This is a genomic window from Acinetobacter sp. A2 (assembly GCF_012371325.1).
Classification (GTDB): Bacteria; Pseudomonadota; Gammaproteobacteria; order Pseudomonadales; family Moraxellaceae; genus Acinetobacter.
On sequence record NZ_JAAZQX010000025.1, the window covers coordinates 1 to 40,802 of the forward strand.

General features: G+C 41.2%; 34 protein-coding genes, 4 tRNA genes and 1 pseudogene. 17 read left to right on the plus strand and 22 right to left on the minus strand.

The features are described from left to right. Window positions 1-80: 80 nt before the first annotated feature. The 3 genes from HHA43_RS09850 to greB form a co-directional block, all read right to left on the minus strand. Window positions 81-341 (minus strand): hypothetical protein, encoded by a 261-nt coding sequence (locus tag HHA43_RS09850; protein ID WP_002058491.1) that lies wholly within the window; start codon window positions 339-341, stop codon window positions 81-83. Window positions 342-1,134: 793 nt separating this feature from the next. After that, window positions 1,135-1,224: transfer RNA gene (locus HHA43_RS09855), tRNA-Ser, on the minus strand. 86 nt (window positions 1,225-1,310) lie between these two features. After that, on the minus strand, window positions 1,311-1,808 hold the full coding sequence (gene greB / locus HHA43_RS09860) for a transcription elongation factor GreB (protein WP_168542542.1): 498 nt from the start codon (window positions 1,806-1,808) through the stop codon (window positions 1,311-1,313). Between the two features lie 364 nt (window positions 1,809-2,172). Between greB and HHA43_RS09865 the strand changes: the two genes are divergently transcribed. Next, complete coding sequence (locus tag HHA43_RS09865) at window positions 2,173-3,288, plus strand: transglycosylase SLT domain-containing protein (protein WP_168418827.1); 1,116 nt, start codon at window positions 2,173-2,175, stop codon at window positions 3,286-3,288. A gap of 134 nt (window positions 3,289-3,422) precedes the next feature. Here the strand turns inward: HHA43_RS09865 and HHA43_RS09870 are convergent, their stop codons facing one another. Both HHA43_RS09870 and ttcA read right to left on the minus strand, forming a co-directional pair. Continuing rightward, window positions 3,423-3,806: an SCP2 sterol-binding domain-containing protein gene (locus tag HHA43_RS09870; protein WP_004972111.1), complete on the minus strand. Its 384-nt coding sequence runs from the start codon at window positions 3,804-3,806 to the stop codon at window positions 3,423-3,425. 236 nt (window positions 3,807-4,042) lie between these two features. Continuing rightward, window positions 4,043-4,963 (minus strand): tRNA 2-thiocytidine(32) synthetase TtcA, encoded by a 921-nt coding sequence (gene ttcA, locus HHA43_RS09875; RefSeq protein ID WP_168418828.1) that lies wholly within the window; start codon window positions 4,961-4,963, stop codon window positions 4,043-4,045. A gap of 512 nt (window positions 4,964-5,475) precedes the next feature. Between ttcA and HHA43_RS09880 the strand changes: the two genes are divergently transcribed. Together HHA43_RS09880 and htpX are read left to right on the plus strand one after the other, a co-directional pair. Then, complete coding sequence (locus HHA43_RS09880; protein ID WP_413784400.1) at window positions 5,476-6,342, plus strand: lytic transglycosylase domain-containing protein; 867 nt, start codon at window positions 5,476-5,478, stop codon at window positions 6,340-6,342. 122 nt (window positions 6,343-6,464) lie between these two features. Next, the gene (gene htpX / locus HHA43_RS09885; protein WP_168418829.1) at window positions 6,465-7,370 is read left to right on the plus strand and encodes a protease HtpX; all 906 of its coding nucleotides are present in this window, start codon (window positions 6,465-6,467) and stop codon (window positions 7,368-7,370) included. A 96-nt stretch (window positions 7,371-7,466) separates the two neighbouring features. Here the strand turns inward: htpX and HHA43_RS09890 are convergent, their stop codons facing one another. The 3 genes from HHA43_RS09890 to HHA43_RS09900 form a co-directional block, all read right to left on the minus strand. Continuing rightward, on the minus strand, window positions 7,467-8,057 hold the full coding sequence (locus HHA43_RS09890) for a DUF4112 domain-containing protein (protein ID WP_168542544.1): 591 nt from the start codon (window positions 8,055-8,057) through the stop codon (window positions 7,467-7,469). Between the two features lie 145 nt (window positions 8,058-8,202). Continuing rightward, entirely contained in the window at window positions 8,203-9,537 is a 1,335-nt protein-coding gene (gene mgtE / locus HHA43_RS09895; RefSeq protein ID WP_168542546.1) for a magnesium transporter, read from the minus strand. A gap of 189 nt (window positions 9,538-9,726) precedes the next feature. Continuing rightward, window positions 9,727-12,825: a multidrug efflux RND transporter permease subunit gene (locus HHA43_RS09900; protein ID WP_168542548.1), complete on the minus strand. Its 3,099-nt coding sequence runs from the start codon at window positions 12,823-12,825 to the stop codon at window positions 9,727-9,729. 284 nt (window positions 12,826-13,109) lie between these two features. On the opposite strand from HHA43_RS09900, the gene HHA43_RS09905 reads away from it, so the two are divergent. After that, on the plus strand, window positions 13,110-15,008 hold the full coding sequence (locus HHA43_RS09905; protein ID WP_104470896.1) for a hypothetical protein: 1,899 nt from the start codon (window positions 13,110-13,112) through the stop codon (window positions 15,006-15,008). A 38-nt stretch (window positions 15,009-15,046) separates the two neighbouring features. Here the strand turns inward: HHA43_RS09905 and HHA43_RS09910 are convergent, their stop codons facing one another. The 5 genes from HHA43_RS09910 to HHA43_RS09930 form a co-directional block, all read right to left on the minus strand. Next, window positions 15,047-16,198: a LuxR C-terminal-related transcriptional regulator gene (locus HHA43_RS09910; protein ID WP_160232561.1), complete on the minus strand. Its 1,152-nt coding sequence runs from the start codon at window positions 16,196-16,198 to the stop codon at window positions 15,047-15,049. 202 nt (window positions 16,199-16,400) lie between these two features. Then, window positions 16,401-18,035 (minus strand): chaperonin GroEL, encoded by a 1,635-nt coding sequence (groL, locus tag HHA43_RS09915; RefSeq protein ID WP_168418833.1) that lies wholly within the window; start codon window positions 18,033-18,035, stop codon window positions 16,401-16,403. Between the two features lie 60 nt (window positions 18,036-18,095). After that, window positions 18,096-18,386 carry a co-chaperone GroES gene (locus HHA43_RS09920; protein ID WP_004972131.1) on the minus strand — a complete coding sequence of 97 codons (291 nt, stop codon included), beginning with the start codon at window positions 18,384-18,386 and terminating at the stop codon, window positions 18,096-18,098. A 185-nt stretch (window positions 18,387-18,571) separates the two neighbouring features. Continuing rightward, the gene (locus HHA43_RS09925) at window positions 18,572-19,345 is read right to left on the minus strand and encodes a metallophosphoesterase family protein (protein ID WP_168525047.1); all 774 of its coding nucleotides are present in this window, start codon (window positions 19,343-19,345) and stop codon (window positions 18,572-18,574) included. Then, window positions 19,326-20,258, minus strand: coding sequence for a diacylglycerol/lipid kinase family protein (locus HHA43_RS09930; protein ID WP_228284176.1), 933 nt, complete (start codon window positions 20,256-20,258; stop codon window positions 19,326-19,328). The genes HHA43_RS09925 and HHA43_RS09930 overlap by 20 nt, the downstream gene beginning before the upstream one ends. Before the next feature lie 421 nt (window positions 20,259-20,679). Here HHA43_RS09930 and HHA43_RS09935 point away from each other — a divergent pair, with 421 nt between their 5' ends. Beyond that, entirely contained in the window at window positions 20,680-22,509 is a 1,830-nt protein-coding gene (locus tag HHA43_RS09935) for a phosphoenolpyruvate carboxykinase (GTP) (RefSeq protein WP_168418836.1), read from the plus strand. Window positions 22,510-22,692: 183 nt separating this feature from the next. Next, window positions 22,693-23,127, plus strand: coding sequence for a hypothetical protein (locus HHA43_RS09940; RefSeq protein ID WP_168461429.1), 435 nt, complete (start codon window positions 22,693-22,695; stop codon window positions 23,125-23,127). Window positions 23,128-23,168: 41 nt separating this feature from the next. Here the strand turns inward: HHA43_RS09940 and HHA43_RS09945 are convergent, their stop codons facing one another. Next, entirely contained in the window at window positions 23,169-23,837 is a 669-nt protein-coding gene (locus HHA43_RS09945; protein ID WP_168418838.1) for a class I SAM-dependent methyltransferase, read from the minus strand. A 65-nt stretch (window positions 23,838-23,902) separates the two neighbouring features. Next, window positions 23,903-24,751, minus strand: a complete 849-nt coding sequence (gene folD, locus HHA43_RS09950) for a bifunctional methylenetetrahydrofolate dehydrogenase/methenyltetrahydrofolate cyclohydrolase FolD (RefSeq protein ID WP_168542552.1) — start codon at window positions 24,749-24,751, stop codon at window positions 23,903-23,905. A 153-nt stretch (window positions 24,752-24,904) separates the two neighbouring features. On the opposite strand from folD, the gene HHA43_RS09955 reads away from it, so the two are divergent. The 3 genes from HHA43_RS09955 to HHA43_RS09965 all read left to right on the plus strand — a co-directional run bounded on the left by HHA43_RS09955 (window position 24,905) and on the right by HHA43_RS09965 (window position 25,929). Next, a tRNA-Cys gene (locus tag HHA43_RS09955) sits at window positions 24,905-24,978 on the plus strand. Window positions 24,979-24,993: 15 nt separating this feature from the next. Continuing rightward, window positions 24,994-25,079 (plus strand) — tRNA-Leu (locus HHA43_RS09960). A 118-nt stretch (window positions 25,080-25,197) separates the two neighbouring features. Beyond that, window positions 25,198-25,929 carry a hypothetical protein gene (locus tag HHA43_RS09965; RefSeq protein WP_168542554.1) on the plus strand — a complete coding sequence of 244 codons (732 nt, stop codon included), beginning with the start codon at window positions 25,198-25,200 and terminating at the stop codon, window positions 25,927-25,929. Window positions 25,930-26,004: 75 nt separating this feature from the next. On the opposite strand, the pseudogene HHA43_RS09970 reads toward HHA43_RS09965, so the two are convergent. Next, window positions 26,005-27,788, minus strand: a pseudogene (locus HHA43_RS09970) (alkaline phosphatase D family protein). Between the two features lie 210 nt (window positions 27,789-27,998). Between HHA43_RS09970 and HHA43_RS09975 the strand changes: the two are divergent. Next, window positions 27,999-28,084, plus strand: a tRNA-Leu gene (locus HHA43_RS09975). 162 nt (window positions 28,085-28,246) lie between these two features. Further along, a complete protein-coding gene (locus HHA43_RS09980; RefSeq protein WP_228284177.1) occupies window positions 28,247-28,615 on the plus strand; it encodes a hypothetical protein in 369 nt (122 codons plus the stop codon). Window positions 28,616-28,655: 40 nt separating this feature from the next. On the opposite strand, the gene HHA43_RS09985 is transcribed toward HHA43_RS09980, so the two are convergent. The 4 genes from HHA43_RS09985 to rlmE form a co-directional block, all read right to left on the minus strand. After that, on the minus strand, window positions 28,656-28,970 hold the full coding sequence (locus tag HHA43_RS09985; protein WP_168461407.1) for a DUF5713 family protein: 315 nt from the start codon (window positions 28,968-28,970) through the stop codon (window positions 28,656-28,658). A gap of 115 nt (window positions 28,971-29,085) precedes the next feature. Further along, window positions 29,086-29,937 carry a dihydropteroate synthase gene (gene folP, locus HHA43_RS09990; protein ID WP_216075691.1) on the minus strand — a complete coding sequence of 284 codons (852 nt, stop codon included), beginning with the start codon at window positions 29,935-29,937 and terminating at the stop codon, window positions 29,086-29,088. Between the two features lie 173 nt (window positions 29,938-30,110). Next, the gene (ftsH, locus tag HHA43_RS09995) at window positions 30,111-32,000 is read right to left on the minus strand and encodes an ATP-dependent zinc metalloprotease FtsH (protein WP_168461406.1); all 1,890 of its coding nucleotides are present in this window, start codon (window positions 31,998-32,000) and stop codon (window positions 30,111-30,113) included. Between the two features lie 136 nt (window positions 32,001-32,136). After that, complete coding sequence (rlmE, locus tag HHA43_RS10000) at window positions 32,137-32,787, minus strand: 23S rRNA (uridine(2552)-2'-O)-methyltransferase RlmE (RefSeq protein WP_168418844.1); 651 nt, start codon at window positions 32,785-32,787, stop codon at window positions 32,137-32,139. A 297-nt stretch (window positions 32,788-33,084) separates the two neighbouring features. Here rlmE and yhbY point away from each other — a divergent pair, with 297 nt between their 5' ends. Next, window positions 33,085-33,408 carry a ribosome assembly RNA-binding protein YhbY gene (gene yhbY, locus HHA43_RS10005; protein WP_168418845.1) on the plus strand — a complete coding sequence of 108 codons (324 nt, stop codon included), beginning with the start codon at window positions 33,085-33,087 and terminating at the stop codon, window positions 33,406-33,408. A gap of 9 nt (window positions 33,409-33,417) precedes the next feature. Continuing rightward, on the plus strand, window positions 33,418-33,957 hold the full coding sequence (locus HHA43_RS10010; protein WP_070153929.1) for a DOMON-like domain-containing protein: 540 nt from the start codon (window positions 33,418-33,420) through the stop codon (window positions 33,955-33,957). 123 nt (window positions 33,958-34,080) lie between these two features. Here the strand turns inward: HHA43_RS10010 and HHA43_RS10015 are convergent, their stop codons facing one another. Further along, on the minus strand, window positions 34,081-34,560 hold the full coding sequence (locus HHA43_RS10015) for a hypothetical protein (protein WP_168418846.1): 480 nt from the start codon (window positions 34,558-34,560) through the stop codon (window positions 34,081-34,083). Between the two features lie 323 nt (window positions 34,561-34,883). Here HHA43_RS10015 and carA point away from each other — a divergent pair, with 323 nt between their 5' ends. From carA to HHA43_RS10035, 4 genes are all read left to right on the plus strand, one after another. Next, window positions 34,884-36,023: a glutamine-hydrolyzing carbamoyl-phosphate synthase small subunit gene (carA, locus tag HHA43_RS10020; RefSeq protein WP_168542556.1), complete on the plus strand. Its 1,140-nt coding sequence runs from the start codon at window positions 34,884-34,886 to the stop codon at window positions 36,021-36,023. Window positions 36,024-36,038: 15 nt separating this feature from the next. Continuing rightward, the gene (carB, locus tag HHA43_RS10025; protein WP_168542558.1) at window positions 36,039-39,269 is read left to right on the plus strand and encodes a carbamoyl-phosphate synthase large subunit; all 3,231 of its coding nucleotides are present in this window, start codon (window positions 36,039-36,041) and stop codon (window positions 39,267-39,269) included. An 83-nt stretch (window positions 39,270-39,352) separates the two neighbouring features. Continuing rightward, entirely contained in the window at window positions 39,353-39,829 is a 477-nt protein-coding gene (gene greA / locus HHA43_RS10030; protein WP_168418849.1) for a transcription elongation factor GreA, read from the plus strand. A 110-nt stretch (window positions 39,830-39,939) separates the two neighbouring features. Continuing rightward, window positions 39,940-40,152, plus strand: a complete 213-nt coding sequence (locus HHA43_RS10035) for a hypothetical protein (protein ID WP_168418850.1) — start codon at window positions 39,940-39,942, stop codon at window positions 40,150-40,152. A gap of 157 nt (window positions 40,153-40,309) precedes the next feature. Here the strand turns inward: HHA43_RS10035 and HHA43_RS10040 are convergent. Beyond that, window positions 40,310-40,802 (minus strand): IS3 family transposase (locus HHA43_RS10040; protein WP_168542560.1); only part of this gene is annotated, 493 nt, incomplete at its 5' end.

Here is a 40,802-nt window from a genome sequence, read left to right on the forward strand (position 1 = left end):
TATAGCGGTCATTTTGGACTGCTCAACATGTTAACTTTGGAGCAAGCAGTGACAATCCAAATACTTCATCAACAAGGCATTTAGTTGGGCACAGTGACTTGACCATTCTGCGCATTAAAGTGAACAAAGCGTGGACAACCACCTTGAAAGTTCACCGTAAAATTACGCCAACCACGGTTGCCAGGATTGGTTTTATAAAGACATTGATAAACCCCACCGCCTGTATGACGTGCTTGAACAAGGTAGGATTCACTGGCTTGTGCAAACCAGCCTGCCTGCGCCAAAGATGCGCCTGCAAGTAGTGATGAAATCAGGGTCGTTTTTAGGAAAGTTTTAAACATCATCATTTTCTCTTTTTTATAGGCATCACTGGTCTTGGTCTTAATCAGACACAGTGTTCCCCATGTCATAAATGTTGGAATGAATATCTATGTTTTTTGAAGTGTTATAGACGATAAAGCACACAAATCTATGCCCCTCAAAACAGCATGAGAGATTCATCTTCATATCGGTAATATGTACTTGAAAAAGTTTTATTCTTAGAAAGTTATCGACACAGCGATGCATGGAATACACAGCATCAGGTCTAATCACCAATCGGCACAAACATAAAAAAAGAGATATATAAAAGACGGTCTTGATGTAAGCGCATGGCGTACTCCTTGTGTGAAAGAGTTCTACCAGAATCACTGTCAATTGATGGTGGCAGAACGAGAAAGGGTTGACAGACTGACACACAAGAATCAGCACGCACAAGGCGTCCCTCCCTCGCCCTACCGCAACGAAGGGGGACGAACGAGTTCGCCACCAAAAAATTACTTTTTTGATGTGCTTGTGTGTAAACGGTCTGTCAAAACCGACTGACGATGTAGGTCAGCAGGCTAAGGATAATCTGCACGCTGTAGAGCGTCAAGCAAGCTAAATAAATGGGGAGTGAAAATATTTATAATTAAAAAATGTTTGAATAAGAATTTAGTTAGATTTAAATACAGCTTATTAAACTATATTCCTTAATCTTCCAAATACCACCAAAAGAAATCAATCCAATCCAAAATTTGATGAGGGGTAGGTTGAGGGGTAAAACTACAGACAAAAAAATAAGCCCTTGCAAATACAAGGGCTTATCTTAAAATTTGGCGGAAGCGGTGAGATTCGAACTCACGGAGGACTCACACCCTCGTCGGTTTTCAAGACCGGTGCATTAAACCGCTCTGCCACGCTTCCAATGGCGGCTATCATATAAAGAAAAATTCAGCTTGGCAAATATTTTCTAAAAATTATGCTTCAAATGTACAAAATAAAATCAAAAATTAGCCATCTTGTGTGATTTCAGGCTTTTCATAACGTATTGAATTAATAAACCAGCTCTTTTTACCTAAAGGTGTGTGTACGTCTACTTCATCATCTATCTGTTTAGACAGCAAAGCCCGTGCCATAGGAGATTCAATTGAAATATGCTGCGGGTGATGATCATAAATTTCATCTACTCCCACAATTCTTAGCGTCTTTTGCTCGCCTTGTTCATTTTCAATTTCGACCCACGCACCAAAATACACTTTCCCCTCTTGTTCAGGAGAAAAATCGACTATACGTAACTCTTCTAAACGCTTACCTAAGTACCGCACCCGACGGTCTATTTCACGCAACCTTTTCTTATTATAGTGGTAATCCGCATTTTCCGACCGATCGCCAAGGCTTGCTGCCCAGTTCACTTTTTTCGTGATTTCAGGTCGTTCTTCATGCCATAAATGTTGTAGTTCAGCGACCAGTTTATCGTGTCCAGAACGTGTAATTAAGTTAGATTTCACGGTGTTTTTGCTGCCATTTTTTTACATTTGGTTAACATCAATCGTCTATTTTATTGCATTTTTCTACACAACTAAAGTTTATAAACTTTATTCCTCAATAAAATTAATATCTTATGTTACATTTTTCAAAAAATTGGTGTACAAAATTTGACATCCAAAAATTTCGTCTTTATTATTCGCACATCTTTTTATATTGTTCAATTTTTAACCCGTGTAGAAATTCTACACATGTTTCCCTTTAATCCCAAGTCATTTTGAATGACGTCATGACTGCCCAACCCTTATTGAATTTATCAAACTTGAAAAAGTTCAAGGCATGTTGCCTTTGCTTTTTAGGGCATAAATTACTTGTAGCGGAGCCAACATGCACAGTAGTTCAACGTCTGGGTCTAGGCTTAGCCTTCACTCATTTTTTAATCGTCTTCCTTTAAAAGTCCTTGCTTTAAGTACTGCATTTCTCCCATTTCACAGTATTAACGCAGGCAAAACGGCCCATCAGTTTGACAACGTCGTCAATCAAAATAAATTGACCGTCGTTTCAGTAGCCAATTCAACGACTGTCTTTAAAGATGGACAGCATTTACATGGCTTTGGTTATGACCTAGTGCGTAACTATGCCGAAAGCATGAATGTGAAACTCGAATTTAAAACTGTGAGCGACAATGCCACAGCTTTAAAATGGGTTTCTTCTGGTAAAGCCAACTTTGCGATGACCACATCGAGTATCCAAAGTATCGAAAATCAGCAACTCACTGCATTTTCTGCCAGTTGTGGCGATTTAAATACCCTAAAGCGTAATGGCTTGAATAGCGAGCTGAACTGGGTGTTTAAACACGCAGATGATCCACTGAGCCAAACTGCAAGTAACTTTGTTTGCCGTGGCAAACAAAACGGTTCTATTAGTCAATTGGCTTCATTTTATAACCGTAATGTTGTTAAGCAAGAATCGTGGGATCTAATCCAGCGTGATTTGCGTAATCGTCTACCTTTATATAAGGCAAACTTTAAAAAGACAGCAACACAGTATGATTTGGACTGGCATCTTTTGGCAGCTATTGGTTATCAGGAATCTTACCTAAAACCTAATTCTGTATCGCCAACGGGTGTGCGTGGCATTATGATGCTGACCAACAATACAGCCAAAGCAATGGGTGTCAGTAACCGTACCGATCCTGCTCAAAGTATTCAGGGTGGTGCCAAGTATTATGATCAGATGCTAAACCGCTATGATCATATTCCGTTCCCTGATCGTAACTGGTACGCACTGGTGGCTTATAACATGGGTCCAGGCGCAGTCAGTCAGATTCAGAAGCGAATTCGTGCGCAAGGTAAGAACCCAAATAACTGGGTGAACTTATATGCTTATTTAGACCGTAACAAAGCCAGCAATGGACGTTATCGTCAAGCGGTGCAATACGTGACCCGTATTCGTGCTTATTTAGAGCATATTAAGACCACACCACAATTGGTTAACATCTAAGTCGCTTAAATCGCAAATTTGATTTTGTAGCTTCTTATTTATAGCCCAAATAAAAAAGCCTAGTTGATACGTCAGCTAGGCTTTTTTAATGCTGTAGCGGCAATAAATACCCACTACAGCAGAAATGACTTTAATTAAGCAGATTGCTCAAGAATCTTCTTAAACAAATCTTTTTGTTCTTGGCTTGGTTTTGCAGTTTGCAATGCCATTAATTGTGACATATCACCCTGTACTTTGATTTTACCTGTCATGAAAGCCTGCATTGCAGCAGCCATATCAAATTCTAAGAATACTTTGCGTAAGGTTTCCGCATCCATATTTAATGTTGTTTTCGCGTTGTCCGCCAAACCTTTTTGGATTTTACCGCCATCTAAAGACAACTCGGTGTTGCCTGCAGCATCAGTCACCACTAAGTTAATTGCTAGATTTGCCAATGCAGGAGGTAAATTTAAATCACCAGCTTGAGCCGTTAAGTTTTCTACAGTCGCAAACCAATCATCAGTTAAAAAAGCAGGCATGATTCTTCCTCAATATATTTGTGCATGTGTGTTGTCTATCCAGACACCATCATTATTAAGCTATTTTGCTTGATGATTGTTATAGCATGATAACCTGAATAAAGGCTAAGAAATTTTGTACGGGACGTTCAGTTTTTGTATATTTAATACTTTATCAAATAAATCAATAGCATAAAAAAACACCAAGCCGAAGCTTGGTGTTTATATTGAATCTAAGATTAACGCACTCTTTAAACTTAGTCTGCAGCGTAGCCTAAATTGACCATATTGATGCGCTTGTTCTGCTCAGCAGCATTTTGTTCAACCTGATCTGCAAAATCAAATACACGCTGGCTATCTAAAGCTTCAAAGTCAAATAATTCGCGATCTGCCAATTGGGATGGCGATACATTCTGCAAAGCACCAAAAATACTATGTAAACGCTTAGGATGCGCTTTATCCCACTCACGCAGCATGTCGTTAATAATCGCACGTTGTAAGTTTTCCTGTGAACCACACAAGTTACACGGAATAATTGGGAATTTGCGCATTTCTGCATATTTGATGATGTCTTTTTCTTCCACATAAGCCAATGGACGAATCAACATATTTTTCTTGTCTGAAGAAAGTAGCTTTGGCGGCATCGCCTTTAAACTGCCCCCATGGAACAAGTTCAAGAAAAAAGTCGCCAAAATATCATCACGGTGATGTCCAAGCGCCACTTTGGTCGCACCAATTTCCTGTGCGAAGCCATAGAGCGAACCACGGCGCAAACGTGAACATACCGCACAATAGGTTTTTCCTTCAGGGGTTAAACGCTTGGTGATGCTATAGGTGTCTTTTTCCAAAATATAATACGGAATGTTATTTTCTTCTAAATAACGCGGTAATACATCTTCAGGGAAACCAGGTTGCTTTTGGTCTAGGTTGACTGCCACCACATCAAAATTGATTGGCGCAATACGTTTAAACTGCAACATAATGTCCAGCAAGGTATAACTGTCTTTCCCGCCAGAAATACACACCATGACTTTATCGCCATCTTCAATCATATTGAAGTCACGAATCGCATGCCCGACTTGGCGACGCAGCTTTTTCAACAAACGATAATACGCAGAGCTGGTTGGGAGTTCTGGCTTGAAATTAAATCCTTGATCGGACTCAACGGGTGAGAACATAGACGAGATTAACCCATGAAAAAAATTACCGCGCAATTTTAGCCGATTCAGACCAACATCGCATCAAAAGAATGCAAATTCATCGGAATCAAAATTTTTGTCATCGGGCTGTATTGAACCGCATGTTATTTTGAACCTTCGCGTTCAGTTTTTCGGCAAGATGCTTATCTTTTGGACTTTTCCACAGTTTTCCACAAATCCTGTGGATAACTTTGTGGATTTAAAACAACTTGACAAGGCCTCTTGCCGATATTCTAAGGCTTCTCTTTAAATTGATCATTTTGTGATCATTTTTATTTTAAATAAAAATCAATGATTTAAGTGTGTCAAGCTAAGCCAATTAAAAAAAAATAAATATTTTTTTTGATTACTCTGTCAGCAATTTCGCTTGATTTTTTTCGCTACTCCTGTAAATGAATTTGTACAAAGTCTTTTCATCTGTGAGATTTTTGTTAAACTCGTAACAACTGTTTGGGGACAGCTTTTAGTGTAATCACACCATGAAAAATAAAATGAAGGTTTTTTTACTGTGTTTTTTTGGATCTGTTAGTAGCATGCCATTGCTTACGGCTGCACATGCAGGTCAGATTTATATGTATAAAGACAATAATGGCAGCACCCTACTGACCAATCGTAAAAGTAACGACCGTTCCCTAAAAAAAGTTAAAGTCACCTATTACGCAGACAGCAATATTCACAGCTATCGCAACTGGGGTTCATCTGAAGCTTCAGTATTGCCAAGTTATAGCCGCAATAAAAATGCCTTTGACCATATTATTCAGCAAGCCGCACAACAACATGGCATCTCTGAAGGTTTAATTAAAGCGGTCATGCATACCGAATCGGGCTTTAATGTAAACGCACGTTCCCCTGTTGGTGCGCAAGGTTTAATGCAGCTTATGCCTGCGACAGCACGTCGTTTTAATGTCAGCAATGCTTATGATCCGCATCAAAACATTATGGCGGGTGCAAAATATTTAGCATGGTTATTAAAACGCTTTAATGGCAATACCACCTTGGCCTTGGCAGGTTATAACGCAGGTGAAGGCAACGTCGCAAAATACGGCGGTGTACCACCTTTTCGTGAAACACAGGACTACGTCCGTCGTGTTACCAGCCGCTATAGCAACCTATATGCCAATGGGGTGAGCGCTGGTAGCCCTCAAAATAATAATACTTCAAGCAGCAGTACTGCCCAAAATGCACAAATTATTGCGCAGTCAGATAATTATAGCGCCAGCAACCATCAAGTCAGCGTGAACAAACGCCCACAACGACAAATTATTATGGCTGCAGATGGTAGCTTTACCGATGCCCCAACGGGCTCTTATGCCACGGGCAATGCCACTGCATCGGCACGTATTTTCATTTCAGAATAAAGTCGATATTTTTGGTACAGTTTTATTATTTTTTCTTGAATTTTTAAGACATACACCGCATATTTAACGACATGATTTATTAACAAATCAGATTACATTTTCAATATAAGAGGATTTACTCAATGATGCGGATTGGTTTGTTCTTGCTAACCAACCTCGCGGTACTGGTTGTAGCTGGCATAATTTTGTCACTCTTCGGTGTCGGTAGTTACCATGGCGCGGGTGGCTTAAACCTAGGCAACCTGTTGGTCATCTGTTTTGTCTTTGGTATGGTTGGCTCTTTAATTTCTCTATTCATGTCTAAATGGATGGCGAAAAAAACAACTGGGACTGAATTAATTGACCCAAATGCCCCTCGTAACCAAGCTGAAGCGTGGTTATTAAATGAAGTTGCACAATTGTCGCAACGTGCTGGTATTAAAATGCCAGAAGTGGGTATTTTCCCTTCTTATCAATCTAATGCTTTTGCAACGGGTTGGAACAAAAATGATGCTTTAGTGGCTGTATCTACTGGCTTGCTTGAGCGCATGAATAAAGATGAATTACGCGCGGTACTGGCACACGAAATTGGCCACGTTGCCAATGGTGACATGGTTACACTGGCACTGATTCAAGGTGTTGTGAACGCATTTGTTATGTTCTTTGCTCGTGTTGCAGGTGACTTTATTGACCGTAATGTCTTTGGTCGTGAAGATGGCGAAGCCCCAGGCTTAGCTTACTTTGCAATTACCATTGTATTAGATATTGTCTTTGGTATTTTGGCATCTTCAATTGTGATGTGGTTCTCGCGTCAACGTGAATACCGTGCAGATGAAGCAGGTGCACGTTTAGCAGGTAAACAAGCTATGATTTCTGCGTTATTGCGTTTACAAGCAGAGTCTGAAATGCCTGATGCTATGCCAAAAGAAATGAAAGCTTTTGCAATTTCTGCTGGTAAGGAACAAGGTTTTAGTTTGGCCGCATTGTTCCAAACTCACCCGAGCATTGAACAACGTGTTGCGGCATTACAACAATTAAACTTGCCTTAAGACTGTTCAACACATTGTGCTTTCACAACAAAAAAGCTTCCTTCGGGAAGCTTTTTTTATGACTGCATGCAAGCCAAAAGCCAAACTTTACTTATTTTATACTGCAAAAGTTTGTGACCACTGCCACAACCAGTTTGCGCCCAACCACATAGCCCAAACGAGCAAGATTAAAAACAGTACTCCCAATAAATCGGGTAAATGAATCCAAAGCCATGCCACAACAGGATTACGCCAAAATGCTGACTGCTGCTGTTTACGTTCCAATCGCTCATGTAAAAAAGGATGTACCACATGATGCTCACTGTGAATCTGATATTCTTCACGGATATGCGTATGCACTACATCTAAAGCTTTACGGCTTGGACGAATAAATACATCAAATACTGTGCCGACAATTGGCACAAAACCAACTACTGCATCCATCACAGCAAGTTTAATCACGGGAGTGAGTTTGGTTTGTGGTACACCAATTTGTTTGGCTTTATAAATCGCATAACAGGTCAGTGCAAAACCTGCGACATCCCCCGCGACAGGTACAGTGCCTAATGCGGCATCTGCTCCCACGCCCTGCTTGGTAAATGGAATACGCACCACAGAATCCATCATATTGGCAAACTTGGCTAAATCGCGCTCTAAGCGAATCACCTCTTGCTGGCTAAGTTTTTTTGAAGATGCAGGTTCTGGCATAGAAAACGTATCGTTGGGTAAATGCAATCTACTTGAGAATAAAGCAGTTTTTTACTCAGGTCTGTTATGATTTTATAAACAGAATTTTGATCAATGCAAAAAGTTTAAGATGAGGTCTTGAATAAGTCATCATCACCGACAGTGTTTAAAGTAACAACTGTGAAGCAATAAATAAGTACACCACCACGCCCGTTGCATCACAAATCGAGGTTACCAAAGGCGCAGAGGCACTGGCAGGGTCTAGTTTCAGGCGATGCAAAATAAAAGGCAAACTCATGCCAATTAAACAGCCCATCAGCACAATGCCCATCATACTCAAAGCCAACACCAGTGAAACCATAAGATCGCCACGGTAATAGCCTAAAATTGAAACCGCAAAAGCCATAGTTCCACCCAAACATAGCGCCACCAAACTTTCACGTCCGAGTAAATGCAGCCAATCTTTAAATTGCACATCACCTGTAGCCAGTGCCCGTACCATTAAGGTCGCAGACTGAGAACCCGCATTACCACCACTACCGACCAAAAGCGGCAAGAAAAAAACCAGTACAATATGTGCTGCAATAATGTCTTCATAATGCGCAATGCCAATTCCAGACAATAAACTGCCAAATACCAAAATCACCAACCAAAACACACGTTTGCGATATAAAAATAAAATTGGCGCAGTTTTTATACTCATGCCAGGTGAAGACGCTACCGCACTCGACTTTAAAAAGTCCTCCGTAGTTTCAGCCTGTACCACATCCATTGCATCGTCATAAGTGACAATCCCCAACAAATGCTGTTCATCATCTACAATCGGCAAGGCTAGGAAATCATAATGACTGAGCTTTAGGGCAATACTTTCCTGATCTTCAGTGACCAAACCCGTCACCAAGTCGGTACACATCACCTGTTTAATTTTTTGCTCAGGCGGATTTTGAATAATCTCTCTTAAAGAAATGACGCCCAGCAGTTTCATGGCCGCATCTACAATATAAATCAGGTATAAAGTTTCCCGATCTGCTGTCATTGTGCGCAGTTCATCTATGGCTTGCTGCATATTTAATTCAGGCGAAAGCACCACAAAGTCGGAGCTCATAATGGCGCCAGCCGACTCTTCGGGATAATGCGCCAAGGACTGAATTTGAGCGCGCTTTTCTTCTGCAATATTTAAGCTGATATAGCGCTGTAAATTGGGGGACAGTAATTTATATAAGTCTGTGCGATCATCCGAATGCATCTCTGAAATCAAAGCAACCAATTTCAGAGGAGCAATGGTTTCAGCAATTTTTAGCTGTGAATGTAAGGGCAAAAACTCCATCACCAAGGCAGCACTGTCTAATTGTTCAATTAAACTGACCTGAGCTTGCAGACTTAAATACTGTATTAAATCGGCTAAATCGGCAGGGTTAATATTTTGAATCATCTCCTGCACGGCACTGTATTGATGTGATTGCAGTGCATGTTCTAACTGTTCAGTGTGTAAAAGTTTCATGCCAAACACCAATACCATCAGCCCACGGGCGTAGCCAAATACGAATGAAATATGAGCTAAAGATTTTCACAGTATTTAGTAAATTTAAGATTAAGCTTGCTAATTTTACAGGCTTGAGCTTGGAGCAACATCATAGCCTAAAACTCAGCTAAGCATTTCATTAAAATCATTTTTTAAGCGATAACAAGCTTAGATTTTTTGTACTTTAGGTTTAAACACCGAACGAATCAACACATACATAAACGGAATAAAAATTAAGACTAAAATTGTGCCAAACACTACCCCACCCAACACACTTACGCCAATTTCCTGACGGCTTGCTGCGCCTGCACCAAAAGCGAAGACCAATGGTAATATACCTGCGCCAAATGCCAATGAAGTCATTAAAATTGGTCTAAGCCGTAAACTCGCACCTTCTAAAGCAGCTTGCACCACTTGTTTTCCCTGCTGCTGCGCCACAGAGGCAAATTCCACAATTAATATTGCATTTTTACAAGACAAACCAATGGTGGTCAGTAAGGCAATTTGAAAATAAATGTCGTTAGGAAAGCCGGCAAAATAACTAAATAGAATATTGCCACCTATACCCAATGGAATTGCAGTCATTACTGCGGTTGGAATGCTCCAGCTTTCATACAAGGCAGCCAAACACAGAAAAATAAAACCAATTGAAACCAAATATAAAATTAAGGCTTGAGCGCTGGACTGATTTTCTTCATAAGACAATCCACTCCATGCCAAATCTATTCCTTGTTGCTGTGCAACTAATTGTTCCAAATCACGCATAGCCTGACCAGAACTTTTGCCTTCTGTCGTATCGGCTTCCATTTGCAAGGCGCTATATCCCATGAAACGATTGACCACTTCAGGCCCACCACCCCAGCTTAGCTGGGCAAACTGGCTAAATGGCACCATCTGGTTTTGTTGATTACGTACCGACCACTGATATAAATCTTCAGGTTGAGCACGAAACTCTGCATCGCCTTGCATAATCACACGTTTAATTCGGCCGCGATCAATAAAATCATTAATATAATTGCCACCCCATGCAGCCGACAAAGTGCTGTTGATTGCAGTTTGGGTTAGACCCGCTGCCATGGCTTGTTTCTGATCCATCGTGACATTTAATTCAGCTTTTTCTGGGTTAGCACGCTGATCCAAATTTTCAAAACTTGAGTATTGGCTCGCTTGCTTCGCTAAGTTCTCAAACTGTTGCGTTAAAAAGTCCCGCCCTGCACCATTCACATCCCGAATCCAAAACTCTAGACTGTCGGTTTGCCCCAAGCCACGTACTGAAGCAGGCAATCCAATCATAATCTGGGCATCAGGATGCTGACGAAAATGTTGCATCGCCCGTTCACGAATGGCTTCTGCAGTATTCGCTTTACCCGTTCGTTCATCCCAATGTTTAAGTGCTATAAAGCCTTGGCCTAAATTCTGTCCCGTTCCCGAAAAATTACGTCCATAGCGCAGCATCACCAAGTCAACATTGTCTGCCTCTTGCTGCATAAAATATTCACGGACACTTTCTCCCACTTCTCGGCTTTTCGATAATGGCGCACCTTCTTGCAATTTAATCTGGACAGATAACATGCCTTGATCTTCATTGGGAATAAAACTGGTTGGCAAGGCACGGTAAAATAAGGCAAAGACCGTGAGCAAACTGGCAAAAACAACCAGACAGATGCTCTTATGTTGCATGGTCCATGCAGAAAGCTGGAGATAGCGTTGTTTGAATTGTTCCAGTTTTTGATTAAACCACAACGCCCATTTTGCAGGCTGTGGATTCGGCTTTAAAATCAAAGCACATAATGCAGGCGTTAAAATGAGCGCAACCAGTAAGGATAAAGACATTGCCGTAACCAACGTAATGGAAAACTGACGATAGATCACGCCTGTTGACCCACCAAAAAACGCCATAGGAATAAATACTGCTGTCAGTACTAAAGTAATACCCACCAAAGCACCACTAATTTCCTGCATGGATGCAATGGCGGCCTGTTTAGCGTTTAGCTGCTGTTCATGCATTAAGCGCTCTACGTTCTCCACCACCACAATCGCATCATCCACCAATAAACCAATCGCCAAGACCAACGCAAATAAAGTCAGGGTATTGATGCTCATGCCAAATACTTGCAGAATGGCCATTGTCCCCAAAATCACCACAGGCACAGTCACGGTGGGAATAAGCGTGGCACGCCAATTCTGTAAAAATAGGAACATGACTATCACGACTAAAATGACCGCTTCAATTAAAGTTTTCACCACTTCTTTAATTGATTCCTGCACAAATGGCGTGTTGTCTCTTGGAAATACGATTTGATAGCCATCAGGTAACTGTTGTTTTAAGTGCTGTATTTCTTTTTGAATTAAAGCTGAGGTTTGCAGCGCATTCGCCCCTGAAGATAAGGAAATCCCCATACCTGCCGATGGAAAACCATTAATGGTATTAAAACTTTGGTAATTTTCTGCGCCCAACTCAATCCGTGCAACATCTTTTAAATAAACAAAGCCGCCTGTTTGATTGGCCTTTAAAATAATATTTTCAAATTCTTCTACAGTTTTTAAGCGTGAACCTGACGTAACTTTGGCATTGAGGTATTGATCTTGAGCAGTCGGTAACTCTCCTATTGCCCCTGCGGCAACCTGCGTATTTTGCGCTTGTACTGCTGCCTGAATATCGCTGGGCATTAATGCATATTGCTTAAGCTTTAAGGGATTTAGCCAAATTCGCATGGCATATTGTGAACCAAAAACATCGACCTCTCCTACACCCTCAATACGGGCAAGGTCTTGTTCCAAATGGCTCATCATATAATCTGATAAAGCAATATTGCTGCTTTTGCCTGTAGCATCGTACAAGCCAATCACCATGTGCATATCACCCAGCGATTTGAACACATTTACACCCTGACGTTGCACATCTTCAGGTAAACGGTTGATTGCACCATTAATGGCATTTTGCACTTGTACTTGTGCGGTATCTGGATTGGTTCCATTTTCAAAGCTGATACTAATTCGGCTCCGACCCGAAGAATCACTGCTCGAGCTAAAATACAGCAGATGATCCAGCCCTCGAATCTGCTGCTCCAGCACCTGGGTCACGCTCTCCTCCACTGTTTCTGCCGAAGCTCCAGTATAAGTGGCACTCACGGTAATGCGGGGTGGTGCAATATCCGGATAACGCTCGACCGGCAAACCTAAAATGGAAAAAATACCAAACGCCATGACAATAATGGCCAGGACTCCAGCAAAAATAGGACGTTCAATAAAAAATTTTGACAGCATAAAACAGGATCACTTTTCGGTGGCAGCGTTGTTATTTAAGTCTTGCTAGAGCATCAAATTTATCAGCAAAATCAGAAAGCTTAAAAGGGTTTCTCAAATTACCACAGCTAAATAGATCTTCTATGACGACCTATCAAAAAATGCAGTTTTGTCACAAAAATATTGATTGGTCTTCATTTTTTCTCACAGATTTTTGTATTTGCCCTCCCAATTTTGGGATAGCTCCTAGATTCATCTTATTTCTATACTTCTGACATAACAATTTGGATGACAAGGAATTCATGATGAAAAAAACCTTATTATGCTTAACTTTAGCAGGCTTACTCAGTGCATGTGGTGGTTCAGACAATGATTCTAGTAGCAGTCCAAATCCATCACCATCAAACACCACAAAAACTGGCGTACTGACCGATGGGCCTGTGAGTGGTGCAACTTATACAATTAATGGTGTCTCTAAACGTACAAATGCTCAAGGGGAGTTTGAATATCAAGAGGGTGATGAAATCACTTTCTCTATCGGAAATATTGAAATTGGCACAGTAACTGGTGCTGATCGTATTACCCCTGTGGAGTTAGCCGATGATGTAACAACACGAACAAATTTACTTATTTTTTTACAATCTTTAGATTCTGAGGGTGATCATGACGATGGTATTCAAATCCCTGACTCAGTGAGTGAACTCGATGCAGACTCAATTGACTTCTCTAAACCAACAACAGAATTTATTACAAGCTTTCAACCTGTTCTACAAAAAATAGAAATTTTTAAAGATAAAGTCGTAGTTAGCGCAACAGAAGCACAAGCTAACTTTAACCAAACACTCCTCAAAGATATCGTTGGGGTTTGGTACGCAAAAAATGCTGAATCAGAAATCGTACTTCAAGTAACCTCAGACGGGAAATACCTGATTGGCGAACCTATTGTTAGCTCACCATCTGATAGTGCGAATGGCATGGAGTACGGTGAGTTATCGGTGAATGCTGTTGCTGGAGAGTTATGGGCGCAATCTTCAATTGATACAAATGAAGATTGGGGCTTAAATGATTTTGGAAAAAAACGTGATATGAAAATATCATTTGATGGTACACAGTTAAAAATTTCAGAAGCCCAAAACCTGAATGAAAGTGCAACTTTTACCAAAGTTCCTCACCATAATTCTGGAATTGTAGGTGCATGGAGTTCAAGCTCAGGTAAGCAATTATTTGTTTTCAATACAGATAATACATATATCATGGTCGATGCTGTAGGCGATGATCAGGTCGAAGTTGGGGAAACACCTTGTGGTGGACCAGGAATCGAATATGGTAATTATCAGCTCCAAAATGGTAAATTATTGGTGAATACTCCCCCTATCATCGATACAAACGGTTGTGCCGGTCTATCCGATAATGATGCACACTTAGGCTTACCAGTCACAATTGCAACTAACTCACTAACGTTCACGGTAAGCGATGAAGGCTCATTTACCCTCTCTAGACTAAATGGAAAAGACACAGAGGTAGAAGACGTCAACCAAACATTCTTAAAAGATATCGCAGGTGTTTGGTATGCGAAGAATGAAGAGTCAGAAGTTGTACTGCAAATCACCAAAGACGGAAAATATATGCTTGGTGAACCGATTTTCAGTGCACCATCAGATAGCGCCAATGGCATGGAATACGGTGAATTATCTATTGATGCCAAGTCGGGAACTTTACGAGCTCAAGCGTCAATCGATACGAATGAAGATTGGGGTTTAACGGATTTCGGTGTTACACGTGATATGAAAATATCATTGAATGGCACTGAATTAAAAATTTCAGAAGCCCAAAATCCAAATGAAAGTGCAACTTTTACTAAATTTCCTCGTCATAACTCAGGAATTATAGGTGCGTGGAGTTCAAGCTCAGGTAAACAATTATTTGTTTTCAAAACGGATAATACCTATACCCTAATTGATGCTGTAGGAGATGATCAAGTTGAAGCTGGGGAAACACCTTGTGGTGGACCAGGTATCGAATATGGTACCTACCAGCTTCAAAATGGTAAATTATTTGTTAATGCTATCGCTATCGATACAAATGGTTGTGCAGGCCTCTCTGATACCAATGCACATTTAGGTTTATCAGGCACTATTGGTACCAATACACTAACATTTACTGTAAGTGGCGAAGGTACTTTTACACTCTCTCGACTAAACTAAACCAAATTAAAATGCTCCAATCATAAGATTGGGGCATTTTATTTAATATGCTCAAAATGAATGGTACAGCCCATCAATAAATGCATCAGTTCGATTTGCGAACAACATTGGGTTTTTTCATAAATATTTTTAAAATACGTCCGTACCGAACTCAACGTAATGCCACACTGTTCTGCAATATCTTCTATTTTATAACCATTAATTAACAACTCGCATAAATCAAACTCTCGTTTGGAAAGCTGGTAACACTGTTGTAGGTAAGCTCTTGACAGGGAATAATGCTGGTTTTTATCTGTCATAAATAAGGCAATCTGATGCTGAGCAGACTGTAAATGTTGCATATTTCTTAATTTTTTAAATGGCACCACCGTCAGCATGAATTGTGAGCCTGCCCCATCACTCAACGCCAAGACTCCACCTACTTCAGTCTGAATGGTCGTATCTTCCAGCAAAGCACTTTCCAGAAGCTGATCAAAACGTACCTGCTGAGCATAATTGGTTTTTAGACGGTTATGTATATCGAGATCCAGACATGAACTCTGATCAAGCATCTTTTGCGCAACAGGATTGGAATAACTTAAACACAGGTTTTGATCGAGCAGTACAATCCCGGTTTTTAAACTATCCAATACGGTATACAAGCTTAAATTATCTTGTTGAATCAAGTTGATTTGCCGGTGAATTTGCAAAGCCCGGCGTAAATGCTTACCGATCCGCTTAAGAAATTCATGCTCTTCCGGACTATAAGGCTGAGCATCGGGCGCCCGGTGAATACCCAAGACCGCCCAACGATGTTGCCCCTGATCAAGTAAAACAGCTGCGATATGACAAATCCCGGTTGGTTCCAGACAGCGCTCATAAAAGATATATTCATCTGTGCCTGGCATCTGGCCATAGGACTGCAAGTTTTGTTCAATAGTATCCCCCACCCCGATTTGCTGCCATAACGGCGCATGCAGTTTCATATCAATGACTTTAATCCGTTCGTCCTGATAGGCATCAATACAGGCTTGCGGAATATTATAAGTATGCACAAAGTCATAACTTGGACTCAATTGGTCCAAAGCGGTAAAAATCGCGGTTTTACTGTTGGTGTAGTGCACAATGGCTTCAATTACTTGCGGCCATAAACGCGTATCCATCGCGGCATCATAAATTAACCCAATGATCTGGTGTTCTTGTTCTTTCATCTCTCCCCCAGCTTAATCATTAAGCCCTACCAATTTAATACAAAAGCTCATCATACATTTAATTATTTTTGAACCATTTATCTATTTCTTACTTTTTTATGCATTAAGTTTAGTTTTACTGCATTGTGTTTTTTATTGACCTGCATATAAAAAAATCCCCGCAATTGCGGGGATTTTTATGATCGAATGACCAGCAGATGTATTACATCATGCCGCCCATACCACCCATGCCGCCCATGTCAGGCATTGCTGGTTTTTCTTCTGGGATTTCAGTGATCATGCACTCAGTTGTGAGCATTAAGCCCGCAACAGATGCAGCATGCTCAAGTGCAGAACGGGTTACTTTCGCTGGGTCAAGAATACCCATTTCAAGCATATCGCCATATTCAGAAGTTGCAGCGTTATAACCGTAGTTACCTTCACCGCTCTTCACTGCATTGATCACTACAGATGGCTCATCGCCTGCGTTTGCCACAATTTGACGAAGAGGCGCTTCAATTGCACGACGTAAAATGTTAATTCCGACATTTTGATCGTCATTTGCACCAGTTACACCGTCAAGTGCTTTCGCTGCGCGTACTAACGCAACACCACCACCTGCAACAACACCTTCTTCAACCGCAGCACGAGTTGCGTGAAGTGCGTCATCTACACGGTCTTTTTTCTCTTTCATTTCAACTTCAGTTGCCGCACCAATTTTGATCACTGCAACACCGCCCGCTAACTTAGCAACACGTTCCTGAAGTTTTTCTTTGTCGTATTCTGAAGTTGATTCTTCAATTTGCGCACGGATTTGTTGTACACGCTCAGCAATTTGACCTGCATTACCTGCACCATCCACAATCACGGTGTTTTCTTTAGATACTGTTACTTTGTGTGCAGTACCCAAGTGCTCTAGTGAAGTTTGCTCCAAAGACATACCAATTTCTTCAGAAATCACAGTTGCACCTGTCAAGATTGCGATATCTTGAAGCATTGCTTTACGACGGTCACCAAAACCAGGTGCTTTCACCGCACATACTTTAATAATGCCGCGCATGTTGTTTACAACAAGTGTTGCTAACGCTTCGCCTTCTACATCTTCAGCGATAATCAATAATGGCTTACCTGTTTTCGCAACTGCTTCTAAAACTGTGATTAATTCACGAATGTTGCCCACTTTTTTGTCTACCAACAAAATGAATGGGTTTTCAAGTTCAGCAGTTAAAGTATCTTGTTTGTTTGCAAAGTATGGTGAGATATAACCACGATCAAACTGCATACCTTCTACAACGTCTAGTGAGTCTTCAAAGCCTGAACCTTCTTCAACGGTAATCACGCCTTCTTTGCCCACACGCTCCATTGCTTCTGCAATTAACTTACCTACAGTCGTATCAGAGTTAGCAGAAATCGAACCAACTTGTTCAATCGCTTTAGTATCTGATGCAGGTTTAGCCGTCGCTTTAATGTTTTCAACCACTGCTTTTACAGCAATGTCGATACCACGTTTCAAATCCATTGGGTTCATGCCCGCAGTTACAGATTTGATGCCTTCATTTAAAATGGCTTGTGCAAGTACAGTTGCAGTTGTTGTACCGTCACCTGCGATGTCGTTGGTTTTACTTGACACTTCACGAACCAACTGTGCACCCATGTTTTCAAATTTATCTTTTAGGGTGATTTCTTTAGCAACAGATACACCATCTTTAGTGATGTGCGGTGCGCCAAAAGAACGGTCGATCACTACGTTACGACCTTTAGGGCCTAAAGTTACTTTTACTGCATCTGCAAGGATGTTTACGCCTGCAATCATTTTTGTGCGGGCTGAATCACCAAATTTTACGTCTTTAGCTGACATGTTTGACTCCAAATATCTTTAAATAATGTTCAAATTGACTTTGAATAACGAGTGCTGAAATTAGCCTTCAAGTACCGCTAAAATGTCAGACTCTTTCATAATAAGAAGTTCTTCACCGTCTACTTTAACTGTGGTGCCTGCATACGTACCAAACAAGACTTTGTCGCCCACTTTAACGTCTAAAGCGCGCACGCCATTGTCTGTGATTTGACCATTACCTACTGCAATCACTTCACCTTGAGCTGGTTTTTCTGCAGCAGAACCTGGAAGCAAAATACCGCCAGCTGTTTTTGTTTCTTCTTCAACACGACGAATAACTACGCGGTCATGTAATGGACGAATGTTGCTCATAAATAACTCCATCAGACTAAGTCTATGTATAGATTCCTGATGACGACTTATTTATTCCATGTGTCATCATCAAAATAAATTTTAGATGACACAGTTGTGGGGATGGAAAAATTCGCTTCAAGGGGAAACGCTAAAAATATTTCAGTTTTTGTTGTTTTTTTAGACAAGTTGAGTGGATCAACCTTTTATTCTGTGTTTTGCGGCCACAACACGAATTGTTTTTGTTCTACATCAAAGATGTAATGCTGCACATCACCATTATTGCAGACTATATTTAAGCTATTCGGCATACCTTGGTGCAAACGCTGTGAAATTGCAGTTCCTGCATGAATATCGAGCACAGGATGTGCTGCACCAAGTGCATAGATTTGATTGAGGTCATATACAGCAGGCTGGTGTAAATGGCCATGCAGCAAGGCATGCAAGCCTTTTTTGCTCCATTGTTCCAACGCAATACGTCCCAACACAGGACAATCTTTAATACCGTGCACATTATCGGGCGGTGTATAAAATGGCTGATGTGCCACCAAAATTTTTAACTTATTGCTGGGCGCAGCTTGCAATAAGGCGTCGATCTCCTGAATTTGATGCAAAGAAATATGCCCACGGGTATGAAAACGTCGCCGAATACTGTTCACCCCTATCACATAAAAATGGGCAGTTTCCAAAATTGTTTCCATACGGCCAAAAAACAACTGATACCGTGCAAACGGACTAAAAAAACGATTCCAAAGGTGATATAGCGGAATATCGTGATTACCTGGCACAACCAAATACGGTAAATTCAAACTGTCTAAAAAATGCTTACAGGCATAAAACTGTGCGTAGCGTGCACGTTGGGTTAAATCACCACTGACCACGACCGCTTCTGGTCGCATACTTGCACACAGTTGTTGTACTGCCTGCATACAAGCCACATTTTCAGTGCCAAAGTGCAAATCAGACAGATGCAGCAGCATGCGGCACCTTAATCTTTAATGCATTTTTCAATACAGATATACGTAGCGGCGGACGCATTTTGACAATTTCTCCATCAAGCGCCACGGTCAGTTGTGGGCGTTTACTATGAATGACCACCTGCTCTGCTGCAAAACTGTACATATCATTGGCTTGCTCAGCCTTCCCCTGAATTAATTGCCACAGAATTTTAAACAAAGTCAATTTATCAGACTTTGCCACGGCAACACCTGCGACTTTGCCTGCTGCAGCAGCTTTGGCAATACGTAAATTCATTTCAGACAGTTGCAATTGATTATTCCCAAAGAAAATGAGCGGCGTTTTCAGCGGATAGCGCTTTGTATCGACCTCTATTTCTAATTTTAATTCTTTACGGTCACGCAGCAGTACATCTAAAGCCGAGGTGTAGGCATGTAAAGGAAAGCGTCCTAAATAACGGTTATAACGCTCACGTTTTTGAATAAATAAAGGGTATAAACCCAAACTGGCATTATTTAAATAGATGTGTTGATTGATTTGCGCCACATGCACTGCACGCGTACTGCCAGTTGCGATCACATGTGCTGCTTCAATTAAATCTAACGGAATATTCAGTAAGCGTGCCACATAATTAAACGTGCCCAAAGGCAAAATCCCCATAGGGATAGATGTCCCTTTTAACTTTGCAGCAACCGCATTTAAAGTACCATCTCCACCCGCTGCCACCACCACACCCGCTAAATCAGGATGTTGATGACGTGCCAACACCTGTTGCATTAACGCATCAAAGCCCGTACTCGCCCCAATATCAAAAGATTGAATTTCGAAGCCATGCTGCGATAAAACGTGCAACAACTCTTCATAAATATCGTCTTTATGATTAGCATGAAATCCAGATTTTTGATTATAAACAATCGATAAGGGCTGTAGCTGCATAAACCTCTGTGTCATTTTTTAAAGCTTTTGTTCTAATTTCAGTCAATTGATACGGAATGAAAAGCAGCTTTATGTAAAATTCAAATGATGACCATTCATTAAATCAATGACAAACCGATCAAAAAATCCCAACTCAACACATTGAATTATATAAAAATAATTTAAATAAATAATGTCCATCAAATATTTAAATAATAAAAAATGCAGCAACCAAAAAATGTAAGTATATGTTTAATATACAGTATTATTAATTTATCCAAACTTTTTTATCAGAAAGCCAAATCATGCCTAAGTCTTATTTTTTTTATGATTTTGTGCTTTAATACAGCCACTTTTTTTTCATATTTCATCTGAACGATGTATCCCATTGTTCAGATTGTACTTTGTACATCATTTGTACACATTTAAGATAGGCCTCACCATGACCCAAGTGAACGCACCAGAATTCGTTCGTCACCCTAAGCTTATTGCATGGGTTGAAGAAATTGCAAAGTTAACGAAACCAGCAAAAATTGAATGGTGTGACGGTAGCGCTGAAGAATATCAACGTCTTATTGACTTGATGATCGCTAACGGCACCATGCAAGCATTAAACCAAGAAAAACACCCTGGTTCGTACCTTGCAAACTCTGATCCTTCTGACGTTGCTCGTGTTGAAGACCGTACTTTCATCTGCTCTGAAAACAAAGAAGATGCTGGTGCGACCAACAACTGGGAAGCGCCAGCTGAAATGCGCGCTAAATTAAACGGTTTATTCGACGGCTCAATGGCTGGTCGTACCATGTATGTGGTTCCATTCTCTATGGGCCCATTGGGTAGCCACATTGCGCACATCGGTATTGAATTAACTGACTCTCCTTATGTTGCAGTTAGCATGTCTAAAATGGCTCGTATGGGTAAAGCTGTTTATGACGTACTTGGCACAGACGGTGAATTTGTACCTTGCGTACACACTGTTGCTGCTCCATTGGCTGAAGGCGAAAAAGACGTTGCTTGGCCATGTAACAAAGAAAAATACATTGTACATTATCCAGAAACTCGTGAAATCTGGTCGTATGGTTCTGGTTACGGCGGTAATGCATTATTGGGTAAAAAATGCTTAGCGCTTCGTATCGCATCTGCAATGGGCCGTGAACAAGGCTGGTTAGCAGAGCACATGCTGATTTTAGGCGTGACAAACCCTAAAGGTGAAAAACACTATATCGCAGCAGCATTCCCTTCTGCATGTGGTAAAACCAACTTCGCTATGTTGATTCCACCAGCAGGTTACGAAGGCTGGAAAATTGAAACTGTAGGTGACGATATTGCTTGGATCAAACCAGGTGAAGATGGTCGCTTATATGCAATTAACCCAGAAGCTGGTTTCTTCGGTGTTGCACCTGGTACAAATACCAAGACTAACCCGAACTGTATGGCAACCTTACACAAAGACGTAATTTATACCAACGTTGCTGTAACTGATAACGGTGAAGTATGGTGGGAAGGTCTAACCAAAGAAGTTCCTGCAAACTTAACAAACTGGAAAAACCAACCACACACTGGTGAAGAAAAAGCAGCTCATCCTAATGCGCGCTTCACGGTTGCAGCTGGTCAATGCCCTTCTATTGATGCTGACTGGGAAAATCCAGCAGGTGTTCCAATTTCTGCATTCATCTTCGGTGGTCGTCGTGCAGACACAGTGCCTCTAATTTCAGAAGCATTTGACTGGGTAGATGGCGTTTATAAAGCAGCAACAATGGGCTCTGAAACGACTGCTGCTGCAGTTGGTCAACAAGGTATTGTACGCCGTGACCCATTTGCTATGCTTCCGTTTGCTGGTTACAACATGGCAGACTACTTCTCTCACTGGTTAGAAATGGGTGAGAAAGTTGGCGAGAAAGCAAAAGCTGCTGGCAACAAATTACCAGGCATCTACAACGTAAACTGGTTCCGCCGTGACGCAGAAGGCAACTTCGTATGGCCTGGTTTTGGTCAAAACATGCGTGTTCTTGAGTGGATCATTGATCGTTGCGAAGGTCGTGCAGATGCAGTTGAAACACCAATTGGTCGCGTTCCGACTTATGAACAATTGAACTGGACTGGTTTAGATTTCACTAAAGAACAATTTGAAACTGTTACAGCGCAAGACAAAGAACAGTGGATCAAAGAGTTGGAAAGCCACACTGAGTTATTCAACAAACTTGGTGAGCGTTTACCTGCTGCATTGAAAGCACGTCAAGAAGCGTTACTTGAAGCAGTTAAATCTGCGTAATTCAACGCTAACTGCTAAAAAAAGGTCACTTCGGTGACCTTTTTTATTGCGCATAAATTTAAAAACCTAACTCGCAGAAATCTTAAAAACAGTCTTTAGCATGCTTTGTGGTGGTAGCTATGGCATACTTAAAACAAGAATGAAATGACAATCAAAACATGGGACATGATCATGAATAAAGCCATGAACACAACAATGATTATTTTGGGTATGACGGTATTTGGCTTAGGTTTATCTGCTTGTCAAAGCCTGCCTGAACAAAGTGAAAATAGCTTTGTTGGATATAAAGTTGAAAGTAAAACAGCAAATACTGCTATTTTAGCTTACACCCTTGCAGGCCGTCAGAATCAACAACGTGATGAAAACAAATTACAACGTGCTTGCCAGAAAGAGCTAGGTGCACATAAAACCTATCAATTGCGTGTATTAAGTATTAATGAAATTGCCAATCCTGCTGCGCATCAACAAGACCCGTATGGCCGTCAACTTGGTCAAAGCCGCACCTCTATTGGCTTGTCGAACACACCTGAATTACACAGCAGCGAAAACTATGCCACCCGTCAAGCCCTAGATGCACGCCCGAGCACATTGCGTATTGTGCGTTATAGCTGTTCTTAATTTTATATAACGACAATATCTAAAATATAAGACGTGATGATTTATCGCGTCTTATAAAAACTCACATTACGAAACTCTTTGGCTTCATCTAAATCAGGCCATGTGGTCGCACTGCGTTCATCTATTTTTATATATTGTGGATGGCTAAAATTTTTCACACGACTGTCTGCCACCCACACTTCGGGTGCAAACTTTAAAAATTCATCTAAAAAGAAACGATTGCATTGGTCATACAACACATCTGCTGCCAACAATACATCCACTTGCTCGGCTTGATACAGGTCATCTAAATACTCAAGCGCGACATCATTTAATTCTGCGTTGGCACGACAAGCCGCCAGACTCACTGGGTCAATATCACAGCAAATCACTCGTTTTGCACCTGCCATTTTAGCCGCAATAGCCACCACACCAGAACCTGAGCCAAAGTCCAAAACCACCTTATCTTTGACATGCTGCGGCTCTGCCAGCAACCATTGCGCCATAGCGAGTCCAGAAGCCCAACAGAAAATCCAGTACGGCGTATCATTCCAAATACGACGAATCACTTCATCATCAAGCTTATCGGTAGGAAATACAGGCGGAATAAGCCACAGTGAAATAGCGGTTTCTGGCAACTGCTGAGCCTGCAATTCACAATTTGGTATCACATCATGCAAAGCGTGTATAAGATGCTCAGGCGCTTGAAGAAATTGAAAGGTACAGCTCATTGGTTTTTATTCGTTTTAATTTAAAAAAAGTCCCCTCTCCTTCTTAAAGGAGAGGGAGAATAGACTTAACCTAAAGCTTTCTCAGCAGCTTCAACCGTTTGACGAATTAATGTCGTAATTGTCATTGGGCCAACACCACCCGGTACAGGCGTATATGCAGAAGCGATTTCTTCAATCCCTTGTAGTTGAATATCACCCACACCGCCACCATCACGTGGATGGAAACCGGCATCAACCACTACCGCACCCGGCTTAATCCAGTCTTTTTGAATCAATTCTGCTTTACCAACAGCACCCACAATAATGTCGGCCTGTTTTACAAAGTCTGCCAAGTTTTGTGTACGTGAATGGCAAGTTGTTACCGTTGCATTGGCTTCAAGCAGCATCGCAGCCATTGGTTTACCTAAAATTGCTGAACGACCTACAACAACAGCATGTTTGCCTGCAATTTCAATGTTGTTTTCTTTTAAAATGGTCATAATGCCTGCTGGCGTTGCAGAACCATAAGCAACCTCACCCATCGCCATGCGCCCATAACCAAGGCAAGTCACACCGTCTACATCTTTTTCAAGCGAAATTGCATCAAAGCAAGCACGCTCATCAATTTGCGCAGGAACTGGATGTTGCAACAAAATACCGTGCACATCCGGATTCGCATTCAATTTTTCAATTTCTGCCAAAAGTTGTTCTGTGGTGGTTTCTGTAGGCAATTCCACCTTTAAAGAATCCATGCCCACACGGCGGCAAGCATTGCCTTTCATGCGCACATAAGTTGCAGATGCACCGTCATCACCGACCAAAATAGTCGCTAGAATTGGGGTACGACCTGATTTTGCTTTTAACGCTTCTACACGTGTTAACAGATCAGCTTCAATTTGTTTTGCCAATGCACGACCGTCTAAAATTAATGCCACGGCACATCTCCAAATGTTGATATGAATCAATTTTGCAAATAATACATGATTATTTAGACTATTTTATTCTATATGCCGAATTAATGTGCATCTGCTCATTTAATAGTATTGTTTTTTTTTCAGAGCTTGCTAATATACGCATCAACAAGACGTGGCGGGGTGGCAGAGTGGTCATGCAGCGGACTGCAACTCCGTGGACGCCGGTTCGATTCCGACCTCCGCCTCCAATCTTGTAAAACTATGCCCGAGTGGTGAAATCGGTAGACACAGGGGATTTAAAATCCCCCGCCCACAAAGCGTGCCAGTTCGAGTCTGGCCTCGGGCACCATTTTAAAACACATTAAAATGGTGCAAGTAAAGAACCCAGCATTTAGCTGGTTTTTTTATGCCTGCGATTTAGCCCTCTCCTATCCATATTCATATTCATTTCTCTGTATGACCTGCCTATGAAGCCCCAACAAGCACTGCTTTATGTGCAGCAATTACAGCAACAATACCCTGCTACCTTTAAACAAAATATTTTGTTTTACGGTTTTATACAAAGCAAAGGCATGCTGGATGAATGGAAAGAGTTTATTCCATGGCTCTTGGCCTGTATGATTTTTATTCCTATTTCGATCAGTTTAGCTTTGGGGATTCAAAACACCACAGCACAGTATGATGCTTTTCAAGCCAAAGCCTTGTCTATTTTAGCTATTATGCTCGGCTTTATGCTGCTATTGCCTTATGTGTTGTATCAGATCAAACATAGCTCTGCATCGTGGTATCAGTTTCAGCAACACGCCCCACTCAAAATTGCAGTCTTGATTATTTTACAAGCGCTAAATTTTGCCTATTTTCAAAGTACAATTCTGCAAGGAGCTCTTTTCTTTTTTTGCATCAGTTTTGGCTTTGTGCGCTTGTATAAAGAAAATATGTTTCGTGACCACGCCAGTCTGGAACAAAAATATTGTTTAACTCAGATTCGTCGTGCTGCTTACTGGTCGTATCGTCAGGCTGCTAAAATTCAATTCCGTTTATATTTCACCAATAAAAATAGCCCCCGCTTTACACAACTCACTCAGCAATATCAGCAAGCACTTGAGTTACATCAACAGATTATGCAGGCCGAGCAAGCCTTATGTAAAAGTATTAAATACATTGATTTAGACAGTTATATTCAAGATAAACTGGATTAAAAATCACCTCTTTCATCCAACTTATCTATAAAAAAACCGAGCAACTTGCGCTCGGTTTTTTTAGAACTTATAAATTTAGGCCGATTTTGCAACATCGATGATTGGATTCAATTGAACATCATAAGTCATTTGATGAGCACGTATTTCATCAAGTTTATATTCGCTTGCTTTCACGGTATTCACAAACTTCCAGTCAGCCACCACCTGAGTATGATCAAAAGCCACAGTTAAATAACCACGCTGATTTAAATTGCAATAATTCAGCTCATCAATCAGTTCTTTAAATGCATATTCCAACTCTACCATTTCTGCTGCAGTCACATTTAAGTAATACTCAATTCCTGGCGATGATACGGAACTGGTCGCAAGCTCTACCCCAACCACATGATTGCTATTTTGTGGATGTAAACTGGATGCCCAAGCATTATGCGTATCACCCGCCAACACTACCGCTTTTTTGCCTAACTGTTGCAAGGTACCATACACAACTTCGCGCTCGTAGGCATAACCATCCCAGGCATCTAAGTTATAGGGTGCAACTGTACTCAAACGTGCTTTATCCATTGCTGATAGCGTAGGATCACCAGCTTTTAAACGCATTTTCAGTGTGAGTAAATCAGCAATTTTTGTTTAATCTGTGCAAGCGTTTCTACAGTAGCATTGCCACTGGTCACTTGTTCTAAAAGCAATAACAGCTCTTGTGGAATAAACATCTTAGACATCAATACTTGTTGGCCCAACACATTCCATTTGGCAGTGGACTGCATCAATTGTGCTTGTAACCATTGCAGTTGTTTTACGCCCAATAAACTACGGCTATTGCTGCTTAAATCTGCCATAAATCGGGCAGCATCCATACCTGTTGCCGTCATATAATCTGCATAATCTAATTGCTTATGGCGTGCCAAAATACGAGTATCCAGCATCATCAAATTGACCAAACCACCAAAATCAAATTGACGATAAATATTTAAGTGATCATTTTCTGCAACTGGACGAATCGGCATCCATTCAAAATAGGCTTTCAAGGCTGCAATCTGGCGCTCTATGAAGCTCCCTTCACTCTCTTGATGGTTTGCCGCACCTTCTTGCCATGCATCATTACTAAGCTCATGGTCATCCCAAATCACAATAAACGGATGGCGTTGATGTGCAGCCTGTAAATCTAAATCAGTGCGATACAAGGCATAGCGCTTACGATAGTCATCTAGTTGAATGATTTCTTTATTATTGTCAGCAGCAAAACCGCGACCTAACGCTTCAGCATCTTCAGTTGCATACTCACCTTCCCCATATTCATAGATATAATCCCCCAAGTGAATAATCGCATCCAGATTATTTTCCTGTGCCATTTCTTTGTAAACATGAAAATAGCCTGCAGGGTAATTCGAGCATGAACAAATCGCAAATTTCACCTGATCGCTGCGTAAAGCCAATGTTTTGGTTTGCCCCACAGGTGAAATTGTCTTGCCAAAACGGAAACGGTAATAATAATTTGCCCCAGCCTGCAAACGGTCTGCATCAACCTTTACGGTAAAATCTTGCGCTGCAGTGGTCTGAACTTTTCCAGTACCAATAAGTTGTTTAAATTCTTGATCTGCTGAAATTTCCCATACAATTTCAAGGTGTGCTGTAGTGTCATTTGGTGTTACTCGTGTCCACAAAATGACACGGTCATGTAATGGATCACCACTAGCAACACCATGTAAAAACTCTACTTTGAGTGAGTTTTCCTTGCCATTTTCAATATTATTTTCATTGTCATCTCCACATGCGGTGAGTGCCACAGGCAACGACAATGCCCCTAAACTCGCCAAACTTTTTTGTAGCAGTTCACGGCGTGTAAGTTTAATTTTCATAAATTTGCCTTTTATTTTTCTAGAGCGCTCACCATAGAAATTAATGATTTCGCTTTGATCTCAAATTTATGAAATATTCATGACGGGCCTTAAAAAACCAATGTTTTAGTGCCATTTCAGCGCACTAATCGGTTGAATTGATTGAAAAGAAAGCAATTGTAAATAAATTTACTTGCCAAGATTTATTTCGTCCTCTATTATTGCGCACATGCCCGAGTGGTGAAATCGGTAGACACAGGGGATTTAAAATCCCCCGCCCACAAAGCGTGCCAGTTCGAGTCTGGCCTCGGGCACCATCTTTTTGCTATAAAATCGATGGTGCAAATAAAGAACCCAGCGAAAGCTGGTTTTTTTTATGTCTAATGAAAATACAATCTTAAAATAATAATTTATAGTGATCGTCAAAAATGCATCTACAACGTTGTGTTCATTATTTAAGTCTTACCTGTTTATGCGGCATGCTGAGTTTTATAAGCTATGCTCAATCCCCTACCACTCAAACAGCAACCCAAGCGGAAGGCCCAATTCAAACTGAATCAGCATTTTATGATTTATTTGCAGGGACTGTGCACAATCAACAACAAAAATTGCATTTGCGCCGTTGTAGCTTAGGAAGTGATATTTACAACCTAAACTTTCAAAACCCTGAAGATGAAAAACAGCTACGCAACCTGCTACAACAGAACACAAAGTTTTGGGTAAATGTGGTTGCACAAGTGAGTGAGCAAGATGGGCAATACTCACTCCATGTTCGGGAAATTGCAGAACTACATGAACAAGAAAGCTGTCATTTAAATGAGGTTTTAGATGAGCTATTCAGCGAATAATTAACTAAAACCACAAGATATTTAAAAAATGTAAAAATATTTACCAGGCCCGATTAGCGACCAAAGCTTCCATTTCAATGTCAAAATGACCCTGATCTTGCAGTACCATCATCATCGCTTCTGCAATATAGTCAGTTGCAGCATCATCTAAATCTGAATCTAAGTCTTGAAATTGTGGCTTCATTTGGTTAATCGCCTGCACTGTCTGATCTGCAAAGTAGTAAATATCAGTTTCCGAAACACCCGCTTGCGATACCTGTTTTGCAAAGCGCAAAATGAGTTGCTTAAGTTCAGCAACCAAAATATCTGGGTAGTATTCGTCATCAAACATCGGGAGAAGTAAATCTGCAAACATACAGGCACTCAAAAAAATACAGAGATTTAAGCGTGCCTATATACCATAAGCCTAGCCTTTATACTAGCTTAGGCAAAATTTCACAGGCCTGAATGATTTATTCAAGTACGTTTATTTAAGCACTTTGCATGGCTTGCCATATTTTAATGGCATCTGAGGTGGCTTTTACATCATGCGCACGTACCATACATGCACCTTGCTGAATACTAAGTAAATGCGCAGCCACTGACCCCACGGCACGCTCTGTAGCTTCTACCGCACCCGTAGCTTCACCAATAAAACGCTTACGCGACAATGCCGATAAAATTGGATAACCCATGCGGTTGAGTTGATACAGCTCATTAAGCAATTTCAGGTTTTGCTGCGCATTTTTTGCAAAACCAAAACCTGGATCAATCACAATATTTTCAGGCTTCACACCTGCAGCCAACGCATCTTGAACACGTTGTTGCAACTCAGCAATCACGTCTTCCGTCACATCATCATATTGATCTAAATTGTTCATGGTGGTCGGTTCGCCACGCATGTGCATAATGATCACAGGGATATTTAATTCAGCAGCCGTTTGCAGTGCATAAGGACGTGTCAAGGCACGCACATCATTCCAAATATGCGCACCCGCATTCACAGCAGCACGAATTACCTCAGGCTGAGAGGTATCAATGGATAGCACCACATTATGTTGTGATAAGGCCTCAACCACAGGTACGACACGACGAATTTCTTCTTCAACACTGACTGGACTCGCACCTGGGCGAGTTGACTCTCCCCCGATGTCAATCACGGTCGCACCTTCCGCAATCATTTCCAAAGCACGTGCTACAGCATCCTCTTTTTCATTATGACGACCACCATCACTAAACGAGTCTGGTGTCACGTTCAAAATTCCCATGACATGCGGTTGAGATAAATCCAAACTCAAACGTCCGCATTGCAATACACATTTAGGTAATGGCATGAGCTGCATGCTGATCTTCCTGTTCATTTGAAAGTCATATTTTAACAAGGCTAGTTTTTAAGATGTTGAATTCTTTTCACCCTCAAACCATTTTATAGCCTATAAGTACAAGATTGCGCACATGCTATAGCGAAAAAAAAGAGCCTTATTTAAAGGCTCTTTTTTAACATCATGTGAGCTAATTAGCTCGCTGGCAATGGTGGCGGTGTGCTTGGGCCATCGGTTGGGGTTACATCAATTACAGGATTATCTGCAATATAAACCTTCGGTGGCTGTGGCTCACGACCTTCCATAATGTCACGGATTTGGTCACGATCAATCGTTTCCCATTCCAACAATGCTTTCACCATTGCATGTGCGATGTCTTGGTTATTTTCCAAAATATCACGCGCAACTCTGTATTGCTCATCAATGATACGGCGCACTTCAGCATCTACTTGCTGCTGAGTCGCTTCAGAAATTGTACGACTGCCTAGACTGCCCATGAACGACTGTTGTGTATCATCTTCATACACCATGACGCCCAGTTTGTCTGACATACCGTATTTCGTCACCATTGCACGGGCAAGTTTAGTTGCACGCTCAAAGTCGTTAGATGCACCTGTCGACATTTGATTAATAAAGACTTCTTCAGCAATACGACCACCAAACAAAATTGACAGATCATTCAGCATTTTGTCTTTGTAATGGCTAGTTTGGTCATGCTCAGGCAACTGCCAAGTCACACCCAATGCCCAACCACGCGGCATAATCGTAACTTTATGCACAGGGTCTGTACCTGGTAGCATTTCAGCGACAATCGCATGGCCTGCTTCGTGGTAAGCGGTCGCACGGCGCTCTTCTTCACGCAGTACCATCGACTTACGTTCAGGACCCATATACAACTTGTCTTTGGCGTCTTCAAAGTCGTGCATATCTACCGTGTTTTTATTACGACGTGCAGCAAACAATGCAGCCTCATTCACAAGGTTTGCCAATTGTGCACCTGAGAAGCCTGGTGTACCACGTGCCAATACTTTGACATCTACACCCGTAACTGAAGGTAACTTTTTCAAGTGTACATTCAGAATTTGCTCACGACCTTTAATGTCAGGCAAGCCAACCATCACTTGACGGTCAAAACGGCCAGGACGTAACAAGGCTTTATCCAGTACATCGGCACGGTTCGTCGCAGCGATGACAATAATGCCTTCATTGCCTTCAAAACCGTCCATTTCTACCAGCATCTGGTTCAACGTTTGCTCACGCTCATCGTGACCACCACCTGTACCAGAACCACGGTGACGACCAACTGCATCAATCTCATCAATAAAGATAATACATGGCGCATGGCGTTTGGCTTGCTCGAACATATCACGAACACGAGATGCACCCACACCTACAAACATTTCAACAAAGTCAGAACCTGAAATGCTAAAGAATGGAACTTTCGCTTCGCCTGCAATGGCTTTAGCAAGTAAGGTTTTACCTGTACCTGGTGGGCCAACCATCAACACGCCTTTAGGAATTGTTGCACCTAGACGTTTGAATTTTGCAGGGTCTTTTAAGAAATCTACAATTTCAACTACTTCTTGTTTTGCTTCATCACAACCCGCAACATCTGCAAATGTGACTTTAATTTGGTCTTCAGACAACATTTTAGCTTTAGATTTACCAAAGCTCATCGGGCCGTTTTTACCACCTGCACCGCCACCCATGTTGCGCATAAAGAACATGAATAACAAAATGATTAAAAGTACAGGGAAACTTGCGATCAATAGTTGCATTAACAAACCTTGACGTTGAGGTGCAGTACCTTCAACAACAACGTTGTTTTTAATCAGATTCGGCATCAGTTCAGGGTCTTGAACTGCTGGACGAATGCTTTCAAAGGACGAGCCGTTGACTTTTTCGCCACTAATTCTTTCGCCATCAATTGTGACTTGCTTAATTTGACCAGCATTCACCGCTGTAACAAACTCTGAGTAGTTCATTGCAGTTGGCTTTTCACTGTTATTGATGTTGCTGAAAATTAGAATCAGCACACCAAGTATAATCAGCCACAATACGGCATTCTTGAAGAGATCGCTCAAAGCTTTATTCCCATATCAATCTAATTTGATCATGCCCGTTACTGGGTGACCTTTCATTCAAAAAGCTGAAGATCAGCTAGACAATTCGTTAAAAACGTACAAAATGCACAATTTTTAACGGCTTGGCAAGTAAACTTTATTTAGACGCCTTTTTACGTCCTTGTCCAATAAGGAATACTTCTTTGGAACGCGCCCGTGAAGCAGCGGGTTTTGCTGTCTTTAGAACATCAAAACTGTCCACGACCTGTTTACGAAATTCGTCAAACCCCGAACCTTGGAACACTTTGACCACAAACTGGCCATTGGGTCCCAATACACGGTTGGCAAAATCGAGCGCCAACTCGCATAAGTAAATTTGACGCGGTTGATCTACAGCTTTATTACCTGATGTATTGGGGGCCATATCAGAAATTACAACGTCTACCGTGCGTCCGTTTAAAATATTTAACAATTTTTCGAACACTTCCTCTTCACGGAAGTCACCTTGTAAAAAGGTCACATCTGGTAGTGCGTCCATTTCCAAAATATCGGAAGCAATCACCAAGCCTTTGTCGCCCACAAGTTGCCCTGCAATTTGTGACCAACTGCCTGGAGCAGCACCTAAGTCCACCACAGTCATACCGGGTTTGATCAGTTTATATTTTTCTTGAATCTCAAGTAGTTTGTATGCAGCACGTGCACGATACCCTTCTTTTTGTGCTCGTTTCACAAAGGGATCATCTAAGTGCTCTCTCATCCACGCACGACTACTTTTGGATAACTTTTGGTTGGTAATGCGTGTTGCCATAACTCTCTTAATAATGAATAGACATCTAAATTGCGATTGTACGTGAAAATTCACCCGCTTGCAGTAGACATCTGTATCTAAATACCAAGAACTGACCTATTTTTTCTATTAAATCCATCGCTTATTTCTGTACTGAGGCTTAAAAAAGTCACTTTGACTGTTACAGAGAAATATCACCAAGTATTCAGTTTCAATATTTCTACATGGCAGTAAGATCACAGATTATTTGCATAGAATTTACAGCGTTTCAAACTGGCTTTTGTTATACTAAGCCGTTTTTAAAATTAGGTTATCTTTATGGCGGCTCTATCTATTCAGGAACGCAAGCGTTTACGTCAAATTGGTCATGCACTCAACCCTGTAGTGATGATTGGCGGGCAAGGTTTGACTGAAAATGTGATTGAAGAAACCAACCGTGCTTTAAACGATCACGAATTGATTAAAGTCAAAATTGGCGGTGAAGACCGTGAGGTACGTGCAGCTGTGATTACTGAAATTGCAGCAGCAACAGGTTCTGAAGTGGTACAAAGCATTGGTAAAATTGTCTTACTCTACAAAAAAGCAGCCAAACAAAATGCTAAATTATCTAATTTAGTTCGCCACGCTCACTTGTCTAACTAATCTCCCTCAATGGCAAGTTACGAACTCAGTGCTTTTAATCGTCAATTTCAGGCCATTTCTTTGGTCGGTGCAATTGAACAACAAAGCCCATTTACGTTAAATGTAGGCTTTTGGCTGCGCGATCCAAATCAGTGGGTCGAATGGCCTGCTTTGGTAGCGTCACATCCACGTCAGGATTTTTTGTGGGAACACACCTGCTTTGAAATTTTCATTGGGGTTCAGGGCGAAGATTTTTATCGTGAAATCAATTTATCCCCTTCTCAAGCTTGGCAAGCCTACGCCTTTGAAGAGTATCGTTATCCTGAGCAAATGCCGCCCGTGGCTGCTTACGATATTGAACTGAATCAGCTGAAACGCACACATTATGGTTTGAATGTGAGTCTGGATTTAACCGAATTTATGCTGAAACATAAACTAAAATGGACGGATTTGTTTATAGGTCTGACGGCAGTGCTAAAAACCAGTCAGGGCGAACAGTTTTATGCCATGCAACACAGCAGTCCTGCAGCCGATTTTCATAATAAACGAGATTGGTTACATCAGTTCTAATCTTGTCTAGTTTCAAAATGCGTAATCAGATTTTCATTTTGTACTTGAGCAGAAATTTGAATAAAAAAAGTGAGGCCGAACCTCACTTTTTTTATGGCTGATTAGGCTATAAGTCTTACTTGTTTAAGCTTGATCAGTCTCGTCATTCGTTTCTGTTTTTTGTGGATTAACTTTTTTCCACGCTTCCAAAGTGTGTTCTTTAGAACGCTGAAACGTTTCAACCAATTGGTCTTTATGTTTCACTGAAATGCTGCTGACATCTTCTTTCAACTCTTTACCCAGTTTAGAAAGATCATCAATAATTGCGCTAAATTCAGTTTTCACAAACTCTTTTAACTCACCTAAGTCTTTAGGTGAACCACCAAACTGTGCTTTCAATGCTTCAATTTTTTGCAATACATCTTGCTTTAATTGACCCAATTGCTCTTGCACACTAGCATTTAATTGCTTCGCTTCGTTTTGCAGTTTTTCCTGCGTTTCAGCGACAACTTCTAGCACCTGTTCTTTGGCATCATGAGTGACTTTTTCAAGCTTTTCAGCACCCTCATGCACCGCATCTTTGATTGCTTTATTGTCAGCTACTGATTTTTCTTGTTCAGTCATTTTGCTTCACCCAAGGTCGTTGTTGTTTATATTTTCAGCATAAGTGAATTTGCTCGAATATGGGTTTTGTATTGTTAGACAATCGTAGATTACTTACATTTTACTACATTGCTAAAACATAAATCGGCTAAAGAAAGCAAGCCCTTTATCTTACATATTCATCAGAAACTGAATGGACTTTTGGCGAGCTCATGCGTATAATGCAATGTTAAGTTCAAGCGAGCAGACATAGGAGGGTAGGTTTAAACATTGACCTTCCTTTTTTTTCGTCTACTCGCTTTTTTACAGCCCTATTTTTGTGGTTTTAGTTCAGGAGCTTTGGTTTGAGCACCCCCGCCATTTTAGCCCTTGCCGACGGTACAATCTTTAAAGGTACGTCTATCGGTGCAACGGGAAGTACGACTGGTGAAGTCGTTTTTAACACTGCCATGACTGGCTATCAAGAAATTTTGACCGACCCGAGTTATGCACAGCAACTTGTGACTTTAACTTACCCGCACATTGGGAACACAGGTTGTAATGATGAAGATGTCGAGTCTGGTCGTATTCATAAAGTATGGGCAAACGGTTTAATTATCCGTGATTTGCCTTTACTACACAGTAACTTCCGTTCTAATCAATCTTTAGCGGAATATTTGCAAGCACACAACGTGGTTGCGATTGCAGATATTGATACCCGTAAATTGACCCGTATTTTACGTGCCAAAGGTGCGCAAAACGGCTGTATTCTTGCTGGTGAAAATATCACTGAAGAAGAAGCAATTGCTAAAGCACGTGCATTTGGCGGCTTAAACGGCTTAGATCTTGCAAAAGTATGTTGTGATCCTGAAGGTTTTGAATGGACTGAAGGTTCATGGGAACTTGGCAAAGGCTTTACTCAACCTGAACTTAAATATCATGTGGTTGCATACGATTACGGTGTCAAAACCAACATCCTGCGTATGCTGGCAGACCGCGGTTGTAAACTGACCGTTGTTCCTGCACAAACCCCTGCTGAAAAAGTCCTTGCATTAAACCCAGATGGCATTTTCTTATCAAATGGCCCAGGCGACCCAGCTGCATGTGACTACGCAATTGAAGCTGTAAAAACAATTGTACAAACCACAAATACTCCTGTATTTGGTATCTGTTTAGGTCACCAAATCCTTGCGCTTGCATCGGGTGCAAAAACGATGAAAATGCCGCATGGTCACCATGGTGCAAACCATCCTGTACAAAACTTAGAAACAGGTACAGTGATGATTACTTCTCAGAACCACGGCTTCGCGGTAGATGAAAGTACCTTACCTAGCAATGTACGTGCAACGCACCGTTCATTGTTCGATGGCACAAACCAAGGTATTCATCGTACAGACAAGCCTGCATTTAGCTTCCAAGGTCACCCAGAAGCAAGTTCAGGTCCACATGACTGCGCACTCTTGTTCGATCATTTCATCGAACTTATTGAAGCCGCTAAGAAGTAATTAAGGAGCGAAATAATGCCTAAACGTACGGATATTAAAAGCATCTTAATTATTGGTGCTGGTCCTATTGTTATTGGTCAGGCTTGTGAGTTTGACTATTCTGGTGCTCAAGCATGTAAGGCACTTCGTGAAGAAGGTTACCGTGTTATTTTGGTCAACTCTAACCCAGCGACCATCATGACTGACCCTGTAATGGCAGATGCAACTTACATCGAACCAATCACTTGGCAAACTGTTGCAGCAATCATTGAAAAAGAACGTCCAGATGCAGTACTACCGACCATGGGTGGTCAAACTGCACTGAACTGTGCGCTTGCACTAGATGCCAACGGTATTTTAGAAAAATACAATGTTGAATTGATTGGTGCGACCAAAGACGCTATTGAAAAAGCTGAAGACCGCAAATTATTTGACCAAGCCATGCGCAAAATTGGTCTTGAATGTCCCAAAGCGGCAATTGCTGAATCTATGGAAGAAGCGCTTGAAATTCAATCTCGCTTCGGCTTCCCTGTAATTATTCGTCCATCATTCACCATGGGTGGTTCTGGTGGCGGTATTGCATACAACAAAGAAGAATTCCTAGAAATCTGTGAACGAGGTTTCGATCTTTCCCCAACCAAACAATTATTGATTGATGAATCATTGATTGGCTGGAAAGAATACGAAATGGAAGTTGTTCGTGACAAAAACGACAACTGTATTATCGTATGTTCAATTGAAAACTTTGACCCAATGGGCGTACACACAGGTGACTCAATTACCGTTGCACCTGCACAGACATTGACCGACAAAGAATACCAATTGATGCGTAATGCATCTTTAGCGGTACTTCGTGAAATTGGTGTAGAAACAGGTGGTTCTAACGTACAGTTCGGTATTTGTCCAAATACTGGCCGTATGGTTGTAATTGAGATGAACCCACGTGTATCACGTTCATCTGCGCTTGCATCTAAAGCAACAGGTTTCCCAATTGCAAAAGTTGCTGCGAAACTTGCTATTGGTTATACCCTAGATGAACTTAAAAACGACATCACAGGCGGTACAACCCCTGCGTCATTTGAACCATCAATTGACTACGTTGTAACTAAAGTTCCACGTTTCAACTTTGAAAAATTCCCACAAGCAGATGCGACTTTAACCACACAGATGAAATCTGTAGGTGAAGTGATGGCAATTGGCCGTAACTTCCAAGAGTCGATCAACAAAGCGCTTCGTGGTTTGGAAACTGGTTCTTGCGGTTTTGACGAACAAATTGAAGTGGGTGCTGAAGGCGCACGTGACAAAATTTTGGTTGAACTCAAAGTTCCTGGCCCAGAGCGTATTTGGTACGTGGCAGACGCTTTCCGTCATGGCTTCTCTGTAGAAGACGTATTCCAAGCGACCAAAATTGACAAATGGTTCCTCGTTCAGATTGAAGACATTGTTAAAACTGAAGAACAAATCAAATCTTTAGGTTTTGGTGACTTAACTGCTGAAAATGTACGTTCATTTAAACGCAAAGGTTTATCTGACTTACGTATTGCCAACTTGATGGGCATTTCACAAAAGCAATTCCGTAAACAACGTTGGAACATGGGTGTATATCCAGTTTACAAACGTGTAGATACCTGTGCTGCAGAGTTTGAATCTGACACTGCTTACATGTATTCAACTTACGATGAAGAGTGTGAATCAAATCCATCTACCAAAGACAAAATCATGGTCATTGGTGGCGGTCCAAACCGTATTGGTCAAGGTATCGAATTCGATTACTGCTGTGTACACGCAGCCCTTGCTATGCGTGAAGATGGTTACGAAACCATTATGGTGAACTGTAACCCTGAAACCGTATCTACCGATTACGACACTTCAGACCGTTTGTACTTTGAACCAATTACTTTGGAAGATGTACTTGAAATCGTACGTACAGAAAAGCCAAAAGGCATTATTGTGCAGTACGGTGGTCAAACTCCACTGAAATTGGCGCGCGCTTTAGAAGAAGCAGGTGCACCAATTATTGGTACATCACCAGATGCAATTGACCGTGCAGAAGACCGTGAACGTTTCCAACAAATGATTCAACGTCTGCAATTGCGTCAGCCGAATAACAGCATTGTAAAATCTGCTGAAGAAGGTATCGCAGAAGCAGCTAAAGTAGGTTATCCGTTAGTTGTTCGTCCATCTTATGTATTGGGTGGCCGTGCAATGGAAATCGTGTATAACGAAGAAGAACTTAAACGCTACTTGCGTGATGCAGTTCAAGCCTCTAACGATGCGCCTGTATTGTTAGACCGCTTCTTGGATGATGCGATTGAAGTTGACGTAGACTGCGTATCTGACGGTAAAGATGTGGTGATTGGCGGTATTATGCAGCACATCGAACAAGCAGGTATTCACTCTGGTGACTCTGCATGTTCAATTCCACCTTATTCATTGTCAGATGAAGTACAGGACGAAATGCGTCGTCAAACTGTTGCAATGGCAAAAGAATTGGGCGTTATTGGCTTGATGAACGTACAGTTTGCCGTTAAAGGCAATGACGTTTATATCTTAGAAGTGAACCCACGTGCATCACGTACTGTGCCATTCGTTTCTAAGTGTATTGGCGAATCATTGGCTAAAGTTGCAGCACGTTGTATGGCGGGTCAGTCTTTAGAAGCGCAAGGCTTTACTAAAGAAATCATTCCGCAACACTTCTCTGTAAAAGAAGCCGTGTTCCCATTCAACAAGTTCCCTGGTGTAGACCCAGTGCTTGGGCCTGAGATGAAATCTACAGGTGAAGTGATGGGTGTGGGTAAAACTTTTGGTGAAGCATTCTATAAAGCTGTGTTAGGCTCGAATGATCGCTTACCAGGTATCCCAACTGAAGGCGAAGTAAAACATGCATTCTTGTCTGTACGTGAGTCAGATAAACCGCATGTGGCACGTATTGCAAAACAACTGGCTGATTTTGGCTTCAAACTTGTTGCAACAGGTGGTACACACAAAGTAATCACTGATGCAGGTATTGAGTGTGAACGTGTGAACAAAGTGACTGAAGGTCGCCCACACATTGTAGACCGCTTGAAAAATGGTGAGATTCACCTCATCATCAATACATCTGAAGGCAAGCAAGCACAGCAGGATTCGTTCTCAATCCGTCGTTCTGCATTACAAGGTAAAGTGTATTACACCACAACTTTGAATGGTGCAGATGCCGTTTGCCAAGCTTTAGCAATCAAATTACCAATGGATGTATATCGCCTGCAAGACCTTACTGTAGGTTAATACATTTATGAAAAGTCCCGTCACCTTTCGGGTGGCGGGCTTTTTTTCATTTATAGACTTCAATATTTTTAAAGAGGGACAACATGCAACGTTATCCTATGACGCCTGAAGGCAAATACGCTTTAGAGCAAGAATTACAACAGCTTAAGTCGGTTGAACGTCCACGTATTACTGCTGCGATTGCAGAAGCACGTGAACATGGCGATTTAAAAGAAAATGCCGAATATCATGCTGCGCGTGAACAGCAAGGTTTCTGTGAAGGCCGTATCCAAGACATCGAAGGTAAACTGGGCGCTTGCCAAGTGATTGATGTGAAAGAGCTTGAACAAAACGGACGTGTGGTTTTTGGTGTAACCGTGACCATTGAAAACCTAGACACCGAAGAGCAAAAAACTTACAAAATTGTAGGTGATGACGAAGCTGACTTTAAAATCAACAAAATTTCAGTGAACTCGCCAATCGCACGTGGCTTATTGGGTAAAAATGAAGGCGATGAAGCCAAAATTGTGACCCCGCAAGGCGAAGTAGAATACGAAATTGTGAATGTAGAATATCTTTAAGTATTAAAGATAACTGCACACGATGCCCCTCTTTGAGGGGTTTTTTATTGTCTAAAAGTCACAATGAATGATGCATAGATTATACTGCGAAAAAAATTTAGGAAAATAAGATGGAAAATCGCTTCATTCATGCATTTGTTTATGCACTTTCAGGGGCTGTTTTAGGACTTATTTTGATTCCAGTTTGGGGACTCTATATCAATACACAGAGCAATCCCATCAACATCATATTGGCAGCATCACTCTTTTTTGGCATTTGGGGTTTCATCTTTCCCCATAGTGTCAAAAATATTTTTATGTTTTTGTGGAATTTTTTAAGATAAATACTTTAAGCTTTAAATCACTAAAGCAACCTCTTTTGAAGAATTATTATTTATCAATTAAAGTTGCCTTTTGGTGGTTGAACTATCTAGACTAACAGAGGTGGTTCCACTTGTTTGAACAACTAAAAGCGTATTTATAAGTGATATTCCGCTCTAGTTAAGCTACCTTATTTTGTTGTGGTAGCTGGTCATAGTAAAACTCATCTGGAGTCATTTTGTCCAGACTCGAATGAGGTCGTTTCAGATTATAAAACTCAAAATATGCACTCAATTGCTTTTTCGCATCTGTGACACTGCTATAAGCTTTGAGATAGACCTCTTCATATTTAACGCTCCGCCATAATCGTTCAACCATCACATTATCTACCCATCGACCTTTACCATCCATACTGATTTGAATGCCATTTGATTTCAATACATCAATAAATCCATCACTGGTGAACTGACTGCCTTGGTCTGTATTCAATATTTCAGGTGATCCATATTTTTCAATCGCTTCATTTAAAGCCGAAATACAAAAATCCACCTCCATACTAATCGATACCCTATGTGCAAGTACCTTGCGGCTATGCCAATCAATCACAGCACATAAATAAACAAAGCCTTTTGCCATAGGGATATACGTTATATCCGTAGACCACACTTGATTA

Bases quoted from the DNA above. Each gene is read 5' to 3' on its own strand.
- HHA43_RS09850 (WP_002058491.1), bottom strand. From the start codon at position 341: ATGTTTAAAACTTTCCTAAAAACGACCCTGATTTCATCACTACTTGCA.
- HHA43_RS09865 (WP_168418827.1), top strand. From the start codon at position 2,173: ATGCACAGTAGTTCAACGTCTGGGTCTAGGCTTAGCCTTCACTCATTT.
- HHA43_RS09870 (WP_004972111.1), bottom strand. From the start codon at position 3,806: ATGCCTGCTTTTTTAACTGATGATTGGTTTGCGACTGTAGAAAACTTA.
- ttcA (WP_168418828.1), bottom strand. From the start codon at position 4,963: ATGTTCTCACCCGTTGAGTCCGATCAAGGATTTAATTTCAAGCCAGAA.
- HHA43_RS09880 (WP_413784400.1), top strand. From the start codon at position 5,476: ATGAAGGTTTTTTTACTGTGTTTTTTTGGATCTGTTAGTAGCATGCCA.
- htpX (WP_168418829.1), top strand. From the start codon at position 6,465: ATGATGCGGATTGGTTTGTTCTTGCTAACCAACCTCGCGGTACTGGTT.
- HHA43_RS09890 (WP_168542544.1), bottom strand. From the start codon at position 8,057: ATGCCAGAACCTGCATCTTCAAAAAAACTTAGCCAGCAAGAGGTGATT.
- mgtE (WP_168542546.1), bottom strand. From the start codon at position 9,537: ATGAAACTTTTACACACTGAACAGTTAGAACATGCACTGCAATCACAT.
- HHA43_RS09900 (WP_168542548.1), bottom strand. From the start codon at position 12,825: ATGCTGTCAAAATTTTTTATTGAACGTCCTATTTTTGCTGGAGTCCTG.
- HHA43_RS09905 (WP_104470896.1), top strand. From the start codon at position 13,110: ATGAAAAAAACCTTATTATGCTTAACTTTAGCAGGCTTACTCAGTGCA.
- HHA43_RS09910 (WP_160232561.1), bottom strand. From the start codon at position 16,198: ATGAAAGAACAAGAACACCAGATCATTGGGTTAATTTATGATGCCGCG.
- groL (WP_168418833.1), bottom strand. From the start codon at position 18,035: ATGTCAGCTAAAGACGTAAAATTTGGTGATTCAGCCCGCACAAAAATG.
- HHA43_RS09920 (WP_004972131.1), bottom strand. From the start codon at position 18,386: ATGAGCAACATTCGTCCATTACATGACCGCGTAGTTATTCGTCGTGTT.
- HHA43_RS09925 (WP_168525047.1), bottom strand. From the start codon at position 19,345: ATGCTGCTGCATCTGTCTGATTTGCACTTTGGCACTGAAAATGTGGCT.
- HHA43_RS09930 (WP_228284176.1), bottom strand. From the start codon at position 20,258: ATGCAGCTACAGCCCTTATCGATTGTTTATAATCAAAAATCTGGATTT.
- HHA43_RS09935 (WP_168418836.1), top strand. From the start codon at position 20,680: ATGACCCAAGTGAACGCACCAGAATTCGTTCGTCACCCTAAGCTTATT.
- HHA43_RS09940 (WP_168461429.1), top strand. From the start codon at position 22,693: ATGAACACAACAATGATTATTTTGGGTATGACGGTATTTGGCTTAGGT.
- HHA43_RS09945 (WP_168418838.1), bottom strand. From the start codon at position 23,837: ATGAGCTGTACCTTTCAATTTCTTCAAGCGCCTGAGCATCTTATACAC.
- HHA43_RS09965 (WP_168542554.1), top strand. From the start codon at position 25,198: ATGAAGCCCCAACAAGCACTGCTTTATGTGCAGCAATTACAGCAACAA.
- HHA43_RS09980 (WP_228284177.1), top strand. From the start codon at position 28,247: ATGCTGAGTTTTATAAGCTATGCTCAATCCCCTACCACTCAAACAGCA.
- HHA43_RS09985 (WP_168461407.1), bottom strand. From the start codon at position 28,970: ATGTTTGCAGATTTACTTCTCCCGATGTTTGATGACGAATACTACCCA.
- folP (WP_216075691.1), bottom strand. From the start codon at position 29,937: ATGCAGCTCATGCCATTACCTAAATGTGTATTGCAATGCGGACGTTTG.
- rlmE (WP_168418844.1), bottom strand. From the start codon at position 32,787: ATGGCAACACGCATTACCAACCAAAAGTTATCCAAAAGTAGTCGTGCG.
- yhbY (WP_168418845.1), top strand. From the start codon at position 33,085: ATGGCGGCTCTATCTATTCAGGAACGCAAGCGTTTACGTCAAATTGGT.
- HHA43_RS10010 (WP_070153929.1), top strand. From the start codon at position 33,418: ATGGCAAGTTACGAACTCAGTGCTTTTAATCGTCAATTTCAGGCCATT.
- HHA43_RS10015 (WP_168418846.1), bottom strand. From the start codon at position 34,560: ATGACTGAACAAGAAAAATCAGTAGCTGACAATAAAGCAATCAAAGAT.
- carB (WP_168542558.1), top strand. From the start codon at position 36,039: ATGCCTAAACGTACGGATATTAAAAGCATCTTAATTATTGGTGCTGGT.
- greA (WP_168418849.1), top strand. From the start codon at position 39,353: ATGCAACGTTATCCTATGACGCCTGAAGGCAAATACGCTTTAGAGCAA.
- HHA43_RS10035 (WP_168418850.1), top strand. From the start codon at position 39,940: ATGGAAAATCGCTTCATTCATGCATTTGTTTATGCACTTTCAGGGGCT.